This is a genomic window from Flavobacterium longum (assembly GCF_965137575.1).
Classification (GTDB): Bacteria; Bacteroidota; Bacteroidia; order Flavobacteriales; family Flavobacteriaceae; genus Flavobacterium; species Flavobacterium longum.
The window spans coordinates 172,374-229,173 of record NZ_CBCRZJ010000003.1 but is presented as its reverse complement, the minus strand read 5'-3'; the positions used below and the strand labels follow the sequence as shown (position 1 = coordinate 229,173).

The 56,800-nt window shown below is 49.2% G+C and carries 58 protein-coding genes and 1 tRNA gene (2 of these 59 only partly in view); 24 read left to right on the top strand and 35 right to left on the bottom strand.

What is annotated here, in order from left to right:
* From ACM9J1_RS06670 to recF, 5 genes are all read right to left on the bottom strand, one after another.
* A protein-coding gene (locus ACM9J1_RS06670) for an FMN-binding negative transcriptional regulator (RefSeq protein WP_415581254.1) crosses the window boundary here: on the bottom strand, positions 1 to 206 show its beginning. The gene continues 415 nt to the left of window position 1, outside the view; 206 of the gene's 621 nt are visible here — the first part of the coding sequence; the start codon lies at positions 204 to 206; the stop codon falls past the left edge of the window.
* Between the two features lie 133 nt (positions 207 to 339).
* Positions 340 to 1,353 (bottom strand): UDP-N-acetylmuramate dehydrogenase, encoded by a 1,014-nt coding sequence (gene murB / locus ACM9J1_RS06665; protein ID WP_415581253.1) that lies wholly within the window; start codon positions 1,351 to 1,353, stop codon positions 340 to 342.
* Between the two features lies 1 nt (position 1,354).
* Positions 1,355 to 2,026 (bottom strand): DUF2461 domain-containing protein, encoded by a 672-nt coding sequence (locus ACM9J1_RS06660; protein WP_415581252.1) that lies wholly within the window; start codon positions 2,024 to 2,026, stop codon positions 1,355 to 1,357.
* Complete coding sequence (locus ACM9J1_RS06655) at positions 2,023 to 2,718, bottom strand: thioredoxin domain-containing protein (protein WP_415581251.1); 696 nt, start codon at positions 2,716 to 2,718, stop codon at positions 2,023 to 2,025. The genes ACM9J1_RS06660 and ACM9J1_RS06655 overlap by 4 nt, the downstream gene beginning before the upstream one ends.
* Before the next feature lie 353 nt (positions 2,719 to 3,071).
* Positions 3,072 to 4,151 carry a DNA replication/repair protein RecF gene (gene recF, locus ACM9J1_RS06650; RefSeq protein WP_415581250.1) on the bottom strand — a complete coding sequence of 360 codons (1,080 nt, stop codon included), beginning with the start codon at positions 4,149 to 4,151 and terminating at the stop codon, positions 3,072 to 3,074.
* Between the two features lie 566 nt (positions 4,152 to 4,717).
* Here recF and ACM9J1_RS06645 point away from each other — a divergent pair.
* From ACM9J1_RS06645 to ACM9J1_RS06620, 6 genes are all read left to right on the top strand, one after another.
* Positions 4,718 to 5,503 carry a tetratricopeptide repeat protein gene (locus tag ACM9J1_RS06645; protein ID WP_415581249.1) on the top strand — a complete coding sequence of 262 codons (786 nt, stop codon included), beginning with the start codon at positions 4,718 to 4,720 and terminating at the stop codon, positions 5,501 to 5,503.
* Positions 5,504 to 5,631: 128 nt separating this feature from the next.
* Positions 5,632 to 6,120 (top strand): 6,7-dimethyl-8-ribityllumazine synthase, encoded by a 489-nt coding sequence (ribH, locus tag ACM9J1_RS06640; RefSeq protein WP_415581248.1) that lies wholly within the window; start codon positions 5,632 to 5,634, stop codon positions 6,118 to 6,120.
* Between the two features lie 356 nt (positions 6,121 to 6,476).
* Positions 6,477 to 8,363: a DNA mismatch repair endonuclease MutL gene (mutL, locus tag ACM9J1_RS06635; protein WP_415581247.1), complete on the top strand. Its 1,887-nt coding sequence runs from the start codon at positions 6,477 to 6,479 to the stop codon at positions 8,361 to 8,363.
* Positions 8,360 to 9,175, top strand: coding sequence for a rhomboid family intramembrane serine protease (locus ACM9J1_RS06630; protein WP_415581246.1), 816 nt, complete (start codon positions 8,360 to 8,362; stop codon positions 9,173 to 9,175). Before mutL ends, ACM9J1_RS06630 begins: the two co-directional genes overlap by 4 nt.
* The gene (locus ACM9J1_RS06625) at positions 9,175 to 10,026 is read left to right on the top strand and encodes a rhomboid family intramembrane serine protease (protein WP_415581245.1); all 852 of its coding nucleotides are present in this window, start codon (positions 9,175 to 9,177) and stop codon (positions 10,024 to 10,026) included. The genes ACM9J1_RS06630 and ACM9J1_RS06625 overlap by 1 nt, the downstream gene beginning before the upstream one ends.
* Position 10,027: 1 nt before the next feature.
* On the top strand, positions 10,028 to 11,071 hold the full coding sequence (locus ACM9J1_RS06620) for an endonuclease/exonuclease/phosphatase family protein (RefSeq protein ID WP_415581244.1): 1,044 nt from the start codon (positions 10,028 to 10,030) through the stop codon (positions 11,069 to 11,071).
* Here ACM9J1_RS06620 and ACM9J1_RS06615 read toward each other — a convergent pair.
* From ACM9J1_RS06615 to ACM9J1_RS06590, 6 genes are all read right to left on the bottom strand, one after another.
* Complete coding sequence (locus tag ACM9J1_RS06615; RefSeq protein ID WP_415581243.1) at positions 11,068 to 11,679, bottom strand: WbqC family protein; 612 nt, start codon at positions 11,677 to 11,679, stop codon at positions 11,068 to 11,070. The two genes, ACM9J1_RS06620 and ACM9J1_RS06615, sit on opposite strands and share 4 nt — an antisense overlap.
* Before the next feature lie 77 nt (positions 11,680 to 11,756).
* Positions 11,757 to 13,307: a signal peptidase I gene (gene lepB, locus ACM9J1_RS06610; protein WP_415581242.1), complete on the bottom strand. Its 1,551-nt coding sequence runs from the start codon at positions 13,305 to 13,307 to the stop codon at positions 11,757 to 11,759.
* A gap of 62 nt (positions 13,308 to 13,369) precedes the next feature.
* Positions 13,370 to 14,077, bottom strand: coding sequence for a 4-hydroxy-tetrahydrodipicolinate reductase (gene dapB, locus ACM9J1_RS06605; RefSeq protein ID WP_415581241.1), 708 nt, complete (start codon positions 14,075 to 14,077; stop codon positions 13,370 to 13,372).
* On the bottom strand, positions 14,077 to 14,610 hold the full coding sequence (locus ACM9J1_RS06600) for a DUF5683 domain-containing protein (RefSeq protein WP_415581240.1): 534 nt from the start codon (positions 14,608 to 14,610) through the stop codon (positions 14,077 to 14,079). The genes dapB and ACM9J1_RS06600 overlap by 1 nt, the downstream gene beginning before the upstream one ends.
* A 28-nt stretch (positions 14,611 to 14,638) precedes the next feature.
* Entirely contained in the window at positions 14,639 to 15,544 is a 906-nt protein-coding gene (locus ACM9J1_RS06595; RefSeq protein ID WP_415581239.1) for a ParB/RepB/Spo0J family partition protein, read from the bottom strand.
* Between the two features lie 3 nt (positions 15,545 to 15,547).
* Complete coding sequence (locus ACM9J1_RS06590) at positions 15,548 to 16,315, bottom strand: ParA family protein (RefSeq protein ID WP_415581238.1); 768 nt, start codon at positions 16,313 to 16,315, stop codon at positions 15,548 to 15,550.
* A gap of 16 nt (positions 16,316 to 16,331) precedes the next feature.
* On the opposite strand from ACM9J1_RS06590, the gene ACM9J1_RS06585 reads away from it, so the two are divergent.
* Positions 16,332 to 16,505 (top strand): hypothetical protein, encoded by a 174-nt coding sequence (locus ACM9J1_RS06585; protein ID WP_415581237.1) that lies wholly within the window; start codon positions 16,332 to 16,334, stop codon positions 16,503 to 16,505.
* Between the two features lie 102 nt (positions 16,506 to 16,607).
* Here the strand turns inward: ACM9J1_RS06585 and ACM9J1_RS06580 are convergent, their stop codons facing one another.
* From ACM9J1_RS06580 to ACM9J1_RS06545, 8 genes are all read right to left on the bottom strand, one after another.
* On the bottom strand, positions 16,608 to 17,429 hold the full coding sequence (locus tag ACM9J1_RS06580; protein ID WP_415581236.1) for a hypothetical protein: 822 nt from the start codon (positions 17,427 to 17,429) through the stop codon (positions 16,608 to 16,610).
* 34 nt (positions 17,430 to 17,463) lie between these two features.
* Positions 17,464 to 18,345, bottom strand: coding sequence for an SDR family oxidoreductase (locus tag ACM9J1_RS06575; RefSeq protein ID WP_415581235.1), 882 nt, complete (start codon positions 18,343 to 18,345; stop codon positions 17,464 to 17,466).
* A 228-nt stretch (positions 18,346 to 18,573) separates the two neighbouring features.
* A complete protein-coding gene (locus tag ACM9J1_RS06570) occupies positions 18,574 to 19,497 on the bottom strand; it encodes a T9SS type A sorting domain-containing protein (protein ID WP_415581234.1) in 924 nt (307 codons plus the stop codon).
* A 149-nt stretch (positions 19,498 to 19,646) separates the two neighbouring features.
* Complete coding sequence (locus ACM9J1_RS06565; RefSeq protein WP_415581233.1) at positions 19,647 to 21,233, bottom strand: tetratricopeptide repeat protein; 1,587 nt, start codon at positions 21,231 to 21,233, stop codon at positions 19,647 to 19,649.
* Positions 21,234 to 21,322: 89 nt separating this feature from the next.
* Positions 21,323 to 21,751: an SRPBCC family protein gene (locus ACM9J1_RS06560; RefSeq protein WP_415581232.1), complete on the bottom strand. Its 429-nt coding sequence runs from the start codon at positions 21,749 to 21,751 to the stop codon at positions 21,323 to 21,325.
* Positions 21,752 to 21,764: 13 nt separating this feature from the next.
* Positions 21,765 to 22,082, bottom strand: coding sequence for an ArsR/SmtB family transcription factor (locus ACM9J1_RS06555; RefSeq protein WP_415581231.1), 318 nt, complete (start codon positions 22,080 to 22,082; stop codon positions 21,765 to 21,767).
* Positions 22,079 to 22,909, bottom strand: a complete 831-nt coding sequence (locus ACM9J1_RS06550; RefSeq protein WP_415581230.1) for an SRPBCC family protein — start codon at positions 22,907 to 22,909, stop codon at positions 22,079 to 22,081. The genes ACM9J1_RS06555 and ACM9J1_RS06550 overlap by 4 nt, the downstream gene beginning before the upstream one ends.
* Before the next feature lie 94 nt (positions 22,910 to 23,003).
* Entirely contained in the window at positions 23,004 to 24,146 is a 1,143-nt protein-coding gene (locus tag ACM9J1_RS06545; RefSeq protein WP_415581229.1) for a methionine aminotransferase, read from the bottom strand.
* 65 nt (positions 24,147 to 24,211) lie between these two features.
* Between ACM9J1_RS06545 and ACM9J1_RS06540 the strand changes: the two genes are divergently transcribed.
* Positions 24,212 to 25,459 carry an LVIVD repeat-containing protein gene (locus tag ACM9J1_RS06540; RefSeq protein WP_415581228.1) on the top strand — a complete coding sequence of 416 codons (1,248 nt, stop codon included), beginning with the start codon at positions 24,212 to 24,214 and terminating at the stop codon, positions 25,457 to 25,459.
* A 29-nt stretch (positions 25,460 to 25,488) separates the two neighbouring features.
* Here the strand turns inward: ACM9J1_RS06540 and ACM9J1_RS06535 are convergent, their stop codons facing one another.
* The 6 genes from ACM9J1_RS06535 to udk form a co-directional block, all read right to left on the bottom strand.
* Entirely contained in the window at positions 25,489 to 26,877 is a 1,389-nt protein-coding gene (locus tag ACM9J1_RS06535) for a peptidoglycan DD-metalloendopeptidase family protein (RefSeq protein WP_415581227.1), read from the bottom strand.
* 87 nt (positions 26,878 to 26,964) lie between these two features.
* Positions 26,965 to 29,088, bottom strand: coding sequence for a methylmalonyl-CoA mutase (scpA, locus tag ACM9J1_RS06530; protein ID WP_415581226.1), 2,124 nt, complete (start codon positions 29,086 to 29,088; stop codon positions 26,965 to 26,967).
* 1 nt (position 29,089) lies between these two features.
* Complete coding sequence (locus ACM9J1_RS06525) at positions 29,090 to 29,554, bottom strand: energy transducer TonB (protein WP_415581225.1); 465 nt, start codon at positions 29,552 to 29,554, stop codon at positions 29,090 to 29,092.
* Positions 29,551 to 30,924 (bottom strand): methylmalonyl-CoA mutase subunit beta, encoded by a 1,374-nt coding sequence (locus tag ACM9J1_RS06520; protein WP_415581224.1) that lies wholly within the window; start codon positions 30,922 to 30,924, stop codon positions 29,551 to 29,553. Before ACM9J1_RS06520 ends, ACM9J1_RS06525 begins: the two co-directional genes overlap by 4 nt.
* A gap of 56 nt (positions 30,925 to 30,980) precedes the next feature.
* Entirely contained in the window at positions 30,981 to 31,319 is a 339-nt protein-coding gene (locus tag ACM9J1_RS06515; RefSeq protein ID WP_415581223.1) for an FtsB family cell division protein, read from the bottom strand.
* On the bottom strand, positions 31,320 to 31,928 hold the full coding sequence (gene udk, locus ACM9J1_RS06510; RefSeq protein ID WP_415581222.1) for a uridine kinase: 609 nt from the start codon (positions 31,926 to 31,928) through the stop codon (positions 31,320 to 31,322). It abuts the gene before it with no gap.
* A gap of 108 nt (positions 31,929 to 32,036) precedes the next feature.
* Between udk and ACM9J1_RS06505 the strand changes: the two genes are divergently transcribed.
* A complete protein-coding gene (locus ACM9J1_RS06505) occupies positions 32,037 to 32,771 on the top strand; it encodes a DUF3667 domain-containing protein (RefSeq protein ID WP_415581221.1) in 735 nt (244 codons plus the stop codon).
* A gap of 605 nt (positions 32,772 to 33,376) precedes the next feature.
* Here ACM9J1_RS06505 and ACM9J1_RS06500 read toward each other — a convergent pair.
* Positions 33,377 to 33,451, bottom strand: a tRNA-Pro gene (locus tag ACM9J1_RS06500).
* A 129-nt stretch (positions 33,452 to 33,580) separates the two neighbouring features.
* On the opposite strand from ACM9J1_RS06500, the gene trxB reads away from it, so the two are divergent.
* The gene (gene trxB, locus ACM9J1_RS06495; RefSeq protein WP_415581220.1) at positions 33,581 to 34,531 is read left to right on the top strand and encodes a thioredoxin-disulfide reductase; all 951 of its coding nucleotides are present in this window, start codon (positions 33,581 to 33,583) and stop codon (positions 34,529 to 34,531) included.
* Between the two features lie 268 nt (positions 34,532 to 34,799).
* On the opposite strand, the gene ACM9J1_RS06490 is transcribed toward trxB, so the two are convergent.
* The 5 genes from ACM9J1_RS06490 to ACM9J1_RS06470 form a co-directional block, all read right to left on the bottom strand.
* The gene (locus ACM9J1_RS06490; protein ID WP_415581219.1) at positions 34,800 to 36,086 is read right to left on the bottom strand and encodes an ABC transporter permease; all 1,287 of its coding nucleotides are present in this window, start codon (positions 36,084 to 36,086) and stop codon (positions 34,800 to 34,802) included.
* 191 nt (positions 36,087 to 36,277) lie between these two features.
* A complete protein-coding gene (locus ACM9J1_RS06485; RefSeq protein WP_415581218.1) occupies positions 36,278 to 37,153 on the bottom strand; it encodes a DUF808 domain-containing protein in 876 nt (291 codons plus the stop codon).
* A 143-nt stretch (positions 37,154 to 37,296) separates the two neighbouring features.
* Entirely contained in the window at positions 37,297 to 38,223 is a 927-nt protein-coding gene (locus tag ACM9J1_RS06480; RefSeq protein ID WP_415581217.1) for an ABC transporter ATP-binding protein, read from the bottom strand.
* A 182-nt stretch (positions 38,224 to 38,405) separates the two neighbouring features.
* Positions 38,406 to 39,527, bottom strand: coding sequence for a molecular chaperone DnaJ (gene dnaJ, locus ACM9J1_RS06475; protein WP_415581216.1), 1,122 nt, complete (start codon positions 39,525 to 39,527; stop codon positions 38,406 to 38,408).
* Between the two features lie 9 nt (positions 39,528 to 39,536).
* A complete protein-coding gene (locus ACM9J1_RS06470; RefSeq protein ID WP_415581215.1) occupies positions 39,537 to 40,109 on the bottom strand; it encodes a nucleotide exchange factor GrpE in 573 nt (190 codons plus the stop codon).
* 244 nt (positions 40,110 to 40,353) lie between these two features.
* Here ACM9J1_RS06470 and ACM9J1_RS06465 point away from each other — a divergent pair, with 244 nt between their 5' ends.
* Positions 40,354 to 41,022, top strand: a complete 669-nt coding sequence (locus tag ACM9J1_RS06465; protein WP_415581214.1) for a YceI family protein — start codon at positions 40,354 to 40,356, stop codon at positions 41,020 to 41,022.
* 59 nt (positions 41,023 to 41,081) lie between these two features.
* On the opposite strand, the gene ACM9J1_RS06460 is transcribed toward ACM9J1_RS06465, so the two are convergent.
* Together ACM9J1_RS06460 and ACM9J1_RS06455 are read right to left on the bottom strand one after the other, a co-directional pair.
* A complete protein-coding gene (locus ACM9J1_RS06460) occupies positions 41,082 to 41,990 on the bottom strand; it encodes a TIGR01777 family oxidoreductase (RefSeq protein WP_415581213.1) in 909 nt (302 codons plus the stop codon).
* Between the two features lie 65 nt (positions 41,991 to 42,055).
* A complete protein-coding gene (locus ACM9J1_RS06455) occupies positions 42,056 to 42,508 on the bottom strand; it encodes a DUF4442 domain-containing protein (protein WP_415581212.1) in 453 nt (150 codons plus the stop codon).
* Between the two features lie 142 nt (positions 42,509 to 42,650).
* On the opposite strand from ACM9J1_RS06455, the gene ACM9J1_RS06450 reads away from it, so the two are divergent.
* The 13 genes from ACM9J1_RS06450 (at position 42,651) to ACM9J1_RS06390 (ending at position 54,762) form a co-directional block, all read left to right on the top strand.
* Positions 42,651 to 43,154, top strand: a complete 504-nt coding sequence (locus ACM9J1_RS06450) for a DUF4870 domain-containing protein (protein ID WP_415581211.1) — start codon at positions 42,651 to 42,653, stop codon at positions 43,152 to 43,154.
* Positions 43,155 to 43,259: 105 nt separating this feature from the next.
* A complete protein-coding gene (locus ACM9J1_RS06445) occupies positions 43,260 to 44,012 on the top strand; it encodes a GIN domain-containing protein (RefSeq protein WP_415581210.1) in 753 nt (250 codons plus the stop codon).
* A gap of 67 nt (positions 44,013 to 44,079) precedes the next feature.
* On the top strand, positions 44,080 to 44,439 hold the full coding sequence (locus ACM9J1_RS06440) for a PadR family transcriptional regulator (protein ID WP_415581209.1): 360 nt from the start codon (positions 44,080 to 44,082) through the stop codon (positions 44,437 to 44,439).
* A 5-nt stretch (positions 44,440 to 44,444) separates the two neighbouring features.
* The gene (locus tag ACM9J1_RS06435; protein ID WP_415581208.1) at positions 44,445 to 46,184 is read left to right on the top strand and encodes a PspC domain-containing protein; all 1,740 of its coding nucleotides are present in this window, start codon (positions 44,445 to 44,447) and stop codon (positions 46,182 to 46,184) included.
* Between the two features lie 2 nt (positions 46,185 to 46,186).
* Positions 46,187 to 46,891 carry a head GIN domain-containing protein gene (locus ACM9J1_RS06430; RefSeq protein ID WP_415581207.1) on the top strand — a complete coding sequence of 235 codons (705 nt, stop codon included), beginning with the start codon at positions 46,187 to 46,189 and terminating at the stop codon, positions 46,889 to 46,891.
* A gap of 52 nt (positions 46,892 to 46,943) precedes the next feature.
* A complete protein-coding gene (locus ACM9J1_RS06425) occupies positions 46,944 to 47,429 on the top strand; it encodes a nuclear transport factor 2 family protein (protein ID WP_415581206.1) in 486 nt (161 codons plus the stop codon).
* 32 nt (positions 47,430 to 47,461) lie between these two features.
* Positions 47,462 to 48,283: a transglutaminase domain-containing protein gene (locus tag ACM9J1_RS06420; protein WP_415581205.1), complete on the top strand. Its 822-nt coding sequence runs from the start codon at positions 47,462 to 47,464 to the stop codon at positions 48,281 to 48,283.
* Between the two features lie 72 nt (positions 48,284 to 48,355).
* Positions 48,356 to 49,192, top strand: coding sequence for a GIN domain-containing protein (locus tag ACM9J1_RS06415; RefSeq protein ID WP_415581204.1), 837 nt, complete (start codon positions 48,356 to 48,358; stop codon positions 49,190 to 49,192).
* Between the two features lie 314 nt (positions 49,193 to 49,506).
* Positions 49,507 to 50,670 (top strand): sigma-54-dependent transcriptional regulator, encoded by a 1,164-nt coding sequence (locus ACM9J1_RS06410; protein ID WP_415581203.1) that lies wholly within the window; start codon positions 49,507 to 49,509, stop codon positions 50,668 to 50,670.
* 62 nt (positions 50,671 to 50,732) lie between these two features.
* Entirely contained in the window at positions 50,733 to 51,353 is a 621-nt protein-coding gene (locus tag ACM9J1_RS06405) for a DEAD/DEAH box helicase (RefSeq protein WP_415581202.1), read from the top strand.
* Positions 51,350 to 52,168, top strand: coding sequence for an alpha/beta hydrolase (locus ACM9J1_RS06400; protein ID WP_415581201.1), 819 nt, complete (start codon positions 51,350 to 51,352; stop codon positions 52,166 to 52,168). The genes ACM9J1_RS06405 and ACM9J1_RS06400 overlap by 4 nt, the downstream gene beginning before the upstream one ends.
* A gap of 10 nt (positions 52,169 to 52,178) precedes the next feature.
* Positions 52,179 to 52,715 (top strand): GNAT family N-acetyltransferase, encoded by a 537-nt coding sequence (locus tag ACM9J1_RS06395; RefSeq protein WP_415581200.1) that lies wholly within the window; start codon positions 52,179 to 52,181, stop codon positions 52,713 to 52,715.
* Between the two features lie 412 nt (positions 52,716 to 53,127).
* On the top strand, positions 53,128 to 54,762 hold the full coding sequence (locus tag ACM9J1_RS06390) for an ABC-F family ATP-binding cassette domain-containing protein (RefSeq protein WP_415581199.1): 1,635 nt from the start codon (positions 53,128 to 53,130) through the stop codon (positions 54,760 to 54,762).
* A 57-nt stretch (positions 54,763 to 54,819) separates the two neighbouring features.
* Here ACM9J1_RS06390 and ACM9J1_RS06385 read toward each other — a convergent pair whose 3' ends face one another.
* Positions 54,820 to 56,703 (bottom strand): YfbK domain-containing protein, encoded by a 1,884-nt coding sequence (locus ACM9J1_RS06385; RefSeq protein WP_415581198.1) that lies wholly within the window; start codon positions 56,701 to 56,703, stop codon positions 54,820 to 54,822.
* Positions 56,704 to 56,705: 2 nt separating this feature from the next.
* A protein-coding gene (locus tag ACM9J1_RS06380; protein ID WP_415581567.1) for an RNA polymerase sigma factor crosses the window boundary here: on the bottom strand, positions 56,706 to 56,800 show its end. It continues 409 nt past the right edge of the window; 95 of the gene's 504 nt are visible here — the last part of the coding sequence; its start codon lies beyond the right edge, outside the window; it ends in the stop codon at positions 56,706 to 56,708.

Below are 56,800 nucleotides of genomic sequence, written 5' to 3'. Positions count from 1 at the left end.
AAAGCCGTCCATTGTGGATTTTCCTTGGAAACGTGCGCCACGAGAAACTGTTTTCCATCGGTGCTGCTCTCGACAAGCTCGAGCGGCACATGCGTGGCCCACGGTTTTCCATCCAAGACATTCACGAGAATCCCGAACGCGTTGGCCTTGAGAAACGCTTCAATCTCCGCACGGTCTTCGTTTTTGTAATAGTCTGGGATATACATAGATAATTGATAATTGACAATTGATAATGGATAATTGGGATTGGTGCTGAACAGATTTCTTTTCGATTGAAGTCGTGCCTGCCTGCAAATACATGATTTGCTTCATTGTCAATTGTCAATTTTCCTTTGTCAATTAAATTATGTTTACCTCGGCTTCAATCGCAATCCCGAATTTCTCGAATACTTCTTTTTGCACCATGCGCGACACTTCGAGCAATTCATGGCCGGTGGCGCCGCCGTAATTCACGAGCACCAACGCCTGGTTTTTATGCATGCCGGCATTGCCGAAACGCTTTCCTTTGAAACCGGCCTGTTCAATGAGCCAGCCCGCCGGGACTTTCACTTCGTCATCAGATACCGGGAAGAATTTCATGTCCGGAAATTTCGCGTGCACGGCATCGAATTGCGCTTTCGGGATAACCGGATTCTTGAAAAAGCTGCCGCTGTTGCCCAATTCTTTCGGGTCGGGCAATTTGCTCTGCCGGATGGCGATCACGGCGTTGCTGACGTCTTTGATGGTTGGGGTTTCCACGCCATTCTGGGCAAGTTCGGCTTTGATGTCGCCGTATTCGATGTTGATGTTGTGGTTGCGTTTGGTCAACTTAAAAACCACTGAGGTGATGATGTATTGGCCTTTGAATTTGTTCTTGAAAACACTTTCGCGGTAACCGAATTCGCAGTCCTCCAACGTGAATTGATGGATTTCCAGCGTCTCGATATGTAGGGCTTCGCAAGACACGAACGTATCCTTGATTTCGCGGCCATACGCACCGATATTCTGGATCGGCGACGTGCCAACATTACCCGGAATAAGCGACATATTTTCTATACCGCCGTAATCGTGCGCGATGCAGTACATCACGAAGTCGTGCCATTTCTCGCCGCCTTGCACTTTCAGCCAAACCTGATCGTCGTCTTCATGGATTTTTTCGATGCCTTTCAAATCGATGTGGATCACCAGCGCATCAACATCTTTGGTGAGCAACATATTGCTGCCGCCGCCGATGACGAGCATCGGTTTTCCGACGTTTCGGGCCAGTATGCTTTTTAATTCTTCAACAGCATGCACGGCGACAAACTCCTTGGCTTTGACATCGATGCCGAACGTATTGTGGTTTTTCAGGGAGAAATTTTGTTGTATCTGCATATCAATCTTCAACGTTTAGGGCGCGTTTGAGGAATTCATTGAGCGGTTTCGCTACCGCAAGTTTTTCCGCTGTTTTTTTCGCGAAATCTTTGTCGGAAATATCGGTTTTAGACAAGTTTCCGGTGACTGTAAAACTTTTGAGCTTTAGGTTTTCGATGGCCGGATGGTCTTTTTCAAAATCCTTCGGCGCGGTCTTTAGCGCATTGTTGCGGTCCAGGTCGGCGAACACGGCTTTGAACTTTTTGTCTTTCAGGACGGCGTCGAGTTCATCGTTGAAAAAGGCAATTTCCTTGCGGATTTTCTTGAGTTCGGCCGATTCCGGATTGTGGAAACCCGCAGCGATGAAACTTTGTTTTGGATCGATCTGGATGTAATAGCCTGGCGCATTGCCACCACTGGCGCGCGCATCGCTGAACCACATGCCCATGTGCGTCTTGTACGGCGATTTGTCCAGCGAAAACCGGATGTCTCTGTTGATCCGGAACATACATTTCTTAGGTTCGAGCAACTTAAGCGTCTCGTCCTTGGTCTTGAGCACGTCCAAAACCGCGGTCACAACGTCCAGGTATTCTTTTTTGTAGGCTTCATAACGTTTCTTGTTCGCCATGAACCAATCCCGGTTGTTGTTTTCGGCGAGGTCGGCCAGGAATTGCAGCGTTTCTCTCGATATCATTGTAGTTGTTGCTTTAGTTCGGCTTCGCTGATGAATCCTTTGTGTTGCCAAATGATTTTCTTGTCTTTGTACAGGAACAGCGCCGGCAACTCCGCGATTTTCATTTCCTCCACCAGCGTTTTGTGTTCATCCGCATCAAGGCGTACAATCGTGACTTTGTCTTTCATTTCATCGGTCATTTTCTCAAGATACGGTGCCATTTTCTTGCACGGTGCGCACCATTTGGCGTAGAAATCAACCAATACAAGTTTGTCTGTATTGAGTAGTTCGTTGTATTCCTGGGAACACATCCCGATGATGCGGTCGGTTTTTGGCGCATAACCTTCGGCCGTCCATTTCAGGATACCGCCCTCGAGATCATAGACTTTGCTGAAGCCCATTTGGCTAAGCTTAGCTGCGGCTTGGCTGCTTCGCCCGCCGATTTTGCAATACACGAAAACCGGTTTTGATTTATCGAGTTTGGCCACTTCGGTTTCAAAGTTCGGCCCGTTCCAATTGACATTAATCGCATTGTCGATGTGCTCGCCGGCATATTCCCCGGGTGTGCGTACGTCCAAAAGCTGCGGCGCGTTTTCCGATTTCAGTTTTTGGGAGAATTGGGCCGGTGCGATTTTCTCGACACCTCCGGCGGTTTGTCCTTTGCAGCTCAGCAACAAAAAGGCACAACAAATCGTTGCGAAAAAGTTCTTCATCAGTTTTCAAATTTTACAATTATTACGGGAAAACCGCGTGTCCGGGTGGCCGGATTTGGTTTAGGATTGTTATTCCCGTTCCCGTGTCAAAGATAATCAATCGTCCAAAGTGGCATTACGGGAAAACCATTGATTTTGGTAATTTTTGAATAATCGGTTGGTGGCTAGTGGCTGGTTGTTAGTGGCTAGTTGTTAGTGGCTAGAAGAACCTCGCCTCGAATTCGCGAATTGGATTTGGGCAATGGTTTTTTAGTTGCTAGTGGCTAGTTGCTAGTGGCTAGAAGTACCGGACCGCGAATTCGGTTTAATAAATCTGTGTCATCTTGTTTTTTCGTTCGACGTTCGACATCTTCCTACAACGAAAACATCTTGTAGCTCTGGTGCGTTTGTTTTACGATGGCTTCGGTGCGCTCCGGATGCGTGTCTGAAATGAACAACTGCCCGAAATCGTCGTGCTTGACCATTTCCACGATTTTGCCCACACGGAATTCATCGAGCTTGTCAAAAATGTCATCGAAAAGCAAAATGGGTTTTTCCCCGGATTTTTTTCCGACGAATTCAAATTGCGCCAGTTTAAGCGCAATCAAAAACGATTTTTGCTGCCCTTGAGACCCGAATTTCTTGATCGGGTGGCCATCGATCTCAAACGACAGATCGTCTTTGTGGATGCCCACGCTGGTGTATTGCAACAACCGGTCGCGGTCAAAATGATTTTCAAGCAGCGCCGTAAACGCGCCCGAAGTCAGGTCGCTTTGGTAGCTGAGGTTGACGTTTTCGGCAGATTCCGTGATGCCGTGATGGTGTTTGGCGAAGATCGGGATGAAATCGGCCAGGAATTTTTTACGCTTTTCAAACAACGGCGTACCGAGCGACGACAGTTGTTCGTTGTAAATCCCGAGCGTTTCCTTGTCAACGGTCCGGTTGGCGGCGAAATACTTCAACAAAGCGTTGCGCTGCGCCAGGACTTTTTGATACTGGATCAAATCGTGCAGGTAATGCGCGTCGTTTTGGGAGATGACCGAATCGATGAATTTCCGGCGTGTTTCGCTGCCTTCTATGATTAAATCACGGTCTGACGGCGAAATGATCACCAGCGGAATCAGCCCGATATGGTCTGACAATTTCTCGTATTCCTTGCCGTTGCGTTTGAGGATTTTCTTTTGCCCTTTCTTGAGGCTGCACACGACTTGTTCGGCGCGGCCGTCTTTCTCGAATTCGCCGTCGATCACAAAAAAGTCTTCGCCGTGCTTAATGTTTTGTACAGCCATCGGGTTGAAATAACTCTTTCCGAAGGCCAGGTAATAAATCGCGTCGAGCACATTGGTCTTGCCCACGCCGTTGCGCCCGGTGAAACAGTTGATTTTGCTGTCGAATTCAAACGCAGCGTCCGCAAAATTCTTGTAGTTGAAAAGGGAAATCTTCGTGAGATGCATGGTGGCGCAAGTTAGCGAAAAGAGACTAAAGTCGAAAGTCGAAAGTGGAACGATGGGGAAGCGTCGGTGGAAGAAGTTGATCGTTGCTAGTTGCTAGTGGCTAGTTGTTAGTTGCTAGTTGTTAGTTGTTAGTGGCTAGAAGAACCTCGCCGCGAATTCACGGATTGGATTTGTGGAAATTTGTGCAATTGGTGTTTTTGAGTTGCTAGTTGTTAGTGGCTAGTTGCTAGAAGAACCTCGCCGCGAATTCGCGGATTGGATTTGTGGAAATTTGTGCAATTCGTGTTTTTTAGTTGCTAGTTGTTAGTTGTCAGTTGCTGGAAGAAATCTGTGGAGTGTGTGTTTTTATCGTTCGACGTTTGACGTTCGATATTCGACGTTTGCGTTAGGGATGGAAGCGGCATCCTTTTGCGAGGCCACGAGCAAAAGATACAGCGCACAGCCCGGCGCGAGGTCACGACGCGCAACGCCCAAAAAACCAATATTGGGTTAGCACACAACTCATTGAAAAAAAGTTGCGCGCGTATGAATAAAAATTTTATTTTTGCGGCTCAATAAATCAAAGAATGGCGACATACAATAAAAGAGGTTACAAGGAACCGAAAGAGAAAGTCAAGGAAGATGCAGGTGCATTTGTAGAAGAGCAGGTGAATGTAGACGAAAAAGACAGCACCACGGCTGCGGTTTTCTCAAAACTCGACGAAAGCGCGAACAAGACTGAAGACTGGGTTCAGAAAAACCAGAAAATGATCATCAGTGTTTTGGGCGGTATTGCCATAGTCGTTGTAGGTTATTTGCTGTACCAGAAGTTTGTCGTGGCACCGAAAGAAGATACGGCGGCTGAGGAAATGTTCATCGCGCAACAAAACTTCAAGAAAGCGCTCGATGCACCAAAACCGGATTCATTGTACAACTTGGCGTTGAACGGTTCTGAAGGTAAGTTTGGTTTCGCGAAGATTGCCGAGGAATATTCTGGTACCGATGCCGGAAACATGGCAAACTACTATGCCGGTGTTTCTTACCTGAACTTGAAAAAATACCCTGAGGCGATTGCTTCACTCGAAAAATACAAAGGGAAAGACGTCATGACCGGTACGTTGGCTGTTGGCCTCATTGGCGACGCTTACGCACAACAAGGCAAAAACGCCGAAGCTTTGGAGCAATACCTGAAAGCGGTAGGCATGAACGCCAACGAATTCACGACGCCGCGTTTCCTGATGAAGGCTGGGCAAGTGGAATTGGCGATGGGCAAAAAAGCCGACGCCTTGAAGCATTTTACCGAACTCAAGGAGAAATATGAATTGTCTCCGGAAGCATCTAACGTGGATGCGTTGATCGGGCTGGCGCAGTAATTATTCTAAAATTAAATTATAAATTATAAATTGGAGCGACAAAACTGTTGCTCCTTTTTTATTGTTGAAATCTAGTCGGCCGTTTCCCAATCATTTATAATTTAAAATTCATAATTTAAAATAACAACATGGCTACCGCAAACAAGAACTTATCAAACTACGATAAAACGAAAATCCCCAGTGCGAAAGGTTTTCACTTTGGCATTGTGGTGTCGGCCTGGAACGACAAAATTACCAACGGCTTGTACGCCGGCGCAGAAGCGGCATTGCTGGATTGCGGCGCGCGTCCTGAAAACATCGTCCGTTGGGACGTACCCGGGAGTTTTGAACTCGTCTATGGCGCCAAACGCATGATGGACATGCGCCACTTTGACGCGATCATCACGATTGGTTGCGTGATCAAGGGCGAAACCATGCATTTTGAATTTGTCTGCGAAGGCGTCACACAAGGCGTGAAAGACCTGAATTTATTGGGTGACGTACCCGTGATTTTCTGTGTCCTGACCGACAACAACGAACAACAATCCATTGACCGCAGCGGCGGCGCACACGGCAATAAAGGCACCGAAGCCGCGATTGCTGCGATACAAATGGCGGCGTTGCGGCGGCGGTTTTAGTGGCTAGTAGCTAGTTGTTAGTGGCTAGAAGAACGTCACCGCGAACCCGAGAAGTGAATTCGTGTAATTCGTGTTTTTTTAGTTGTCAGTGGCTAGTTGCTAGTAGTTAGAAGAACCTCACCGCGAATTTGCGGGTTGGATTTGTGTAAATTCGTGCAATTCGTGTTTTTTTGGTTGGTCTTTGGTCGTTGGAGAAATGGCCATTGTCGTTCGACGTTTCTCTTTCGACGTTCGACGTTCGACGTTGTCATAGTTTTACATCTTCTTTCCGGTGCTTTTTATCACTTTTTTGTGAATAAAATTCTCCCGACTGCACACCATAATTCCCTAAATTTGAAATCACGCAAAACAGCCCGATGTCCGGTATTATCCAGTTACTTCCTGATCACGTAGCCAACCAGATTGCCGCCGGCGAAGTGGTGCAACGGCCCGCGTCCGTCGTCAAGGAATTGATGGAAAACGCCGTAGACGCCAAAGCCACCGAAATCACTTTGAACATCAAGGATGCGGGTAAAACGCTCATCCAGGTCATTGACAATGGCGTAGGCATGAATGCGTTTGATGCGCGGCTGTGTTTCGCCCGTCATGCGACGTCTAAAATCCGCCAGGCCGAGGACTTGTTTGACCTGCACACCAAGGGTTTCCGTGGCGAAGCGCTGGCGTCTATTGCGGCGATTGCGCATGTTGAACTCAAGACGCGGCAAGCGCAGGATGAACTCGGGCAATGTATCGTTATCGAAGGCAGCAAGTTCATCTCCGAGGAAATGGCCGTTGTCCCGAAAGGCACGTCGTTCGCGATCAAGAACCTGTTTTTCAATATCCCGGCGCGGCGCAACTTCTTGAAGTCCGACGTGGTGGAATTGCGCCACATCATTGACGAATTCCAGCGTGTGGCCATGGCGCATCCCGCCATCCATTTCCAGCTATACCACAACAACAGCGAGGTTTTCAATTTACCATCGCAAAATTTGCGGCAACGTATTTCAGGTATTTTCGGCGGAAAGACCAACGAAAAACTGGTCCCGATTTCAGAAGAAACAGATATCGTCACCATTCAGGGCTTTGTCACCAAGCCTGAATTCGCCAAGAAAACGCGTGGCGAGCAATTTTTCTTCGTCAACAACCGTTTCATCAAGAGTGGTTATCTACACCACGCGATCATGTCGGCATACGAAGGCTTGCTCAAAGACGGTTGCCAGCCGGGTTATTTTATTTATCTGAGCGTGCCGCCGCAGTCCATTGATATCAACATCCATCCGACGAAAACCGAAATCAAGTTTGACGACGAGCATGCGTTGTATGCCTATTTGCGTTCGTCGGTGAAACATTCGCTCGGACAGTTCAACGTGGCACCGGTGCTCGATTTTGAGCGCGATGCCAACCTCGATACGCCGTACGACTACCAATACAAGCAAGCCGTGCTTCCCACTGTTGAAGTGGATGGCGCTTTCAATCCGTTCGGCGATACAAAGCCATCTAAAACCTATACCGGCCAGAAGAAAGCCGATGCCGCTTGGGAAAGCCTTTATGTAGGCTTGAAACAAGATACCGATGCCGTTTTTGCCGACACGCTCGTGGCCGACCCGAGCGCAAACGAATGGCAGCAAATGTCCGGTATGAAATTCGAGAGCGAAGCCGTGACCTCGTCGCTTTTTGAGTCGCAGGACGAAAGTGCATCGGTGTCCAAAACCTACCAGTTGCACAAGAAATACATCGTGAGTTTCATCAAATCCGGTATGGTCATCATAGACCAGCAGCGCGCGCACCAACGCGTGTTGTACGAAGGATTCCTGACCAGCATGACGGTGCATCAGGCCGCGAGCCAGCAATTGCTGTTTCCGTTGGAATTGTATTTTTCCTCGGTGGAACTGGCGTTGCTCGAGGAGTTGAGGCCGTCGTTGGTGAGTGCCGGTTTTGTCTTTGGAGAAGCGTTTGAAGACCGCATTGTCGTGTCGGGCGTGCCGGTGAACGTCACGGGCAGCGAAGTCTCGATTGTCATCGAAGAGTTGCTCGCCGATTTGCAGCAAGGCATTCCCGGAAACAGTTTCAGCCAGAGCGACAGCATCGCCAAGTCGATGGCGCGTAGCTTGGCGGTAAAAACCGGAACCTATCTCACCGAAACAGAACAAGAAAATCTCTTGGATGGCTTGTTTGCTTGTAAAGAACCGGATGTGTCGCCATTCGGCAAACCCACATTCCTCACCATGCGTGTGGAAGATTTAGATAAAAAGTTTTCTGTATGATGAATTTGACGCCGTTGGTCAAGCAACTCTTGATCATCAACATATTGTTTTTTATTTGCAGCTTTTTCGTGCCGGCGGCCGATCAAATCTTGGCGTTGCACAACATCCACAGCGATCATTTTGGTTGGTGGCAACTCTTGACCTATATGTTCATGCATGGCAACGTGATGCATATTTTCTTCAATATGTTTGCATTGTTCTCTTTCGGTTCAATGTTGGAGCAATTTTGGGGTACAAAGAAATTTCTCTTCTTCTACATTTCCTGCGGTCTGGGCGCTGCGGCTTTGCAACTCGGGATCAATTATATGGAAAGTCAAGAATTGCTGAACCAATTGTACGCGGTAGGCTTGCCTGAATCGGTCGTCCACAAACTGGTCAACATCCCGGTTTGGGATACGAACGGAAACCCAATGGTCAACAGCTTTCTTTCGGATGCGACCACCATCGTAAGACAGTCAGGCCATGAACAACTGATTTCAAAAATGAGCGGCAACCAATTGCTGGAAGCGGCGATGAGCGTGCAGGGCGAGATGGTTGGTGCTTCAGGCGCGATCTACGGTTTGTTGGTTGCATTCGCTTTTATGTTCCCCAACGCGGAGTTGGCCCTTCTTTTTATCCCGATTCCCATCAAAGCGAAATATTTTGTGCCGGGATTGTTGTGTCTGGATTTGTTTCTCGGGTTCAAAGGTGGTTCATTGTTCGGGACAACTACGGGTATTGCACACTTCGCCCATGTTGGCGGTGCACTCATCGGGTTTCTGATGATGTGGTATTGGAAAAAAAACCAGTTTAACAAAAACCGCTGGAACTGATGAATAGCTTCTGGACAGACCTGAAACTCCAGTTCAAGATGGGCGACGTCACCACGAAGCTGATCTTCTGGAATGTCGGCGCGTTCCTGTTGTCGATCGTTTTCTTTTACCGCTTCCGCGAAGGGTATTTTGACTACCCGGCCTGGATCGGGCTGTCGGCCGATTGGCGCACCGTCTTAATTCATCCGTGGACAATCATTTCCTATGGTTTCCTGCACGCCGGATTCTGGCACCTGTTCATGAACATGGTTGTCCTGAATTTGTCGGGGCGGTTCTTCCTGACCTATTTTACCCAAAAGCAACTGTTCGGGTTGTACATACTGGGAATGATATTTTCGGGCTTGTCGTTACCCTTACTCGCACCGCTGCTGGGCGACGGCGGCATCATCGTGGGCGCATCGGGCGCGGTCATGGCCGTATTGTTGGCCACCACGATTTACGGCCCGAACCTCGAGCTTAGGCTTTGGGGCATCATCAAGCTCAAGCTTTGGCATTTCACGGCATTCTTCCTCTTAACGGATGTTTTGTACCTTCTCGTAGAAAACACCGGCGGCCACGTGGCGCATTTATCGGGTGCGTTTTTCGGTTTTCTGTACATCAAATTGTTGCAGAACGGGACAGATTTGAGTAAAATCGTTTCCTTTGTGACTGAATTGCCGAATCGGAAAAACAAATCGCCGCTAAAAACCGTACATAAAAACACCAGCAGGCCAGCACCCAAATCTAAAATTGTAATAAAAGACAAGAAACAGCAACAAATAGACGAAATCCTGGACAAGATCAGCCGGTCTGGGTATGACAGCCTGAGTCAGGAAGAAAAAGATTTCCTGTGGCGCGCCGGCAAAGAGTAGCATGAAAAAACTTTCGTGGTTCAACAAAGTGATGTGGTTCTTCAATATAGTGCTTACTGTATTGACAGCCATCGCCTATGTATTGCCATTCCTGGCGCCGAAAGCCTTTCCTTTTTTTTCGGTGCTAACGCTCATACTGCCGCTGTTTCTAATCCTTAACGGGCTTTATTTCGTGTATTGGGCGATACAACTCAAAAGGCAGGTCATCCTTTCCGGATTGGTGTTGCTCTTGGGCATTACCTTCATCAGCAAATTCTACAAGTTTTCGGGCGTCAACCAGCCGGAGAGCGAAAAGGACTTCACGGTCATGAGCTACAATGTGCGGTTGTTCAATCTCTTCCAATGGATCCAGAACGACCATTTGGTGGACGACATCCGGACGTTCATCAACGAGCAGAACCCGGATATCTTGTGTATTCAGGAATATTCCGAAGGTGCGCACATAGACCTGAAAGTCTATCCGCACCGCTACATCATGATGGATGGCGACCAAATCAAGACCGGCCACGCCATTCTGTCCAAATTCCCGATCATCGACAAAGGGAAAATCGCGTTCCCGAACTCCAACAACAACGCCGTATTCGCCGATATCAAGAAAGGCCGCGACACGATTCGCGTGTACAGCATCCATTTGCAATCCATCCGCATCACACCCGATGTCGATGAAATCAACAACCAAGGCGCGATAAACCAGAAAAAATCAGGTGTCATTTTCAGGCGCATGAGCACGGCGTTCAGTATGCAACAGCAACAGGCCGAACTCATCAAGTCGCACAAGCAGGACAGCCCGTACCCAATCATTATCTGCGGCGATATGAACAACAGCGCGTTTTCATACGTTTACGGCAACATCAAGGGGAAATTGAACGATACTTTCGAGGAAGGCGGCACCGGTTTCGGGCAAACGTACCACTTCAAATATTATCCGGCCCGGATTGATTACATCTTCGCCGACAAAAAAATGCAGGTCAAGGAATTCAAGAGTTTTCCGGATTTTTACCGCTCAGACCATTACCCAATCATGACGCGGTTGTACATCGACTAAATCTCCTGTCGTTTGAGATAATCCAACGCGCGTCGGCCTTCGTTGCACAACAAATCAAGAATGCTCAAGTTGTTGATCCAGCCGTGGCGGTCGGCGAATACCTGATGGTACGGTTCCAGTACGGTCGTGTCTTTCTTGCCGTTGGCCAGCTTCCGAAAGTCGTGATAATCCGGCGCATCGTGGAAGTATTCCTGCGTTTCTTGGTACGTAAAATCCATCCCCAAACATTTGGCGGCAATGGCCATGGTTTCCAGATTCAAATCCATCAGGAAGGTGTGGCGCTTCTCGAAAACAGGCGCAAATGCATCTTCGAAATACTCGAAAAAAGGCGAGGAGCGATACGCGGCTTCCAACGATTTGAAATGCTGTTTCTGCCAGTCAAAAGCGGTTTCCAGCTTGATGTCGCGCGTTTTCTGGTGCGCGAATTTGCTGTGTTTCACCGGAAGATTCAACAGTTGCACGCCGTTCGGGCTGTAAATGTACATCCTGTTGCGGTTGGTCTGCTTCTGGAAATTGTCGTCCATTTCGAGCGTGATACCATCGGCCCGCGCCATAGCGGCAAACTGGCTGATAGACGGGAAATACGTTGGATGGATGAGAATGTCCATTTTCAATGGTGAATTGTGAATGGTGAATTGTGAATGGTGAATTGCGCCGGAATTAATTTACCATTCACAATTTATAATTAAGCTGCTTTTTTCTTTTTCCGGAAATAATCCCAGGCGACGTATGCACCCAGCAACAACAGGAAATATTTGAAATAAGAAGTGCGCTCGCCATCGCCGCTGACGGTCGTGAAAACCCTGTCCCAGCGGATGCGCCAGTTCTTGATGCCGTCGTTGATACCACTGATGCTCATCCAGATAAATACCGGTTTGCCCACAATATGGTTTTCGGGCACGTAACCCCAATAGCGGCTGTCTTCGGAGTTGTGCCGGTTGTCGCCCATCATCCAATAATAATTTTGCTGGAAGGTATAAGATGTCGCCGGTTTGCCGTTGATCCTGATTTCATCGCCGTTGACTTTCAGGTCGTTGTGTTCATATTCTGTGATGATTTTCTTATAGTACGGCAGCACTTTGGTATCCAATGCCACGGTTTTTCCGGCCTGTGGAATGTACAGCGACGGAAAGTTGTCGCCGTTGCCTTTTCCGATTTTCGGGAACGCGCCGTCATAGTAAGAAGCCGGCATTACTTTTTTGGTCACTGAGGTGATGCCCGGGATATTTCGAAGCCTGGCCGCCGTGTCGTCGGTCATCGACGAAAAGAACAGCGTGTCGCGGCGTTCACTCTTGTAACCTGCGCGGTCTGTGATGTCCAGTTCTTTCATCACGTGCTCGAAATCGATGGGTGTCTTGCCGTCGATCGTCACGAAAAACGAATGTTGTGGCCTGGCACGTTCTGGAAGGATGAGCTTTTTGTTGTTGATGTAAACCTCACCGTCCACGATCTTGAGGCTATCACCGGGAATGCCCACGCAGCGCTTGACGTAATTGGATTTTTTGTCGATGGGCTTGTCCACGCGCGCTTCGGCCTTGAAGAATTGCCGTACCGTGTCAACCGGCCAGTTGAACACCACGATGTCATTGTTCTCGATGGTTTCCATGCCTGGGAAACGGAAATACGGTGCCTGTGGCCATTTCGAATACGATTTTACGCGAAGTACCGGAATCGTGTCGTGCACCATCGGCGCCGCCACGGTAGTCATCGGGACGCGCGCCCCGTAATGGAATTTACTCACGAACAGGAAATCGCCTACGAGCAAAGACTTTTCCAGCGACGACGTTGGGATTGTGAACGGCTGCATGAAGTACGTGTGTACCATCGTGGCCACGACAATCGCGAAGAGTATGGAACTGACAGTTTCGCCGCGTTTGGTCCTCGGATACAAATCGCGGTCGGTGACGTAATTGAGTTTTTGCGTGTAATTGACGTAGTAGATGTACAGTCCGAATGTCAGTACGGCCAGCCACGTATCGGTCGAGGAATTCCGTCCGAAACTCCGCAGCGTTTCGACCCAAACCACCGGAAACATGATCAGGTTGACAATCGGGATGAAAAGCAAAATCGTCCACCAAGTAGGCCGGTTGATGATTTTCATCAGCACGATGGCATTGTACACCGGGATTGCCGCTTCCCAACGCTTGCGTCCGGCGGCTTCATACAGTTTCCATGTTCCCGCGAAATGCACGGCTTGTACAATCAGGAAGAAAATAAACCACTGGTCTAGTGTCATAAGTTTCGGTTTTAGTTGCTAGTTTCTAGTTGGTAGAAAAGCAAATACGTAAATTATTATGATTAATTATCAATTAACCCCAGCACATCTTTCATCGAAAACACGCCTGTTTTCCCGACGATCCATTCCGCCGCCATGACCGCGCCGAGTGCAAAACCTTCGCGACTGTGGGCAATGTGCTTGATTTGGATGGTGTCGATGGGAGAATTATAGAACACACTATGCGTGCCCGGAACGTGTTCGATCCGCTGCGCGTCGATCCAGATTTCATCGGCTTTCGCATTTTCCAGCGCCCAACTCGAATAATCGGAGTTCGCGATGATGTCGTGCGCCAGGCTGATGGCCGTTCCGCTGGGTGCATCCAGTTTCTGCTTGTGGTGGATTTCCTGCATCGCGACTTTGTATTCGGGGAATTTCGCCATCATTTTCGCCAGGTATTCGTTGAGCTGGAAAAATAGGTTTACGCCCAAACTGAAATTCGACCCGTAGATGAATGCACCGTTTTTCTGCTCACACAACGCCGTCATCAGGTGGTAATCGGCGAGCCAGCCTGTCGTTCCCGACACGATGGGAATGCCGTTGTTGAGCGCGGTGGTAATGTTGGTTACGGCAGCCGTCGGAACACTGAAATCTATGGCGACATCGGCCATTTCCAGCCCGTCGAAACTGGCATTGCTGGTCTTTTTCAGGACGATTTCATGGCCGCGTCCGAGTGCAATCCGCTCAATCGCTTGGCCCATTTTTCCGTATCCGAGGAGCGCTATTTTCATCAAAACCTATAATTTAAAGTCAGCCCGACATTGGGCATTTGGTTGATGTCCGTCTGGTACACATCGGGCACGACCGACAAGTCGTCGCTTACGTTGAATTGTTTCAAATGCGCATCCACGTTCGCGTCCACGATGTTCAGGATGTAAAAAGCCGCCGTAATCAATAGCGACAAATCCCGGTTCCGCTGGTAGAAACGCTGGGCCGAAATCAGACGGTCGTTGTCCAGGTATTGGAACTCATCGTCGTTGTATCCTGCCAGCCTGCGCTTGTACGCATCGCGGTATTGGTTGTATTTCTTGTTGTTGTCGAAGTAAAAATAAAGGCTCGTGCCCATGGCGCCGTACACAATCGGGACTTTCCAGTATTTTTTGTTGTAGGCTTGCCCCAATCCCGGTAAAATGGCCGAATAAAATGCGGCACGCGACGGCGCTAGAGGATCGATTTTCACTGTCTTCTTTGCGGGTACCACTGTACTGTCTTTGCTCACGCGCAACTCGCCGGTAGGTTTCTGGGCCGCGGCGGACGTTGCCATAAGGGCAACAAAGACGATACAGATAATCCTATTCACTGCCTTTGATCAGGTTAATGATGCGCGTAAAATCGGCTTCAGATTTAAACGGAATCGTAATCTTTCCTTTCCCGTTGGCCGCTACTTTCACATCGGCTTTCACCCCAAGATAAGTAGCCAGCGCCGACTGTTGTTTTCCGGTGTCGAACGTCGATCCAGCTTTTGCTTTCACAGCAGCTTTCGGTTTTTGGCCGTCGTGGTATTGTTTCACCAGCGCTTCGGTGTCGCGTACCGAAAGATTCTTGCTGACGATTTTGTGGTAAATGTCGGCCTGCACGTCGTGGTCTTCGATGTTGATGATGGCGCGTCCGTGGCCCATCGAAATGAAACCGTCGCGGATGCCTGTCTGGATGACCGGATCGAGTTTCAGCAACCGCAGATAATTCGCGATTGTAGAACGCTTCTTGCCCACACGGTCACTCATTTGTTCCTGCGTCAATTGGATTTCGTCCATCAAACGCTGGTAAGAAAGTGCAATCTCGATTGGGTCGAGGTCATGCCTTTGGATGTTTTCCACCAGTGCCATCGTGAGCGAATCCTGGTCGTTGGCGATGCGGATGTACGACGGAATGGTTTTGAGTCCGGCCATTTTTGAGGCGCGCAAACGGCGTTCACCCGAAATAAGCTGGTATTTGTTGAAGTCGTCTTTGCGGACGGTAATCGGCTGGATGACGCCCAATTCCTTGATGGACGTAGCCAATTCCTGCAGCGCATCCTCGTTGAAGTTGGTACGCGGCTGGAACGGGTTGATTTCAATAGAAGCGATATCCAATTCAACAATGCTGCCCACGACTTTGTCGGCATTCTTGTCTGTGATGGATTTGATGTCGTTTTCAGGGTCTTTCAACAATGCCGACAAACCCCGGCCGAGCGCCTGCTTCTTTACTGCTTTAGCCATTAATTATGGAGTGTTTTTCTTGATGATTTCGTGTGCGAGGTTCAGGTAATTTGCCGCGCCCTTACTGGTCGCGTCGAAGTTGATGATGCTTTCCCCAAAGCTTGGCGCCTCGCTGAGTTTTACGTTTCGCTGGATGATGGTTTCAAACACCATGTCGTGGAAATGCTTCTGGACTTCCTCGACCACTTGGTTGGAAAGCCTCAGGCGCGAATCATACATCGTCAGCAATAAACCTTCAATGTCCAGTGCCGGATTGTGGATTTTCTGCACACTTTTGATCGTGTTGAGCAACTTGCCCAAGCCTTCGAGCGCAAAATATTCGCATTGGATCGGGATGACCACAGAATCCGCCGCCGTGAGCGCGTTCAAGGTGAGCAAACCCAGCGATGGCGCGCAGTCGATCAAGATGTAGTCGTATTTTTCGCGGATGTTTTCGAGTGCTTTCTTGAGCATGTACTCGCGTTGTTCCTGGTCTACGAGTTCAATCTCAATGGCCACCAGATCAATGTGCGCGGGAATAATGTCCACGTTCGGCGCGGTTGTCGGCAAAACGGCTTCCTCTGGCTTACTGCTGTGTTCCAGGATCTGGTATGTCCCGATTTCGACGCTTTCCACGTCAATGCCCAGTCCCGATGACGCGTTGGCCTGCGGGTCGGCATCTATCAGCAATACTTTTTTCTCCAGAACGCCCAGCGAGGCCGCGAGGTTTACCGATGTTGTGGTTTTTCCTACGCCGCCTTTCTGGTTGGCTACCGCAATGATTTTGCCCATTGAATCTCTAAAAAATTTGAGCGGTAAAAATACAATTAATTATGGGTTTTTCAAGGCAATTTTGTTAACAAACACGCAAAGTTTTGAGGTTGAGCCACAAGCAGAAACGGCGTTGTTTTCTGGGTTGATTGCCCGCACGGAAGCGATAGTCCGTTACGCAGAAGCTGTTCGTTTCATTCTCGGCGAATAGACACGATGGGAATAAAACGGAAACATGAACTACAAGTTTTATTCTTCTAGCCACTAACTACTAGCCACGAGCCACTAGCCACTAGCCACTAACCCCTAGCCACTAAAACCCAGTCACCAGTAACTTGCTGGCCGCTGCAATGGAGCACTTTTGGTATTTTGCGTATGCTTTTGCAGCCCGTGTGTGGATTTGTTTGGGTGTTTCGCCCAAGAGCCAGCCCGAAATGGCGTCGTGGATGGTATAGGCTTCGGGTGCCATGAGTTGGGTGGTCCAGACCAGCGGACGCGAATTGGCGTTTTTGATATACGTCTTGAAAAAATTTCTGCTCATGCATGCGAGTATGATGCAATCGCGCTGTTTCCCGTCTACATTTTTATAGTCAGAATCCACGGTGAAATCCATCAGGCCATCGTGCCCGATGTACGAAACCAGTTGTGCGTGGCCATAAATGCCCAGCGATTTACCGTCAATATCTACCGTTTCTTTTTTACTTCCGGCATTGGCGGCCAGGAAATCTTCCGTGGCTTTTTTGATGAACTGGCCATCGTAAGCGTCGGCAATCAAATAGACGTCTTTTGTTTTGTGTTGGAAGTAAATCCGTTCGAGGATATTGCCCTTTTTCTTTTCAACTTTAAGGAATTTCCATTCCGCGCTCTTCTTGAAGTAGCTCCGGATGCCGTATGCGCAACCCCAATACAGGTTGTTGTCCGGGTCTTGTCCGTTCCCGATTTTTGCACCCACGGGAACAATGCCTTGGTATTTGTTGTCGCAGAGCGCCACGATGATGTGGATGACTTTTGACGTGTTTTCAAACTTCTTTTCATTTTCGAAGCCGATACTCTCGTCAAAAACACCAACTTCATCCAGCTCTGCGAGGCCGAACGAAGCAAACACGAGTAAAAGACCCATCCAAACCTTAATCATCTATTGTCAATTATGTATTATCAATTGGCCATCGTCAATTGCCTTTCTTCGCTTTGATCATCATTTCGAGCATGTCCCACATTTCCTCGGGAACGGCTTCCAAAAGGTTGAATTGCCCGGCGCCTTTGAGCCATTCGCCACCGTCAATCGTGATCACTTCGCCGTTAACATACGCCGAAAAGTCAGACACCAGATACGCCGCGAGGTTGGCCAACTCCTGATGGTCGCCCACGCGCTGCAGCGGCACTTTTTTGGCCAAGTCGAATTTTTCCTTCAAGTCACCCGGAAGCAATCTGTCCCAAGCGCCTTTTGTCGGGAATGGTCCGGGCGCAATGGCGTTGGAACGGATGCCGTATTTGGCCCATTCCACGGCGAGGCTTCGAGTCATGGCCAATACGCCTGCTTTGGCGGTAGCGCTCGGTACGACGTAGGCTGACCCTGTCCAGGCATATGTCGTCACGATATTTAAGATGACGTTGTTTGTTTTTTTGGTGTCGATCCAATGTTTCCCGAAAGCCAATGTACAGTTTTTCGTCCCTTTCAAAACAATGTCGATAATCGTATCAAATGCATTGGCCGATAGCCTTTCGGTAGGTGAGATGAAGTTTCCTGCCGCATTGTTGAGCAAGACATCCACGCTTCCAAAGGCATCCAAAACGCTTTTCAGCATGGCTTCCACTTGGTCGTAATGGCGCACGTCGCATGGCACCGGAAGGCATTTTCCTTGGGTCTGTGCTTCCAATTCTTGCGCCGTCGTTTTTAGTTTGTCGAGGTCGCGCGACGTGATGGCGACGTTTGCGCCCAATTCCAGAAAATACTTGGTCATCGCCTTGCCCAGACCGCTGCCGCCGCCCGTAACCACGATATTTTTTCCTTTTAGTGCGTCGTCGCGTAGCATCTTTTGTGAAAAGTCCATGTTTGTTGTTTTGCAGATGTAGCGAAGATAGTCAATAAGCGTTCGTAAGGAAAGGGTTGCGCGATTTTTTTGAGTTGGAAAACCTCAGAGGTTTTCAAAACCTCTGAGGTTTAAACCTACGCCCAAAATGATTTTTCCAACTACGGGAAAACCATATAAAATCATAAAGCGACCAAACAAAAAACCGGGACATGCCCGGTCTTCCTTACCTAAAAATAATCAAGCAATTTATTTTTTAATGAACCGCGTCACTTGGTTATCACTTCCGTTTCGAATATCCAGCAAGTACGTCCCGGAGGAAAGCGCGCTAACATCGATGCTGCCCGCGGAGCCATTGAATGCCACCTTTTGCTGTGCAACGGTCTTGCCTTCAAGATTTAAAATCGTGGCCGAAACCTCGCCTAAATCGGCGGCATTCGCCATGATGTTGAGTTGGTTTTCCGCGATGGTCGGATACACCGTAAATGCGCGGTTTTCCGGCTGCCGCACGCCCAACATCGCCGTGTTCACCACGACATTGTCCACGAAAAGCACCGACCCGAAATTTACTTCAGAATCATCTTTCTGCATGGAAAAAGTGATGGTCATGAACTTCGGGGTGTCGTCCATGGTAAAAGCCACCGGCACGTAGACGTATTGAAAATTATCGGGCTGTGGCAATAAAGTGATTTCGGCGACTCCGATGCTTTCACTGTTTTCGTTAAACAATTCCATTTTGGCGGCGGCCACGTCGTTACCCATCGGCATGAATTTGTAATCAAACCCAAGGAATTGTACCACAGCGCCATCCGGGAGCGGAATGCCCGAGTTCCACCCGTTGGCCGTCTCGGAAAGTTCGTCGTTGAACAACACCGCGTGACCCGGAATCGTGGTTTCTTGCGTGGCATTGTAGGCGTTTGACACCATCAAAGACCAACTTCCGGTAAGGCAATCTCCGGCGGCCATCGTGAAACTGTTGACGCCTTGAAACCAAATCTCATCACTCATGGATTCGCCGGTCGTTAAGTCAATGTGTACCGGCTGGATAAAAACGCTGCCCCAGTTTTTTGGGCTGAATCCATCCGAGAGGATTTCCTCGAAACCGTTGTTGGGCACTTGCGCCTGTCCGAAGGTCAAGCTACACATGGCGAATAAAAGGTAAATTCTTTTCATAGTTTTTCGTTTTAAGATTGAACAATCCGGAAAATTCCATAGCGACTTTTCCCAGTCCAAAGATAGCGTGGATGTGTTCACCAATCCTACAAAATCAGGTAGACAAAAGGTTGACAATCCTATATTTTAAAGGGTTTTTGAGGTAAACACTAGATGGACAAGATAAAATCCGTCAGGTTGTCTTCGGTGTGCAATTGCAGCTTTTTCCGAAGCCTGTATCGTGCGGTTTTGACGCTGTCGGGCGAAATATTCAAGATGGAAGCCATTTCCTTGATCGACAGATTCAGCTTGATCAGGGCGCAGATCTTCAAGTCGTTGTTGCTGATGTCGGGGTAATTGCTCTTTAGCCGCGTGTAGAAATTCTTGTTGATGCCTTCGAAATAAAGGTCGAAGTCATTCCAACTGTTGTCCTGCACCAAATGTTTGTTGACCATTTTGAGCAGTTCGCGTCCCGAAATCACTTGGTCTTTCTGGACGTATTGTTTGATTTCGTCTATCAATTCGTTTTTCTGCAGCATCTGAAGTGTGATGGCGCTGAGCTGGCTTTCCTTGTGTTCAAGGTCGTTGCGGAACTGCTGCTCTTCCATGGTTTTCTGTTGTTCGAGTGCCGCCACGAGTGCTTCCTTGGTTTTCAATAGTTGTTTGTCTCGCCGGTTGATGCTTTTAAGGAAAAAATAACCTGAGATGAATACAATCAGCAACACGATAATGGAAATCACCAAGATAATATTCGTCAGTTTCGATACTTCGCCTTCCTTTTCCATCAGCGCCAGTTTTCGGTTTTTCTCTGAAACCTCGAATTGCACTTCCAGGTTTTTGACGATTTGCTCCCGTTCCAGCGAATAAAATTCGTCCTTGATTCCGATGAGCCGCGCCTGCAACCGGCTGGCTTCCTCAAAATTCCGTTGCTTGGTCTTGAGGTCGATCAGTGCTTCCAGCGAACGTACTTCGAATACTTTGTCGGTCAATCTTTTGGCGATGTCGTTGGCTTTGTCAAAATAGGCTTCGGCGGCCGGTTGCTGGCCTTTCTCCAATTGCCATTTCCCAAGGGTAAGCAAGGCTGAAACCTGCGCTTGTTTGTTTTCGGTGGAATCTGCAATAGCGAGACTTTTCAGGAACAATTCGGGTTTGTTTTCGAGTTCGCCGGTCTTGAGGTAAGCGCCAGGCAAATAAGCGTAGTTGTTGGACTTTTGGAAATTCGTCAAAGACAACCTGAAGTAAACCGCGGCGGAATCGCGCTTTTTGTCGGACAGATATAGCGAGCCGAGTGTGGCATAGGCCAAGCCCAGCGTACCCGAACGATCATTTTCGTCCTTGAGCGTTTCAATGACTTCGCGGCTCATGCGTTTGGCATCGTCGGTTTTGCCCTGTCGCAGGTAAATCGTACTGACGAGTTGCAAACATTTGCTTCGCCCGATTTTGGCTTTTTCCGGATCCGACGCTTCCAGCGCATGATAGGCATCGATGGATTGCGTGGCATATTGAAGACCTTTTTCAAGGCTCGACCCGAAAGAACAAATCCCAAGATACAGATACGCTTCGGCCTTATCGGCTTCATTGTTGTCCTGTTTGGCTTTTTCGAGCGCTTGCCAAAACAACCGGAAGGCTTCGGTATCATTGTCCTTGACCAGTTCGCTCCAGCCTTTCTGCAACAAAGGATCTTGGCTCGTCGGTTGGCCCGACGCCACGATGGCACACAGTACGACAAGGCTGGAAATCAGTATTTTCAAGCGCATTTTCACGGCAAATTTCGGTAAAGATAGAAATTCCGAACAATAAAAAAACCCATCGACAGCACGATGGGTTTGGTAGCGAAGGCGCTTTACTATTTGAGGAATTCGCCGAGCGCGTCTGCAAAATGCGTCCAGCCGCCGTTGAAGCTTTCGCGCTTGAAATCCGTTGTTTGCGGGAATGTTTCCAGCCCGTAATGCGTCAGTTTCAAATGCGTCCGGCCGTGGTCTTCGGTCAGTTCGAACGATACTTCAGACATGCCTTCGTAACCCGGATAATGCCACGTGTAGGCGATGACTTTGTTCGGGACGAGTGCGGTAATCTTGCAGGCATGCAGGAAGCTGTGATCGCCGTCGCAGCCCGCTTCGAACGTGAATTCCGCACCGAGTTCCGGCTTAAAAGTCGGAATGTTGAAGTACCATTGTTTCATTTGTTCCCTGTCGGTCAACGCCTGCCAGACTTTGTGTACCGGCGCATTGTATGTACGCTCGATGACGAGCGGCGCTTGTGTGGTGGTTTCCATAATTAATCGTGGTTTATGATTGGTTTAATTCATCCGATAGAAATTTGTCGAGTGCATCGAGTTTCGCTGTCCAGAATTGGCGGTATTGCTCCACGAACGCTGAGACTTCCGCCAGTTTCTCCAGTTTTGGTTCGCAATACCGTTCGCGGCCTTGCTGTTTGATCTGGATCAGGCCGCATTCGGTCAATATCTTGATGTGCTTTGAAATGGCGGGACGGCTGATGTCGAATTGGTCGGCCACGGCATTTAGATTCATGGTTTGTCCTGCAAGCAACGCAATGATGGCGCGTCTGGTTGGGTCGGCGATGGCCTGGAAAACATCTCTTCTCATTTTGACTCAGCAGTTTTTTTGATGGCTTCGAGCGCATCGTCCCACATCTTATCTTGCTTCTTTAAATAGTATTTCTGTAATTTTCCCGTCTCGGCTTCGAGCAACACACCGCCATCGCGCGGTGTCAGTCTTAAAATCTCAAGGTAGTCGCCCAGGGCAGCCGTTGTATATCGGTCGAAGTCATCGTAATAATGGAGTTGGAGGGTTTTGCCGTCGGCAATCTCGACGATGCCGCGAACCGCGCCGTTGCCTTCCATGTCTGTCCAAATGATTTCAGAACCTTCGCTCCAATCGGTTTGCGCCAGTGCGCCGCCGCCGAATGTCATGGCCCAGTCGTGGTTCGGGTGCAACAGTGTGTCCCAGACCGCTTGCATGCTGGCATTGATGGAAATAGATTTAAACAGCGAACTTTTTTCGACAAAGTCCCGCAACGACATTTCCAGGATGTGCGTCCAGCCAGCGTTGAAGCTTGATGGTTGGAAGTTTTTGTCGTCGGTCTTGAAATCCAGCCCGGAATGTGTAAGTTTCACCCGCGTGCGGCTTTCTGTTTCAGGAAACAGATCGATACTGACCAGCGAAATACCTTCGATATTTTCATACTGCCACGTATAGGCAAGCTTTGTGGGTTTTTGCACTTCGACCACTTCGCAAAAATGGCGGTATCGGACGTTTTCGTCGCCGCCTGTAAATTCGAATTTGAATCCTGTTTCTGGCCTGAAATCGGACACATCGAAATACCATTGTCTCAGTTGGCTTTTGTTTGTAAATGCTTCCCAGACGCGATCGATAGGCGCATCGTATGTTCTTTCAACGACTACTGTATTCATAATTGACGAAGATAAATGTGTAACAAATCGGTTACAAATATATATGTAACTAATCGGTTACGCAAATAATTGGAAGGAAAATTTTAGAAAAGTTCTAAAACTGTAGTCTTTCTGCGGCTTTCACAAGCGTGTCATCGTCTTTCGCGAAGCAGAACCGGATGAGTTTATCGTCTTTTTTCGATTGGTGGAAAACCGACAGCGGAATGGCCGCCACGCCGTACTGGGTGACAAGTTTCCGGGTGAAGTCGAGGTCGCTTTCATCCGAAATTTCCGCATACGATGCCACTTGGAAATACGAACCTTCGCACGGCAGTAATGTAAATCTTGTGTCTTTGACCAGGTTTCTGAACCGGTCGCGCTTGGTCCGGTAAAACGTACCCAAGTCGGCCAAGTCCACGATGTCAAGGTATTCCGAAATCGCCGCTTGCGCCACGCTGTTTACGCAGAAGACCAAATATTGGTGTACTTTCTTGATGTCCAGCATCAGATCGGCGGGTGCCACGACATAACCGATTTTCCATCCGGTGATGTGGAACGATTTCCCGAAAGAAGACATGATCACGCTCCGGCTGCGCAATCTTTCGCGCTGGTTCACTGAGATATGTGCCCTTTCGAATGCAATGAATTCATAGACTTCGTCAGACAAGACCAGCAATTGCGGATGTTTGTCAAGCAAATCCTCCAACGCGGCAAAATCGGCTTCTCGCCATGTTTTCCCCGACGGGTTGTGCGGATTGTTGGTGATGATCATCCGCGTCTTACTATTGACGGCGCGTCCAATCGCATCCCAGTCTGGCGAAAAGTCGTCGTTGAGCGAAAGATGGATGGGGCGCGCCCCGCACAAAACAACCGGCGCATCATAACAATCGTACGCCGGATCTAAAATAAGGACTTCGTCGCCTGCTTCCACAAGTGCCTGAATCGCGGTGAAAATCGCTTGCGTTGCCCCGGCGGTAACCAAGATTTCTTCTTCCGGACTTGTGATTCGCCCGTAATTTTCGGCCACGAGCCCCGCAATTTTTTCCAGCAATGGTACATGCCCGGCGCTGGGCATGTATTGGTGGACATTGGTCTTGACGATGCGGGAAACGATGTCGGTCAATCGGTCGTCCACGGGGAAATTCGGGAAACCTTGCGAGAGGTTAATCGCATTGTGTGTCGCGGCCATTTTCGACATGACCGTAAAAATACTGGTGCCCGAGTCTAGTTTCGGCATTTTTGTTTTAAAAATACGCAACCCGTTTTGATTAATTGCATCAACCTTTTGTATAAATTTGTTATCAACCTTCCAATCAATTGTTTATGAAAACGATTTACTCCATTTTGACAGTTGTTGCCGTGTTGTTCTTTGCTTCCTGCGACAACGACGATGCGCCGAAAGACACCGCGCTTTTCGGTGTTCCGCAAGTAGCATCCAAAGCCACATTACGCAACAGCGTAGGCGTTCAGGCGCCGCACGAAACCGATTCCGAAGGCAAGATTTATGTGGCTTCCGGCAAGTTGTTCTATATCGCACAAGAATCGGGCGTACACATCTTCAACAACCAAAACCCGGCAGCGCCACAAAACATCGCGTTCCTGAATATTCCCGGCGTGCATGACATCGCGATAAAGGACAATTATTTGTACGCAGACAATTACATGGATTTGCTGGTCTTCGATATTTCAGACTTCAACAACATCACACTGGTGCAAACCGTTACGGACGTGATCCAGTTCTATGCTGAATTTCCTACTGAGGCGGAATTCTATGCGCCCGATGTGTATCCGAACGAAGGCGAAATCATCACAGGTTACACGTTGGAGCGGCGTGAAAGACCCGAAGGCATGATGCTCGAGATGACCCAGGACGCGATGGCCAATTTCCAGTCTACGGCTGCCGGTTCGGTAGGCATCGGCGGTTCATACGCCAAGTTCCAGATCAATGACAATGCGCTTTATACGACCGATGCGTACCAACTCAACGTGTTCAACATTAGCGAGCCGACCAATACGTATTATGACAAGTCTGTCGCGATGTATTTCTGGCTGGGCGGCGGCGAATTCGAGACGCTATACAAACAAAAGGACTATTTGTTCGTTGGCGCTACCAATGGCATGTACATCGTGGATGCCACCGACGAATTCAATCCGTATTTCGTGTCTGGGTTTTCCCATGCCACGGCGTGCGATCCGGTAGTCGTGTCGGGCAATACGGCATACATTACGGTCCGCGGCGGCAATTCCTGTGGCGCGATAGAAGACCAAGTGAATGTCATCGACATTACCGATGTGACGAATCCTGTCCTGGTTTCGACGACTTTGTTGGATAACCCATACGGATTGGGCGTTCGCGATGGTTCGCTGTACATCTGTTGTGGTGCAGAAGGACTGAAGGTGTTCAATGCTACAAACCCCGAAGCATTGACGCTGGCCCATACCTATCCGATCAATGTCACCGACGTCATTCCACTTTCGACACACTTGATTGCCGTGGGCGACAACAAGGTCATCCAATACCAATATGGCGCGAACCACACGTTGGCGCCAATCAGTACGATAAACTTTTAAAGAAAGAAGCCTGCAAATGCAGGCTTCTTTTATTTTGTGAGTTTGCTGGTGAAAGGTCGCCCGGAAGCCGTCGTTCCGCGCAAAAGGAACACGCCGTTGGGCAACCCGCTGACATCGGCCGAAATCCCATCGTGCGGAATTTGTAGTTTTTTACCGTCGATTTGGAACACATCCAATGTGGCCACATCCTCTGAAAAAGCGATGCGGTCTCTAGCAGGATTGGGGTAGAAGCGGACCTTGGTTTCGGTTTGCAAATCGCCAACAGCCAGATTGCTGCCATAGACGAACTGATGTTCCACCGTATTTCCGTTATAACTGAATGATAGTGTCCAAAGGCCATACGTATCGAAAGACGCCGAACCAAAACTCCACCACCAATAGGAAGCGTTGTAGGCCGTTGTGGAATTGAACGGTTGGGTGAACGCTATGGTGCCGTTAGGCCTTTTCATCGACAACAACCCGCTAGAACCTACAGTCTGGTCGGTCAAAAACACCATAGCGTATACAACTTCATTGCTTAGGAACGAATCCTTGTACTTGGTAACTTCCATTTGCGGGCAAGTCGGGAATGTAGGCACGCCGCTATGGGTTGAAACCGCATTGATTTTGGGTTCGATGTATGGCTTTTGCGCGGCCCACCAAGAATCATTTGCAGATGTCCAAAGGTTGCAGGTGCCAACATACGGATCCACCAATTGCCCCGCATTGTTGTACACTTCGAAATGCAGGTGCGGCCCGGTAGAACTGCCCGAACTTCCTACATTACCCAGAAATTCGCCCGCGGCAACCGTGTCGCCCGGGCCTTTGGCGGTGAGCGTACCGCTTTTCATGTGGCCGTACCACGCAATACTTCCATCGGCGTGCATGACGTAAATCGCATTCCAATCGCCGCCGCCCAGGGCGCAGTTCATGTCGAAATTTCCGTCGTCTTTATAGATAATCGTTCCCGGTGCCGCGGCAATGACACGCGCGTAGTTGTTCTGGAATTGGTACCACGAGAATGGCCACAGGAAAATATCCATACCCTGGTGGTTGTAACCGTTAGAAGTGTCGTATGATTTGGTGCCGCAGTTCCAATCCTGGATCTGGTTCGGAAAAGAAGCATTGTGGTCTACGTAATTACTCAAGCCCCACACGGCCGTGTAGGGCGCCGCCGGGTCTTTTTCGATTGGCCATTCAAACAACGGATGCGGCCCGCCGCCGCCCAATAGGCTGGTTTGCGGATTCGGCAATATGCCTTTCTCTATCAAGTCCTGTTTGGCGCGTGCCAGTTTCTCGAAGATCGCCTCCCGTTGCGCCGCCGTGACACAAGGCGTATCTGGGTTCCCGATCGTGTAGGCTTCATTGTGCGGGCCGCTGATTTGGGCGTGGAGCGAACCGCCAAGGACGAGGCAAAGAGGCAAGAGGAATTTTTTCATGGCGCAAGTATTAGGTGTTGTTCAAATATAGATAAATTTATAGGCGCACCAATGATTTGCATTTCTAGTAAAATGATTTTCAGTTGATTAATCGCGAAGTAAAATTTCCAGAATGCTGATGGCGGCTTCGCTGATTTTGGTGCCCGGTCCGAAAACCGCTACCGCGCCTGCATCAAATAAGAACTGGTAATCCTGCGCCGGAATCACGCCGCCCACAATGACCATAATGTCTTCGCGGCCGTACTTCTTCAGTTCCTCGATGACTTGTGGCACCAGCGTTTTGTGGCCTGCCGCCAACGATGAAACACCTAAAATGTGTACGTCGTTTTCCACGGCTTGCTTGGCCGCTTCAGCAGGGGTTTGGAACAACGGCCCGATGTCGACGTCGAAACCCACGTCGGCATAACCGGTAGCCACGACTTTTGCGCCGCGGTCATGGCCGTCTTGCCCCATTTTCGCAATCATGATGCGTGGCCGCCTGCCATCTTTCTTGGCAAAGGCATCGGCCAGTTGACGTGCTTTCTCAAAGCTTTCGTCGTTCTTGATTTCTTTGCTGTACACGCCGCTGAATGATTTGATTTGTGCTTTATATCGTCCGAACACGGCTTCGAGCGCGTCGCTGATTTCGCCCAGCGTAGCCCGAAGTCTGGCCGCTTCAACCGCCAGTTCCAGTAAATTTCCTTGCCCGGTCTTTGCGCTCTCGGTTAATTTTTCCAGTGCGGCTTTTACGGCATTCCCATCTCGGCTGGCTTTGATTTTTTCCAGTCTGTCGATTTGCTGTTTGCGCACCAATTGGTTGTCCACATCCAGGATGTGCAACGGATCTTCCTTGCGCAATCGGTATTTGTTCACGCCTACGATGATGTCTTGGCCGCTGTCAATGCGCGCTTGCTTACGGGCTGCCGCTTCTTCGATCCGCAGTTTCGGGATGCCGGCCTCAATGGCTTTGGTCATGCCGCCCAGCTGTTCTACTTCTTCAAGGAGTGCCCAGGCTTTGTGGGCTATTTGCGCGGTTAGTGATTCTACGTAATAACTGCCAGCCCAAGGATCGACGGTTTTGGTGATTTTGGTTTCTTCCTGCAAGAACAGTTGGGTGTTTCGGGCAATCCGGGCAGAAAAATCCGTTGGCAATGCGATGGCTTCATCGAGTGCGTTGGTGTGCAAGGATTGTGTACCGCCGAATGCGGCTGCCGCTGCTTCAATCGTGGTGCGTGCCACGTTGTTGAACGGATCTTGCTCGGTCAGGCTCCAGCCTGAGGTTTGACAGTGTGTACGCAATGCCAGTGATTTTTCGTCTTTCGGGTCGAACTGTTTGAGGAGTTTCGCCCAAATCATTCGGCCGGCGCGCATCTTTGCAATTTCCATGAAATGGTTCATCCCGATGGCCCAAAAGAACGATAGGCGTGGTGCGAATTCGTCAATCTTCATTCCGGCGGCCAATCCCGTGCGGATGTATTCCAATCCGTCGGCCAAGGTATAAGCCAGTTCAATATCTGCGGTAGCGCCGGCTTCCTGCATGTGGTAACCCGAAATGGAAATCGAGTTGAACTTCGGCATGTTTTTGCTCGTGTACGCGAAAATATCGGCGATGATCTTCATCGATGGCGCAGGCGGATAAATGTACGTATTGCGCACCATGAATTCCTTCAGGATATCGTTTTGGATGGTTCCGGAAAGTTGCGCCGGTTTTACGCCTTGCTCTTCGGCGGCCACGATGTAAAAGGCCATAATGGGCAGTACGGCGCCGTTCATGGTCATGGAGACCGACATCTCATCCAGCGGAATCTGGTCGAACAACACTTTCATGTCTTCCACGGAATCTATCGCTACACCCGCTTTCCCGACGTCGCCTACCACGCGCTCATGGTCTGAATCATAGCCGCGATGCGTGGCCAAATCGAACGCAACCGACAGTCCTTTTTGTCCGGCGGCGAGGTTGCGGCGGTAAAACGCGTTGCTTTCCTCGGCGGTCGAAAACCCCGCGTATTGGCGGATCGTCCATGGCCTTCGGACGTACATCGTCGCATACGGTCCGCGGAGGTTAGGGGTAAAGCCGGCCCCGAAATCGAGATGGCTTAAACCGGAGACGTCATCGTCCTGATAGGTTTGCTTGACTGCAATGCCTTCGGCTGTCGTGAATGCATTTTCACTACTTTTCCCCGCTGGCTCGGTGTGGTTGAGCGATACGTGTGAAAGGTCTTTCCGGTTCATCTTAGTTTTTGTCTTTTATGGGTGTGGCCGACGCGGGTTTCAGTTCGGTCATCCCGATGCGCAGCGGCAATGAATATTGTACCCTAACTTTTTTCCCGTTTTGTTGTCCCGGAATCCATTTCGGACAACTTTTTAGTACGCGAACGGCTTCTTCTCCGGTACCGTTGCCCAGGTCACGGAGTATTTTGATATCGCTAAGCGAACCGTCTGTATCAACCACGAACGTCACGAAGACTTTTCCTGTCAGGTTTTCAGTGCCTTTCGGCTTGACGTAGTTCTTTGCGAAGAACTCGTAAAATTTAGCAAGTCCGCCCGGGAAATCAGGCTTTCCTTCGATGTTGGCCATTGAATAAACCGTCGCATTGTCCTGCGGCGAGTCCATAGGCGGCGCCACCGGTTCATCGACAATCTGCGCACTTACAGATTGTAAAAAGGCCACCAATAGCAGGGTAAATAGATTTTTCATGAGGATTGTTTTTCGGTTTCCAAGCGTTCTTGTTCCATTTTTTCGGCCAGCCTTCTCGGGATGATTGGCGTGATCAACGTTTTACGCGGTTTCTTCTTCACGAAAGGGAACAGTTCCAAGTCATCGGCCATGCGGTCATTCTTGTTGGGGTATTTGTTGGTGCCCAAAAGGACTTCTTTGCCCGCGTCAAAAAGTGCTTGTTCCTTTTCGGCACTTTCGGAAATTTTCCTTTGGACGTTGCCCTCGGTGAGTTGTTTTAGGAAACCGCCGGCTGCCTCGATGTCCTTGAAGAGTGCGAGCGCTTTTTCGGCCAATTGTTCGGTCAAGGATTCAATGTAGTAACTGCCATCGGCCGCGTTGGACACCTTGTCGAAATAACTTTCGTGCTTCAAGATCAGCAATTGGTTTCGGGAAATGCGTTCGCCAAATTCATTGCTCTTATGATAAACCGCGTCATACGGCAGGTTGATGACCGTATCGGCACCGCCCAAGGCCGCGCTCATGCATTCGGTCGTGGTGCGCAACATGTTCACGTTGTAATCGTAAATGGTTTTGTTGCGGCGCGTTGGAGTGGCCAAAATGTGGCAATCTTGCGTGTGGCCATATTCTTGGCCGATGCGTTTAAACAATAGGCGTGTGGCGCGGAGTTTCGCAATCTCGAAGAAATAATTCGATCCGATGGCCATCTGCAAAACCATAGGTTGCGCGATGTTGCCCATTCGGTTGAAATACTCATTGGCGTGGCCGAGCGTGTAAGCGATTTGCTGGACGATGTTCGCCCCCGCATTCTGATACAAGCCGGCTTTCACCGCAATGGTACCGACGTGTTTGGCCGCGGCGATTTGTTGTAGATCGATGAAATTGTCTTTCGTAGGGAACCAATTGCCGTCGGCGGCGAGTTGCCCGATGGGGTCGATCAAGCAAAATATCTTGGCGTTACGTGCAGCAGCGATCGCGTCTATTTTTCCGACGAAATTGGGCGAAAGGAATTGCAGGTCGAAGAAAACCGTGATGTTTTCCAAAGGCAAATCGGCGAGTAATTTCGAGACATCAACTTCAGGATTGTCTACGGTAAACCGGATGCTTTCGGCGCCGCGGTTTACGGAATCCAGCGCACGATAGGCCGATTTTTCTATATCGAACACGAAAATATCCTGCCCAATGGCAAAAGAATCCGGATGTGATATATGGGTTTTATGCTCGAATTCATCGCGGTGGTAAAACGGTTTTACCTTGATGCCTTCCGGGCTTTCCCAGACGAGTGTTTCATTGTAGTCTGCGCCCTTCAGGTCGTATTGGATTTGCTGTTTCCACTGTTTCGAGGAAACGGGCTCGAATTCGTTGAATAGTGATTGGTGTTGTGCTGCCACGGGTTTGGTCTTATCGCACAAATATATTTAAAAAGTAGGAATGGTTCGGGCAAAAACTAATTCGGGACGATGGAATGTACGGTGTCTTTAGGCTCGCCTTGGTATTCAATGATGTATATGTCCTCAGAATCGCGCTTCATGAAGTATTTTTCGCGCGCATACTTTTCTACCTGATCCGGATTTTTCAGCAATTTGATGCTTTGGTTGTCTTTCCTGATTTCGTCTTTGTAATATTGTTTGTTGTCTTCCAGTTCATCGATCTGGCGGTTGAGCTCGCGGCTGTTGAACCACGAATAATTGTCCAGGAACAGCATCCAAACGATAAAGAAAAGCAGCACCAGCACGTATTTGTTACTGACGAACTTGAACCAGCCGCTATCCCTGAATCTGGCCATTTACGAAAGTCTTTGGTTGATGACCGCGCGCACCACGTCTATCGCTACGGTGTTGTATTTGTCGTTCGGGATGATGATGTCCGCGAATGCCTTTGTCGGTTCAATGAACTGTTGATGCATGGGCTTGAGCGTGTTCTGGTAGCGCGCCAAAACCTCTTCCATGTCGCGGCCGCGCTCGGCGATGTCACGCTTCATGCGTCGTATCAAACGTTCATCAGAGTCGGCGTGCACAAAAACCTTCACGTCACACAAATCACGCAATTCCGGATTGGCCAAAATCAGGATGCCTTCCACGATCATGACTTTCCGCGGATGCGTCACTACCGTGTCATCGGTGCGGTTGTGCGTCACGAACGAATACACCGGCTGCTCAATCGTATTTCCGGCTTTGAGTTCCTTCAAATGCGCCACCAACAAATCAAAATCAATGGCGCGCGGATGGTCGAAATTAATCAGCGCCCGCTCGTCGAAAGACAGTCCGTCGTTCGCTTTGTAATACGAATCCTGATGGATGATGCCCACTTCCGTCTGCGGAAGCTCGTTCATGATTTGATGGACAACGGTGGTTTTTCCGCTTCCGGTTCCGCCGGCAATACCGATAATCAGCATAGGGATTGGTTTTTCTGTCGACAAAAATAGGAAATTTTATTTGGCGCAGGCGGCGTTAACAGATAAACCAAAAATGTTAAATTTGGACTGTCCCTAAGCCGGCACATCATGGAAACCCACACCTGCAAAAACTGCGGAAACATCTTTCAAGGAAACTACTGCAACAATTGCGGGCAGCCGGCGCATGCGCATCCTATCAACACGCAGTTCGTGATGCACGACCTTAGGCACGGGCTTTTTCACGTAGACGGCGGATTGCTCTACTCGGCCAAGCAACTTTTCCTGCGGCCCGGCCACACCGTCCGCGAATACATCGAAGGAAAACGCGCCAAGCATTACAAACCGTTTTCGATGGTGATTGTCACCGCGTCGTTTTACGGCGTGTTGTATCATCTGCTGGAAATCGATTTGTTCAGGACGGTCGACGATACGTTCAACCACGAGCAACTCAACGGCTGGATCGCGCACTATTACGCATTCATCACCTTGGCATTGATACCAGTTGTTTCTTTGGCTTCGTACCTCATGTTCCGGCGAAGCGGCTACAATTTCGTCGAACATATGGTGCTGAATTCCTTCTATAGCTGCCAGAAACTTGCCGTCAGGATTGTGCTGTTGCCACTATTTCTTTTAATTCCCGACCAATATTTCCGCGCGCTTCTCAATAGTTTCTTCTTGCTCGATTTACTGCTGATGTGCTGGACGTATTCGCAATTTTTCCGCCCTGGAAACCACGTCAACATATTCCTGCGTACGCTGCTCTCCTACGTTCTGGCATTGCTGCTTTCCGGGACGTTAATCGCTATTGTCTTGGCGGTGTTGGCGGTTGCAAAAGTGCTGTAATTTTTTTGGGCGTGCCACCGGCTCCGCTGCGCTCCGCCGCTGTCGCGCTGTCCGCACTCGCGTTTGCAAGGCCTTTGGGGTTTTAGGTGTAGCCGAACAGTATGGAGCGCGGCGGAGTAAAACCCCAAAGGTCTTGCAAAGCGCTCAAACAATGCTTCCATCGCTCACGCGGGTTCGTTTTTTTTGCTGGGTGTTGTTAGTTGTGTGCTACGCACGGAAGCGCTCGCTGCGCTCGGCGGTTTGCTCGCTGCGCTCGGGCTCAGGATTACTCGCTGGCGCTCGTGATCCTGAGTGGGTGGGTTGTTCAGATAAAACCAACTATGCTTTGCAATTTCGTGCTTGGCAGGATTACTCGCTGGCGCTCGTGATCCTGAGTGAGGTGTCGATGCAGTCAAATCCAACAATGCTTCGCTTGAAGGCCATCCACGCCTAGGCAGGATTACTCCGCTGCGCTCCGTGATCCTGAGTGAGGTGTTCATCCAGACAAATCCCAAACTGCTGCGCAGTTTTTACGGATTTTTTGTTTGAGCCAAAACGCTCAAGCGAGCTTGGCGTTTTGGCTCAAACAAAAAATCCTGACTGCTATGGCAGTCAGGATTTGTCTGTCGGGGTGGCAGGATTCGAACCTGCGACCTCCTGGTCCCAAACCAGGCGCGATAACCGGGCTACGCTACACCCCGAATTCGGGTGCAAATATAAAACTAAATTTCAGTTGCGCAAAAGTTATTCACAAATAATCAAAAGCAATCAACCAACATATTTTATTGCGGGGTAAACCTGTAAATTTGCGGCACAAAAATCCAAACCCTATGCAAGACAATACCGAAAAAATAAAATGCCTCATCATAGGCTCCGGGCCGGCAGGTTATACGGCTGCCATTTATGCCGCGCGTGCCGATATGAAGCCAGTGCTTTACACCGGAATGGAACCTGGTGGGCAACTTACCACCACGACCGAAGTAGACAATTTTCCCGGTTATCCCGAGGGCATCGACGGACCAACCATGATGGTTCAACTGCAACAGCAAGCCGAGCGTTTCGGTACCGAAGTTCGCATCGGTATGGTGACTGCCGTACAGTTGCACCACGAGTTGGGCGGCTGGCATAAAGTCGTTGTGGACGGTACCAAAGAAATCCTTGCGCGAACCATCATCATTTCTACCGGCGCCACCGCTAAATATTTGGGCTTGCCTAGCGAGCAACGTTTGCGCGGCGGCGGTGTTTCGGCTTGCGCGGTGTGCGACGGCTTTTTCTACAAAGGGCAAGACGTAGCCATCGTGGGCGCCGGCGACACGGCAGCCGAAGAAGCCACATACCTTTCTAATATTTGCCGCAATGTCACGATGCTCGTCCGCAAAGACCACATGCGTGCGTCAAAGGCCATGCAACACCGCGTCAACAATACGCCGAACCTGAAGGTTTTATACAATACTGAGGTTGACGAAGTATTAGGCGAAAATGTCGTTGAAGGTATCCGGATGCGCAACAACGTCACCGGAGAAACCACAGACATCGCCGTTACGGGTTTGTTCATCGCCATCGGCCACAAACCCAACACGGATATTTTCGCTGGCCAGCTTGATATGGACGAAACCGGCTATCTCATCACCAAAGGAAAGTCAACCCATACCAACCTGCCGGGCGTTTTTGCCTGCGGCGACGTACAGGATAAAGATTATCGCCAAGCCATTACCGCAGCCGGAACGGGCTGTATGGCCGCACTCGACGCCGAACGTTACCTCGCGACTTTAGAGCACTGATTTAATAAGACACATTGATTCAAATCCCGGCAATGCCGGGATTTTTTTTTGGCTTGTCAATACCACCTGGAAGTGCGAGAGCACATGATTATCTGGTTGTCCATCGACCAATGTCGAATGTCAAACGTCGAACGACAAAAAAACAGACTCCAGGGATTTTGCTATGCAGTTCGCTACTGCTCGGGTCACGGGTTCTTACCGTTTCCAAATCCCCGAATTTTCAAATTTTCAAATTCTTCTAACAACTAGCCACTAGCCACTTCAACCACTAATACCGCAACCACCTAAACAATTCTTTGTAAGTAGGTTTCTTCCCGTACATCAAAATGCCCACGCGGTAGATTTTGGCCGCGAACCAAACCACACCAATGAATGTGGCAAACAAAATCACGAGTGATAATACAAGTTGCCACCACGGCACGCCGAACGGGATGCGCATGAGCATGACGATGGGCGAGGTGAGCGGAATCATCGAAAATGTCGTGGCGATGGTACCGTGTGGGTCGTTCATGACCGTCACGAAACCGATATAAACCCCGAGAATGAGTGGCATGATGATGGGCAAAAGAAACTGCTGCGAATCGGTTTCATTGTCAACCGCTGCCCCGATGGCGGCGTAAAACGAGCTGTACAGGAAATAGCCGCCCACGAAATACAGAATAAAGGAAATGATGAGCGTCGCGATGGGCAAGTCGCTGATTTCCTTGAGTATGAGCTGCATCGTACCGGCCGATTCTGCCTGTGCCGCCGCAACACCTGCGCCGCCAACCGGCGCGCCAAAAAACGCAGAAGCCACGAACATGGCCACAACCCCAATAACGGCCCAGATGGCGAATTGCAACACGCCGGCAAGCGATGTCCCGACGATTTTGCCCATCATGAGCTGGAATGGCTTCACGGATGAAATGATGATTTCGATGATGCGGTTGGTTTTTTCCTCAATGACGCTGCGCATGACCAAGTTGCCGTAAATCACGATGAACATCATAATAAGGTAACCGAAGGCAAACCCGATGAGCAGTTTGATCCAGTTCAGGCCTTTGATGGTTTTCTCGCCTGTGGCTTTCTTGAGCGTGATGTCCACCGATGCGGCTGCGTCTTTGATGGCCAACGAATCAATGCCCGCCTTGACGTAATTGTCCCGAGTGAGGTGTTTCGCGATGGTGTTTTCGGCTTTTTCGATGAGCATGACATCTGGGCTTTCGGTTGAAATGAACTCGATGCTTTTCTGGAGCGTTTTGTTGTCGGATGCGGCCGGAATGAGCAGCAATCCGTCGTAATGTTCGGCGGCCACGCTGTCCTTGACCACGTTGAGGTCGGCCGACGACAAATCAAGATAACGGTATTCTTCGTCGGTCTTGAAATCCTTCGCAAACTTGCCGGTGGCATCGTGTATGGCGATGCGTTTCTGGTCGCCCTTAATCGTGCTGAGATAACCCACGACCACGCCGATGAACACGAAAATCAACGGGCTGAGAAACGTCATGACAATGAACGACTTGTTGCGGACCTTGGAGATGAATTCGCGACGGATGATCAGTTTGAGTGTGCTCATTTAGTTGTTTGTTTCTAATTGATAGTGGCTAGAAGGGCAAATCTGTAGGAATCTGTGCATGCTGTGTTTTCTCGTTCGATGTTCGACATTTTACTTCGCTACCGCTTCATACCGTTCGCCCTGCGGGCTCGGGTGACGTTCGGCCTTGGTCTTTGGTTGTTGGAGCGAAAGTGGCTAATGGCTGGCGTGGATTACTTTTTTTTAAACATTGCGATGATTTTCTTTAACGCCATTACCACGGCAACGACGACCAACCCGACGGCAATTCCTAGTATGAATTCCTTCAAGATGGCGGGAAGATTTGGCCAAAGATGATGGAAATAATCGATGTTATGCGAAAAGATGCCACCCGAGACCAGAATGAGTGCGAGCGTCCCGACAACGGCCAATATCTTAATGATAACGGGCAATGCCTTGACGAGCACTTGCCCTACGATGGCCAGGAAACTGCCGTCGCCGCCGCGTTTGATGAGTTTGAATCCGGCGTCGTCCATCCTGACGATGAGTGCCACGATGCCGTAAACGCCTACGGTGGCTACGATGGCAACTACTGAAACAGTGAGGATTTGTGTCATGAGCGGTTTGTCGAGCACCGATCCCAGCGCAATGATCACGATTTCGACCGATAAGATAAAATCGGTCATGATCGCCGACTTTACTTTTGATTTTTCCTGTTGATGGTCTGCGGTATCGGCTGCCGCTTCTTCGATGACTTCTTTTCCTTTCTTGGCGCGGTGTGCTAAATATTCGATGATTTTCTCGACGCCTTCAAAAGCCAGAAAGGCGCCGCCCAATACCAAAATGACCTTAATCGCCACCGGAAAGAACACGTTGAGCAGCAGCGCCAAGGGAACGATGATGACCTTGTTCAGGAACGAACCTTTCGTGATGGCCCAAAGCACGGGCAATTCACGTGAAGCCAGAAATCCTGTGGCTTTTTCTGCGTTCACGGCCAAATCATCGCCGAGAATACCTGCTGTTTTTTTGGTGGCGAGTTTACTGGCAACCGCTACGTCGTCCATGAGTGCGGCGATGTCGTCTAATACTGCGAAAATTCCTGAGGCCATTTAGTTAGTTGATAGTTTTTAGTTGCTGGTGGCTAGATAGATTGTCGTAACCGGAAGCGGATTATTGTAAAATATAATGTTAGAACTTTTATGATATCAGAAAAATGTTTGTCATCTTCTAGCAACTAGGAACTAATTTCTTCCTAGCCGCTATTCTTCACCGTCTGGATGAATATATCATTGACACTCGGAATTTTTTCCACGAAATGCGTCACTTGTCCGCGTCCGATCAATACTTGCAGCAATTCATTTGGCGTATTGTTCCCGATTTGGATGTCGAGTTTCAATTCATCATTGAGCGATTTGAAATCGGTGGGCGACAACTGAAATTTCTGCGTCAAATCATACATCAAACCTTCTACGTTTTGCGTCAAGACACCTACTTCAAACGTGTTGCTGCGGTATTGGCGCTTTACGTCGTCCAATTTGCCTTCGATGAATTTGTTGGATTTGTGGATCAGCGCAATATAGTCGCACAATTCCTCGACGCTTTCCATGCGGTGTGTCGAGAAAATGATGGTCGCGCCGCTTTCCTTGAGCGCCAGGATTTCGTCCTTGATTAAGTTGGCGTTTACCGGGTCGAAACCCGAGAACGGCTCGTCGAAAATGAGCAGTTTGGGTTTGTGCAACACCGTGACCACGAACTGTATTTTCTGGGCCATGCCTTTAGACAATTCCTGGATTTTCTTGTTCCACCAGCCTTTAATTTCCAACCGGTCAAACCAATAGTCGAGTTGGGCTTTGGCTTCAGACTTAGACAAACCTTTGAGCTGCGCCAGATACAGGCATTGTTCGCCCACTTTCATGGTTTTGTACAAGCCGCGTTCTTCGGGCAGATAGCCGATGGATTGCACATGCTTGGGCTGGAGTTTTTCGCCATCAAGCCAGACTGTCCCAGAATCGGGCATCGTAATCTGATTGATGATCCTGATGAGTGATGTCTTGCCTGCACCGTTCGGCCCCAGTAATCCATAAATGCTGCCTTTGGGTACCGACAACGACACTTCGTTGAGCGCGGTATAGTCGCCGTATTGTTTGACGACTTTCTCGACTTCGAGGATGTTACTCATTAAAAAGTTTGAAGTTTAAAGTTCAAGGTTCAAAGTTAACCAAACTTTAAACATCAAACCCGACACTTTACACAAATAAAAAAACCCACCCCTATTTGCCATAAGGATGGGAAAAATTGCTATGAAAAAGAAATTACTAGTTACCTACTAGTAACGATTCAAATGTAAAAGATTTTTTTTAATTATGAAAACATATCTTTAACTTTTTCAAAAAAAGATTTTTCACTCTTTTCCGGCTTCGGGGCAAAGTTTACATCTGACAGATTTTTCTCAAAAAAGTCCTTTTGGTCTTTAGACAAGTTTTTTGGCGTCCAGACATTTACGTGAACCAGCAAGTCGCCGACACCGTAGCTGTTAAGGCTCGGAACGCCTTTTCCTTTCAGGCGCAAAATTTTGCCGGACTGGATGCCTTCTTCCAATTTGATCCGGACTTTTCCGTTGACCGACTCGATGTCTTTCGAACAACCCAATACGGCTTCCGGCAGACTGATGTACAAATCATAGTGTAGGTTTTCGCCTTCTCTTTTCAGTTCAGGATGTTCCACTTCTTCGATGGCCACAATCAAATCTCCAGGAATGCCGTTGCCCGGCGCGTCGTTGCCCTTGCCCGATACTTTGAGTTGCATCCCATCGACTACGCCCGCCGGAATTTTGATCGACACGGTTTCGTCGGCCATGATCATACCATATGCATCAGCTTCCTTTGGCTTGCTTTCTATGATTTGCCCGGCGCCGCCACAAGCGTTGCAAGTGGTCGCGGTCTGCATACGTCCTAATATAGTGTTGGTTACGCGCATGACTTGCCCTTGGCCGTTACAGGTAGGGCAGGTTTTGTAGCGCACGCCCGGTGCCACGACTTTGCGTTTTACCTTGATTTTCTTTTCGACACCGTTGACGATTTCCTCAAGTGGCATTTTCACTTTGATGCGCAGGTTGCTGCCTTTCACGCGACGTTGTCCGCCACCGCCGCCGCCGAATCCGCCGAACCCGCCACCGAACGCGCTTCCGAAGATGTCGCCGAATTGGCTGAAGATATCGTCCATATTCATGCCGCCCGGATGATGGCCGAAACCGCCCGCCTCAAATGCTTGGTGCCCGTACTGGTCATACTTGGCGCGTTGGTTCGGGTCGCTCAGGACTTCGTAAGCTTCTGCGGCAAGTTTGAAGTTTTCTTCGGCTTCCTTGTTTCCGGGGTTTTTGTCCGGATGGTATTCAATGGCTTTCTTTCGGTACGCTTTCTTGATTTCTTCGGGCGTCGCGCTTTTGCTGATACCGAGTACTTCGTAAAAATCTCTTTTGTTCATGGTCTTGGGTTATTGTCCGGTGACGACTTTAGGGAAACGGATGATTTTGTCGCCCAATTTATAGCCTTTTTCAAGGACATCGACGATTTTTCCTTTTAAGTCTTCGGATGGTGCAGGGATTTGTGTGATGGCCTCGGCGAAATCTGCATTGAATGCATCGCCGACGTTGACTTCGACCAACTCCAAGCCTTTGCTGGTCAAGGTATGCTTGAATTTTTCGTGGATGAGTTCGACGCCTTTCAGCAAGGTTTCATCTTCAGACTTGCGGATTTCTACCAGTGCACGGTCAAAATCGTCAAGCACCGGCAACATGGCCTGCAAGACTTCTTGGTTCGCGGTCTTGAAAAGTTCCAATCTTTCTTTGGCCGTGCGGCGTTTGAAGTTCTCGAATTCGGCAAAAAGGCGCAGGAATTTGTCTTTTTCGGCGGCGAGTTCACCTGACAATTTTTCTTCTGGTGTCAGTTCTTCGGTCTTGGCTTGCGCTTCGGCCGCCGAATTTTCAATTATAGTCTCGTCTAATTCTGTTTGTTTATCTTGGTTTTCGGCACTCATAGTGGCTTTCTTTTTATAAAAAAATTTCATCGGCGCGGGTTTGCAAAGTTACTGCCATTTGGGGAATTGTGCCAAATTGTCATCGAATTTGCTTTGCGACGTATTGGCAACAGGCTTTGTTGGTTGCCAATAATTCGACAAAATCACTTGGAATATTCTAACTCTGCAACAAATCATCTCATTCATTGTTGGATATAAAATCATTTTAATATAATTTTAAGAAGTTTTTAATTTCAAAATTGATATGTTTATAAACTCTAAAAACCACATTTGTATGAAAAAACTACTACCAAGCTTGCTCATTGTGGCCTTCTTGTCAATGAATGTAGCCTGCAAAGGCGACAAGGAAAATCAAGCCGGTGACGCTGCTGCTGCTGCAGATGCTTCAGCCGAAGCCGTCGCTTACAACGTTGACACCACAGCCACGGTTATTGAATGGACCGGATCCAAACAAGTGGCGTCGCACCACGGCACCATCAAGTTGCTTACGGGCGTCGTGTACGCAAAAGGCAAGACCATCGAAAGCGGCAATTTCACGATCAACATGCATTCAATCGAAACCACAGATGTGAAACCCGAGGACGGAAAAGCCGATTTGGAAGCGCATTTGAAAGGAACGAACATGGATGAGAAATCAGACCATTTCTTCAACGTTAAAAAGTATCCGGAAGGTAAATTTGAAATCACCAAAATCAGTGAGGAAAACGGAAAAACAATGGTGGAAGGCAACTTGACCCTGAAAGGTACCACTAAAAATGTAAAATTCCCTGCCACGGTAACTGTTACCGATACCGATGTGTCTATCGACAGCGAGAAATTCGTGATAGACCGCACCCAATGGAAAATCAATTACGCGTCAAAATCGGTCTTTACAGACTTGGGCGACAAATTCATCAACGACGAAATCGAATTGGTGGTGAAACTCAAAGCCAAGAAAGCGTAAACACGTTTATTATTAATTCAACTTACTTACGAAAAAAGCCCTTTTCAGAAAGGGCTTTTTTATTGCGGATATAAGTCGTCGAGCGCTTCGCCGAGAGGATTGTATTTAAAGTCAAAACCCGCATTTCGGATCTTTTCGGAGTTCACGTTTTGGCTCGATACCAATAATAGATGCATTTCCCCAAGCAACAACTTCAAGGCAAACGCGGGTACATTGGGCAAAATCAGCGGGCGATGAAGTCTTTTGGCGAGCATTTTCGTAAAGTCTTTATTGGTGACCGGATTGGGTGCCGTGGCATTGAACACGCCGTCGAGCCCTTGCGTGAGTGCGAAAAGATACATCCGTGTCAAATCTTCGAGATGGATCCACGACATAAATTGTCGGCCGGAACCCAGCGGCGCACCTACATACCATTCAATGGGTTTGGCCATCTGCGGCAACGCACCACCATTGCGGGAGAGTACAATTCCCGTCCTGAGCTTACAGGTTTTTAGCCCAAGGATTTTAAATTTGTCGATGCTTTCTTCCCATTTTTGGACGACATGACCCAGAAAGCCATCGTCTTTTTGCGTGGCATCTTCACGATACACGGTATCCAAACTGTCCTTATATATGCCAATGGCCGATGCGGAAACGATTTGCTTCACCTCATGTGGGTTTTTCCGGAGCAAGTTAAAAAGCAAATTTGCCGACAGGATGCGGCTTTCGATGATTTCCTGTTTGTAGCTGTCGGTCCAGCGTTTGGAAATCGTGGCGCCGGCCAAATGGACGATGGCATCAACGCCGATGAGCGCGCTTTCGTCGATTTCGCCCGCTTCCGGATTCCAGTAGAAGCCCGTTTTACCCGGTGTGCTTTTTAATTTATTCTTTGCGGTGGTCAGGTAATGGATGGATATGCCTTCAGATAATAGCAAATCCGTCAGTGCATTGCCCACCAAACCCGTCGCGCCTGTGATCAATACTCTCATTTGATTTTGGGGTTTCTTCAAATGTACGGCTTACCTAAAGTAACGCAATCAAATTTAAGGCAGGTTTAACGGACTTTCAACGTCCATTCAAAGGTCATTTCCGAAACGACTTCGTTTGATTCGTTCCTCCCGATGGCGTGTAGCCTAACGGTTTGCGGCGCACCGGAAGCGATGGCGGCGGCCAAGGTTTCGCGTACCAATTGCCCTTGGCGGCAACTGAAAGTAACGCGGCCGGTGATTTTTTTGTGGTAAACAGATTGGCTTGAAGCCACGAGCATCGACACGCTTTTCCCACTTTCGCGGATAGCGGACAAGGCCAGCGCACCTGTGGTAAGTTCGGCGGCCATCATCTGCACGGCGAAATACATCGACCGGAACGGATTCTGGTTGAACCACCGGTACTTGACCGAGGCTTTACTTTCGTGGTGATCGAGCTGCACCAGCCGTACGCCGCACCAATAAGCCGCGGGCAACTTAAAGAATAGAAACCAATTCACTTTAGACGGCGACAGTTGCATTTGCTGGAGTTTTCGCTAAATGTACGGATTTTACGTCGCGTGACAAAAGTTAACATTTTGTTAAATTTCAGTACTATGTAAAACATGATACCTGATTTTAGATATATATTTGCATAGGATATTATTATATACCTTTTTAGTTATGGAAACAACCGCAAATAAAAATGCCGCTACATTGGTTCACCTGAGCGCTTTTGCACAGTATATATTTCCGTTGGGGAATTTCATATTGCCGATCGTGATTTGGTCTTCACTCAAGAACAAATCGGCTTTCGTGGAGCGCCATGGCCGAAGCATCATCAACTTCGAACTGAGTTTGTTGTTGTATTGCATCATCGCGGCGTTCATCGGGATTCCAATCTTGTTGTATTCCTTGTTCAGCGAAGTGTCGGCCAACGATTTCTTCAACGGCAACATCCACTTCTCGACAGATATGACGCTGACCGACTTTTCGGGATTGCCACTTATCGCCGTCGTCATGGTGGTATTGTGTGGCCTGATGAAGACTGCGGAATTTTTCCTTGTGGTTTTCGCGGCGGTAAAAGCCTCGAACGGAGAAGATTACCAATATCCGTTGACCATCAATTTCATCAAGGAACAACAAGCCGAACCAACCATCCAGGAACCGGTTTCGTCTGGAGAATAACTGTCAATCATCATCTGAAATATTGTATAACCAACACGCAACTTATGTAAATCATCAGCAAATCCAAAGAGTTTCAATCATCAATCATCAAAATCATCAATCACCATGTTTAAAATCATCTCAACGGTCGCTGCAGCATTAATCGGGCTGCTGGCCAACGCACAAGTAAACGAAACCAGGACGGTTTCGCCATTCAACAAACTAGAAATCACCGACGGCGTGGAAGTCATTTACACACAGGAAGATATCTTTTCGGTAAAGGCCGAAGCCTCGGATACGCTAGGAATTTCAACCCTTTTGACCGAATCTAAAAACCAGACCTTGACCATTTCCTGCAACGGCAACGGGCGTGAAACCGTAAAAGTCTATGTATCGGCGCCGCAATTGGCTTCGGTAAAGGCGTCGCGCAATGCCGCATTCACTACAACGGGAATCAAATCTGGTCAGTTCGCGCTTTCGCTGGCTTCCGGTGCATCATTCAAGGGAAATGTACATGCCAACCAGACCGAAATCAAAACCAAGTCTGGCGCCGTCTTGAATCTCAGGCTTGAGGCCGGATCGTTGGAGGCAAGATTCCTCAATGGATCCAAAATCAATCTTTCCGGTACGGCTGAAAAGGCTGAAGTCAGGTCGTCGGGCAACACGCTTTGCCTGGCGCGGAATTTCAAATCCGGAAAGCAAATCGTCAAGGCGAGTGGGAGCGCATCGGTAGAGATTTGTGCCGTAAATGAGTTGGATGTAGAAGTGACCGACCAAGCATCGGTACGTTATTTCGGGTTGCCGCAAAAAACGGTCATCAACCCTGAAGCGGTGGCGCAAGTCATCCATGATACAGGCAGCGCGGTAGCTACCGAGTAATGTCGGCCGACTAAAAAACCACGGCCGCTGCCCGTCGGCGGCTTGTTTAACCTAAACAACTTGGAAAATGAATATAGAAAACACGAAAGCCCAGATGCGAAAAGGCGTGCTTGAGTTCTGCATTTTGTCAGTCCTCAAGGATAAGGAAGCCTACACTTCCGAAATCCTCGACACGCTCAAAAACGCAAAACTGCTGGTCGTTGAAGGCACGGTTTACCCACTGTTGACCCGCCTGAAAAACGACGGACTGCTCAACTACCGTTGGGAAGAATCCACCTCGGGACCGCCGCGCAAATACTACGGCCTGACCGAAAACGGCAAAATCTTTTTGAACGAACTCAACGGCACCTGGACAGAATTGTCCGACGCGGTAAACATCATCACAAGCGGCGCCGAAAGCAAAACTGACAAAGTAAACCAAAAGTAAAAGTCATGAACAAAACTGTGAATATAAACTTGGGCGGTATGTTCTTCCACATCGACGAAGACGCATACCAGAAACTGACCCGTTATTTCGATGCCATCAAGCGCTCACTCTCCAATTCGAGCGGGCAGGATGAAATCATCCGCGACATCGAAATGCGCATCGGCGAACTCATCACCGAAAGGCATACCTCCGACAAACAAGTCATCAACATCAAGGAAGTCGATGAAATCATCGGTATCATGGGCCAGCCTGAAGACTACCGCATTGAAGACGATGCGTCGGCCGGAAGCGACACGTTTGACACCGCTTACATGCCCAAACGCAAGAAACTTTACCGCGATGCAGACCGCGCGCTGATAGGCGGCGTCTGTACCGGATTGGGCCATTATTTTGGAGTGGACACCGTTTGGATCAGGATCATTTTCGCCATCTTGTTCTTCGGTTTCGGCATCGGGTTGATTCCGTACATCATTTTGTGGATTGCCATGCCGGCTGCGGTTACGACTTCGGAAAAACTTGAAATGACCGGCGAACCCGTAACCATTTCGAACATCCAGAAGAAAGTTCGCGAGGAAATGGACTACTTGTCTGAGAAGTACCGCAACACAGACATCGACCGTCTGGGCAAACAAGCCAAGACTGGCGCAGAGCGTATCGCGTCGAATCTCGGTGACGTGTTCTCTTCCATATTTAAGGTTTTCGCAAAAATTCTAGGCGCCATCATCGCCGTTTTCGCGGGCCTTACATTACTGGCGGTTGTCATTGGGCTGTTCCTGCTCTTGGCCAGTATTTTCGTAGATGTGCCTGGATTGATTTATGCCGAATCCGCAAACTATACCGCGTTCCCGATGGGCTTGATCGTGTTGCTCGGGCTGTTGGCCGCAGGGATTCCGTTCTTCTTTTTGTTCCTGCTGGGTCTCAATATGTTGTCCAACAATTCGGGCCGCGTAAGCAATCCGGTGAAATATACCTTGCTGGCTTTGTGGCTGATTTCGGTAGCCGTGCTCACGATTTTCGGCATCAAGCAAGCATCTGAAACCACCGAAAGGAGCAAAGTCGTGCAGAAACAGGAAATCATGCTTCAGCCAAACGACACGCTTTCCATCGGATTCCGATACAACGACTATTTTGCCAAGGACATTTACGACCGTTCCGATTTGCAGATTACTCAGGACGAACAAGGAAAAGACATCATCTATTCCAACAATGTCCATGTCAGCGTACGCAAATCGCCAGACAAAACCGCGTACATTTTGGTGGAAAAACGCGCCCGTGGCAAATCGCGGAAAGAAGCCCGCGACCGTGCCGAGAAAATCACCTACAAATTCAGCGTGGAAGGCAGCAAGGTCATGCTCGACAATTATCTGGTCACGGGCACCGAAAACAAACTTCGCAATCAGGAAGTGGAGATTTTTGTGTATCTTCCGGCTGGCGTTCTTTTGAAACCGGACGAATCGTTTAAGGAATTTGATTATTCAGATGACGATTTCTTCAACTTGCACTTTTCCGGTAACTACCTCTATCGCGTTACTGAAGACAAAGTGATGTGTTTGAATTGCCCGCCGGAAGAAAATGAATTTCTCGACATCGAAGGTGCCGAAGTAGAGATCGACACCGTCGAATCAACAACCGTTCGGATCAACAAAGATGGCGTCACGATTGACAACCACGGTTCGAAGGAAGACGTACAGACCGTGAAAACATTACGTATCAACAAAGACGGCGTTGTCGTCAAAACCAAATAATCATGAAAAAAATCGTTTGTTTATTCCTATTGGCCGTGGTTGCCGTCTCGTGCGGTGCCATCGAAACACATTCCGGCAGCGGTAATGTCGTCAAGCAAAACCGCAACGTATCCAACTTCAATGGAATCAGCGTCGGCAGCGGGATCAGCGCTACCGTTGGCCTGGGCGATGCGTTCGAGGTCATCGTGGAAGCCGACGACAACATCCAACCTGAAATCATCACCAAAGTCGAAAACAACGTCTTGGTCATTACATCTTCCCACGGCAACTACCGTAATGCGACACGCAAAGTCACGATAAAAATGCCATCGATAAAAAGCATCGATGTGAGCAGCGGGGCGTCGGTAAGAAGTTCGGGCGTACTCACGTCGTCCAACATGGCTGTAGAAACCAGTAGTGGCAGTTCTCTGGACGCAACAATCGAAGCCGAGCACGTCATTGCGGAAGCTTCGAGCGGCAGCACCATGAACCTTTCAGGAAAAGCGCTTTCGCTTGATACGGATTCCTCCAGCGGGAGTTCCATCAACGCCGACAAACTGATTGCAAACGATGTCACCAGCGATGTTTCGAGCGGCAGTTCCACAAGCGTGCACGCGGCGGTGAGCATCAAGGCCGATGCTTCGAGCGGCGCCAGCGTCACTTACGGAGGCAACCCTAAAAACGTAGTCGTGGACGAAAGTTCCGGCGGTAGCGTTTCCAAACGATAGATCCATTTTTCTGTGAAATGTCCCGGTTTCGGCCGGGATGTTTTTTTAAGCCATGAAAACAATCAAACTGATTATCTTCCTGCTCATCGGAACCTCCTCACTGGCGCAGGAAAGCAAAACTTCGTATTTGTATTTGGCCGTAAAATCGGCAGACAGCCTACTTTTTGAGCGTGGTTTCAACCATTGCGATTTCGCGGCGCTCGAAAAATTGGCGCACCAGGATTTGCAATTCCTACACGACCAAGCCGGTATGCAGGACCGGAAAGCCTTTTTCGAAGCCGTCCGCAACAACATCTGCGGCAGCGGCAACAAGCCCACCCGACAACAGATCGGCGAATTCTCGGTGTATCCGCTTTACGACAATGGCAAACTGTATGGTGCAATCCAAATCGGCGACCACGAATTCTTCAACTCCGAAAACGGGCAGAAGCCGCGCCAGACAACCGTTGCAAAATTCGTCCATACCTGGCTGCTCGTGGGCGGACAATGGCAATTGTATCGTGTCTTGAGTTATGACCACCAATCGGTTGAGCATTAAATGGAGTTGCTATATTTGTACAAAGAAAAATCTTGGGCATCCGCAAAAAAATAAAATGGTTACTGACACGGCATCCGCTGTTGTACTATATCCGGTTTGTCCTGATTTGCCGCAATTACCGGGGGAAAATCGAGGACTTGCCCACGTTCAACGACATCAATAAGAAAGAGGAAGTTGCCCCGATTTACAGGGAAACCAATGCGCAAATCCCGTTTGAACCCAACATGGACGGCTTTGAAAAAACCTTGCTAATCTGCGACTGGTTGCGGCACAGAATCAAGGGCGGACGCGGCCTCGGGCTGGCTTCGGACGAATCACTACGACTGATGCTCGACGGAAAAGGCGGCATCTGCAGCGACTATTCCCAGATGCTCAATGTCTTTTGTTTGCTTAACGACATCCGGGTGCGCGAATGGGGAACGGTCGAAAAATTCTACAACGCGATGCACGGCCACAATTACAATGAAGTTTGGTCTGAAAAGCGCCAACAATGGATCGCCATCGACTTCCAGAAAAATCTTTGGTTCCACAAGGCCAATGAGAAAAAACCGTTGTCGGTCATTGAACTGTTCACCTATTTGCGGGAAGGCAACGCCGTTTGTTACGAGTATTTCTCGGATTGGCGCTGCATCGACATGTACAAAATCGGGAAAACCTATTCCGGGAACAGTATCCCGTTTCTGATCACGCGCTACAATAACAAGGTGTACGACCAATATTTGAACAAATACAAGAAACTTCCACCTTTTGTGGTCAATGCGATGATGATTTTGCTCGGTAAGAATTACCAGTTCCTATTCGTGATGGACAACTACAAAAGAAAACTCTTTGCGCCCTCGAAAAAAAGCAACTGATACGCCGGATATTTTTATATTTGTCCGGAGCCGATGCACCGCCGAGACGGATTGGCCAAAACCCCTGGAATCATGAAAAAAACCACCATGCTTTTGTTCCTGCTGCTGTTGGCACCGCTGGCGTTCGCACAAAAGGAGAAACTAAAAGGTTCGCGCAACGTGACCACGGCCGTGAAGGAAATTGCCGATTTCACCAACATTGAAGTGGACGACAATCTGGATCTTTTCCTGCAGTCTGGCGACAAGGCCGAACTTGAAATCGAGGCGGACGACAACACGCACGACGCCATCATCATTTCGTCAAGCGGCGGCACGCTCAGGATTGCGACTTCCAAACAAGTCGTAAGCACCAAAAAGTTCAGCGTAAAAGTGACCTACACCAGCAGTTTCAAGATGTTGGTCGCCAAGGACGAAACCAACATCACGGCCTTGACCGATTTGAAACTAGAAGATTTCACCATCAAAACCGCCGGAAGCGCCAAGGTTTTCGCCAACGTGCGCGGCAAGCTTTTCACCCTGATGGCCAACGACAAATCCAAGTCAGAATTGAACATCGTTTCAGAGAATTCCATCATCGAACTCAGCAAAAACTGCCAGCTTAAGGCGTTGATTTCGTCTCCAAAAGCGCAAATCGATTTGTATCAGAAAGCATCGGCAACCATCGAAGGCGATGTTTCAGATTTGAAACTCCGCGTGGACAACAATTCCAATTTCACGGGCAAAAACCTCACGGCCAAAAATGCCGACGTAACCGCCGAAGGAAGTGCAAACGTGAGCATCGCCGTCACCGGAATTGCGGGTATTTCAGCCGCCGGAAAAGCCGAAATCGACCTTCACGGCGACCAGCAGAAAATCGAAATCCGGAAGTTCGCCGATCAATCTTCGATCAGGAAGCGGCCGATGAAGTGATTTTGGTCGTTGAGAGAAGTTGCTGGTTTTTAGTTGCTGGTGGCTAGAAAAAATCTACGCAAATTGTGTTTTTTTGTTCGACGTTTTACATTCGACGTTTTACATTCGACGTTTGGGCGTTGCGCAAGCGCCGGGCTGTTCGTTGCAATGCCTCGCTCGTAGCCTCGCTGCGGGATTTCCACTGCCATCCCTAACGCGGGCAGCATCGTGGCATCAGGCTTTTCGGGTCAGTTGCATCCGCAATTCTTAATCATAATATAATTTCACCGATTATTCACGGCGACTGCTTAAATTAGCGGCTCAGTCCATCAGCCATGCCAAAAATCCTCATCATCGAAGACGAAGCGTCCATCAGGCGCGTGCTCGGGAAAATCCTTTCCGAGGAAAACGAATCCTACGAAGTCGAAGAATCCGAAGACGGCGTTTCCGGCCTCGAAAAAATAAAGAATACAGACTACGACCTCGTGCTCTGCGACATAAAGATGCCCAAAATGGACGGCGTTGAGCTTCTGGAAGCCGTCAAGAAAATCAAGCCAGAAATCCCGATGGTCATGATTTCAGGCCACGGCGATATGGAAACCGCCATCAATACGATGCGGCTCGGCGCGTTCGATTACATCTCGAAACCGCCAGATTTAAACCGTTTGCTCAACACCGTCCGCAACGCGCTCGACAAAAAGCAACTCGTGGTCGAGAACAAAATCCTCAAGAAGAAAGTTTCCCGGAATTATGAGATGATCGGCCACAGCGGCGCCATCGACCAAATCCGCGACATGATCGAAAAGGTTGCGCCAACCGATGCGCGCGTGCTCATCACCGGCCCGAACGGCACCGGAAAAGAACTTGTGGCGCACCAACTCCACGAAAAAAGTGAACGTGCGGATGCACCGTTCATCGAAGTCAACTGCGCCGCGATTCCGTCTGAACTCATCGAAAGCGAGTTGTTTGGCCACGTCAAAGGCGCGTTCACCTCGGCCGTCAAAGACCGCGCGGGTAAATTTGAGGCAGCAGACAAAGGCACGATTTTCCTCGATGAGGTTGGCGACATGAGTCTGTCGGCCCAGGCCAAAGTGCTGCGTGTGCTCCAGGAAAACATGATCCAACGCGTAGGCGCAGACAAAGACATCAAAGTCGATGTCCGCGTTGTGGCGGCCACCAATAAAGATTTGAAACAGGAAATCGCCGAAGGCCGTTTCCGGGAAGATTTGTACCATAGGCTGGCGGTCATTTTAATCAGAGTGCCGGCGCTCAATGACCGTCGAGATGACATCCCGTTGCTGATCGGCCATTTCACCGAGAAGATCGCCTCAGAACACGGCAACGCACCAAAACAATTTTCACCGGAAGCCATTGCGCTGCTCAAGGAATACGACTGGACGGGAAACATCCGCGAATTGCGCAATGTCGTGGAACGGTTGATCATCCTGGGCGGCAGCGAAATTTCGGAAACCGACGTGAAATTGTTCGCAAGTAAATAACAGACGAAGTTCATCGTTATGTTTCCTAACTTTGAACCTTGAACTTTAAACCTTGAATTTCGTTGAATCTCAAAAAGATAAACCCCAATCTCCAGCAAGCACTCATCGAGAGCGGCCTGATCGAACCCGTTGACGTGCAACGCGACACATTTTCATCCCTGAAAAGCGGTGCGGACTGCGTCATTGTGTCGCCGCCCGGTTCGGGGAAAACCACCACAATCGTCATCAACATCATCCAGAAACTGCAAAAGCCGGAGGGCGAAAGTACGCGTGCCTTAGTGATTGTTGACAGCAAGGAAAAAATGCTGGAAATGGAAGCCTTGTTTGCTGCGTATGGGAAACACAATGGCTTGCGCGTGCATGGCACCAACGACAAGAGCGACATCGACAACGACAAAAACCTCATTTCTCTGGGCATCGATGTCCTGATCGGAACACCGAATAAAATCAATGCGCTGTTTTCGGGCGCGGGTTTCAACATGAATACGATCAAGATGCTGGTCGTAGACGATGCCGATGTCGTCTTTCGCAACCGCCATGACGCCATCGTACAGCGTCTGTCCGATTCGGTTGCCAAGACGCAGCGGGTTTTCACGGCTACGGAAATTACCGAAAAACTAGATCTCATGGCCGACAAAATCATGGTTGAACCGGTCTGGTTTGAGGAAGCCGACGATGAATGATGCGCGCACTCCGGTTTACCATATTGGCTGTGGGCGGCGTACTCGGCATTTTGTATGTGCTGGCGATGACGGCTTTGTATTTCGGGCAGGAACAAATGATTTTCCACGCCGCGCGCCTTCCGGAAGATTTCAAATACGAATCGTCGCAACCCTATGAAGATTGCTCCATCCGCTGTCGTGACGGCAATACGCTGAACGGACTGCTATTCAAGACGGCGGAACCCAAAGGCGTGGTGTTGTATCTCCACGGAAACGCCGGAACGATTGCGCAATGGGGCGCCATTGGCCCAGATTACACCGCGCTGGGGTACGATATCTTGGTGCTCGATTACCGCGGCTACGGCAAAAGCGAGGGCGAAATTGACAGCGAGGCACAATTTCTCGACGATGTCTCGGCCGCGTACCAAATGCTCGAAGAGCGTTATCAAAATATCGTTATCGTGGGCTATTCCATCGGCACCGGGCCATCGGCTTATTTAGCGTCCAAGTTCAGTCCATCTGCGTTGGTGTTGCAGGCGCCATACTACAGCCTATTGGAATTGGCCGATTCGCGCGTACCATTCGTGCCGGATTTCCTCAAGAAATACCGCTTTGAAACCAACTTGTATCTGCCTAAAGTAAAGTGCCCGGTGTACATTTTCCACGGTACCGAAGACCGTTTGATCGTATTCAGCCACGGGAAACGTTTGTCTGAATTGCTGCCAAAAGGCCAGTCGCAGTTGTTTCCATTGTCGGGCGTCGGCCACGGCGGCATCAATCAGGACGACAGATTTCTCGCCGAGCTGAAAAACATCTTAGATCGGGCGGCAATTTAATTTTATCACCATGAAAACTTCTTTTGAGTCTGCCAGACTTTTATTCCGCGAACTCCAACCCACTGATGCCGAGGCCATGTTTGCGCTTGATTCAGACCCGGATGTCATGAAATATGTAGGCATGCAACCCTTGACCGATATCGCCCAAACCCGTGAGATAATCGCCAACATCCGCCAGCAATACATAGATTACGGCATTGGCCGATGGGCCGTCGTGTTGAAAGATACCGGCGAAGTCATTGGCTGGGCTGGGCTGAAATTCATCAAACACCTGAACGGCTTTGACGACAATTACGATTTGGGTTACCGGTTCCTGAAAAAACACTGGAACAACGGGTACGGTTTTGAATCGGCGCAAGCTTGGATCGATTTCGGTTTCGACGAGATGGAACTCGACAGGATTACCGCCTACGTTGACGTCAACAATGCGGCATCGGTCAACATCTTGGAACACAAATGCGGCATGCGTAAAATCAACACCTTTCTGGACGAAGGCGATGTGTGCGCGTGGTACGAGATTTTGCGGGAAGAAAGACCGCTTCGTTGAAAGAAGCAAGACCGCTTCGCTGAAAGAAGCAAGACCGCTCCGCTGAAAGAAGCAAGACTGCTTCGCTGAAAGAAGCAAGACCGGTCCGCTGAAAGAAGTAAGACCGATTCGCTGAAAGAAGCAAGACCGCTTCGCTGAAAGAAGCAAGACCGGTCCGCTGAAAGAAGTAAGACCGATTCGCTGAAAGAAGCAAGACCGCTTCGCTGAAAGAAGCAAGACCGCTTCGCTGAAAGAAACAAGACCGCTCGCTGCAAGAAGCAAGACCGCTTCGTTGAAAGAAGCAAGACCGCTCCGCTGAAAGAAGCAAGACCGCTTCGCTGAAAGATAGGCTTGTATAATTCTCAATTCTCCATTTCAATTCTCCATTGTCAATTGTCAATTACCTCTTATCTTCGCGCCTTAATTTCCGAAAATGATTACCATTAACGACATCGCCGTAGAATTTGGCGGCACGACTTTGTTCAGCGACGTTTCGTTCGCCATCAACGAGAACGACAAAATTGCCCTGATGGGCAAGAACGGCGCGGGGAAATCTACACTTTTAAAGATTATTGCCGGAGTGAATAAACCCACGCGCGGTGCTGTTTCGGCACCAAAAGAAGCCGTGATTGCCTACTTGCCACAGCATTTGCTCACCAAAGACGATGCGACGGTTTTCGAGGAAACGTCCAAGGCATTTGCCGACATTTTCAAGATGAAGGCGGAGATCGACGACCTGAACGAACAACTTACCGTGCGCACAGACTACGAAAGCGACGACTACATGAAACTCATTGAGCGCGTGTCTGATTTAAGCGAACGTTTTTACGCCATCGAGGAAGTGAATTATGAGGAAGAAGTGGAACTCGTCCTGAAAGGATTGGGTTTCGAGCGGGAAGATTTTACGCGCCCGACCTCGGAATTTTCAGGCGGTTGGCGCATGCGCATCGAACTCGCAAAAATCCTCTTGAAGAAACCGGATTTGATCCTGCTCGACGAGCCCACGAACCACATGGACATTGAATCCATTCAATGGTTGGAAGATTTCCTGGTGAATTCCGCCAAAGCCGTTGTGGTGATTTCGCACGACCGCGCGTTTGTGGACAACATCACCAACCGCACGATTGAAGTAACCATGGGCCGCATTTACGACTATCGCGCCAAGTATTCGCACTATCTCGAACTCCGCAAAGACCGTCGTGCGCACCAATTGAAGGCGTACGAAGAGCAGCAGAAAATGATTGCGGAAACAACCGAGTTCATCGAGCGTTTCAAGGGCACCTATTCCAAGACGTTGCAGGTGCAATCGCGCGTGAAGATGTTGGAAAAACTGGAACTGGTGGAAGTGGATGAGGTCGACAATTCTGCCTTGCGGCTGAAATTCCCACCGGCACCACGCTCTGGCCAATACCCGGTCATCGTCAAGGATTTGTCGAAATCATATGGCGACCACGTCGTGTTCAAGGATGCGAATATTGTTATCGAGCGCGGGCAGAAAGTCGCTTTCGTCGGCAAGAATGGAGAAGGAAAGTCCACGATGATCAAGGCCATCATGAAGGAAATCGGGATAGACGGCGGCAGTCTCGAGATTGGGCACAATGCGCAAATCGGGTATTTCGCCCAAAATCAAGCGTCGCTCTTGGACGAAAACATGACCGTTTTTGAAACCGTCGACACCATTGCCGTGGGCGACATCCGGACGCAGATCAAGAACATCTTGGGCGCGTTCATGTTCGGCGGCGACGACATCCAGAAGAAAGTAAAAGTGTTGTCGGGCGGCGAGAAAACACGGCTTGCGATGGTGAAGTTGTTGCTCGAACCGGTTAATTTGTTGATTCTTGACGAACCGTCGAACCATTTGGACATGAAAACCAAGGACATCATCAAGGACGCGCTCCGCGATTTTGACGGTACGCTCATCTTGGTGTCGCACGACCGCGATTTCCTCGACGGATTGGCAACCAAAGTCTTTGAATTCGGGCACAAACGCGTCAAGGAACATTTCGAGGACATCACCGGATTTTTGGCGTATAAGAAAATGGAACACTTGCGCGAGATTGAAAAATAAAAACAAAAGGCATCACATGACGCGACGCCTTTTGTCCATTTAACTCCAACCTCAATTTTATTTCGCGGCTTCTACAAGCCTGATGAATTCTGATTTTGAACCTTCTGAGTCCGCCGAAAGGCTGCCTTTGGCCAATCGGAGCAAGTCTGCTTTGGAACGGTTGCCAATAAATGAAGATTCCCGCAATTGCAACCCAAACCAGGCGACGGCCGCACAGAACCTGAAATCGCTGGACGTGTTTTGCAACAGCGACGCTTTGTTCGGGATGGTTTTGACCAATTCGCTGGTTTTGTCTGCGTCGGGTTTTTTATACCGGAATTTTACGGTGGCCAATTCGCTGCCGAAGGTCGTTCCGGTGTTGATTTTCGGGTATTGCAAGCCGTCGGTTTCCTCAAAATATGGGCTGTCCACGTCCATCGGGATTACTTCGTACAGTGCCGTTATGGTGTGGCCGCCCTGCAATTCACTTTTGCCGAGGTTCTTGAAATCGTCCGGGCGCAGGTTGCGACGCTCATACCCGATAAGCCGATACGCCTTTACGATCATTGGGTTGAATTCCACCAAGACATTTACGTCCTTTGCGATGGCACCGCCCGATGCATTGTATCGCCCTTGAAAGCCGATTTTGACAAGTTTGTTCTTGCTGTTCCACGGGCAACTGCCGTACTCCGTGGCCACCGAAACCGGATGTTGGTCTTGCGGTTGCGGATAGTCGTACTGGAAGTAATTGATCATTTCCTCGATCCGGACGACGTCTTGTGGCACTTTTTCCCCTTTGTTGATGGCGTTTCGGATGTCGGTGTAAGCGTTGTTCTCGACGGTCATGCTAAACGTGGAAAGTGGCGCGGCCAAAGGGCTTTCGAACGTGTTTTCGACCGAAGTTTCCCGCGACGTAGCCAAGCGGCCATCGGTGGTTTTTGTGGCTTTTTTACTGACGACCATGGCACCATTTACGGCTTTGTTTCCGTACAACGACTGCGCTTCGGATTGCGTCAATAGTTTCATCGATTCGATTTCAGTTGTACGGAGTTGGTTGAATTGCGACTCGGTAGCCGGAACGCCGTCGATGATGTAAAGCGTTGGTATGTTGACCATTAAACTTACCTTGACATCGTTTTCGGGTTCGGCCGGAACATTCGTCGCAAGCGGATTAGGGTTTCTGGATTTTGCGTTTTCGCGGAGAATCGTCTTGGTTTTGGTGCGCTCTTTACTGGCATTCATGTAACCATTCGCGGCCGCAGATTTATAAGATGTTTCGTCTGGCAACTGGGCATTGATGGTTGTTTTTTCGCCTACGGTGGCAACAAGGTCGGCGCCTTCGAAACTAAAAACCAATTGGTCGCCCTTCTGGGCTTCGATGTTGTATTTTCCTTCGGCATCGGTCCGCGTACCACGGTTTGTACCCATGACAACCACATTGACACCCGGCAACGACCCGGACCGGTCAGACACGACGCCAGAAACGGTTGCGATTTCGGATTGTTCCAAAAGTGCGGCGGCCGACGGTTTGTTGCTTTCGGTTACCATGACATCGGCTGTTTGTACAGCAACCACTTGAGCAGGCGTATAAACTGTTGCGGCTACCGATTGTTTCCTGTCGATGAAAGTTTCAGCGACCGGTTTTGGCGCTTCTGGCCTATCGGTGTTGGTGTTCAAGACGGGTTTTTCTACCGGTCGACCCGAATCGGTGGTCGTAACACGGTGTTCGGTTTCCGCATTTTCAGTGCCCGAACCCCAGAAGTGATACACGATTGTGACAAACAACAAAAGCGATGCTGCAACCGCAATTACTTTCCAGAACACCAAGGATTGTTTGGCTTCTTTGTAGTCCAGTTTTTCCTCGACCCTGGACCAGACTTTGTCCATCGAGGGGAATTCCTCCGAACCGGCCTGGTGCGCGATGTCTTTGAAATGTTCGAAGATTTTATCTTGGTTTTCCATGGTTATTCAGCTTTTTTTTGGCAATACAGGTGATTGACCAATTCCTTGAGTTTGGTTTTTGCAACGTTGAGTTGAGACTTGGATGTGCCTTCCGAAA

Bases quoted from the DNA above. Each gene is read 5' to 3' on its own strand.
- ribH (WP_415581248.1), top strand. From the start codon at position 5,632: ATGGCTACCGCAAACAAGAACTTATCAAACTACGATAAAACGAAAATC.
- ACM9J1_RS06595 (WP_415581239.1), bottom strand. From the start codon at position 15,544: ATGGCTAAAGCAGTAAAGAAGCAGGCGCTCGGCCGGGGTTTGTCGGCA.
- ACM9J1_RS06655 (WP_415581251.1), bottom strand. From the start codon at position 2,718: ATGAAGAACTTTTTCGCAACGATTTGTTGTGCCTTTTTGTTGCTGAGC.
- ACM9J1_RS06410 (WP_415581203.1), top strand. From the start codon at position 49,507: ATGCCAAAAATCCTCATCATCGAAGACGAAGCGTCCATCAGGCGCGTG.
- ACM9J1_RS06445 (WP_415581210.1), top strand. From the start codon at position 43,260: ATGTTTAAAATCATCTCAACGGTCGCTGCAGCATTAATCGGGCTGCTG.
- recF (WP_415581250.1), bottom strand. From the start codon at position 4,151: ATGCATCTCACGAAGATTTCCCTTTTCAACTACAAGAATTTTGCGGAC.
- ACM9J1_RS06400 (WP_415581201.1), top strand. From the start codon at position 51,350: ATGATGCGCGCACTCCGGTTTACCATATTGGCTGTGGGCGGCGTACTC.
- ACM9J1_RS06615 (WP_415581243.1), bottom strand. From the start codon at position 11,679: ATGGACATTCTCATCCATCCAACGTATTTCCCGTCTATCAGCCAGTTT.
- mutL (WP_415581247.1), top strand. From the start codon at position 6,477: ATGTCCGGTATTATCCAGTTACTTCCTGATCACGTAGCCAACCAGATT.
- ACM9J1_RS06630 (WP_415581246.1), top strand. From the start codon at position 8,360: ATGATGAATTTGACGCCGTTGGTCAAGCAACTCTTGATCATCAACATA.
- ACM9J1_RS06540 (WP_415581228.1), top strand. From the start codon at position 24,212: ATGAAAACGATTTACTCCATTTTGACAGTTGTTGCCGTGTTGTTCTTT.
- ACM9J1_RS06560 (WP_415581232.1), bottom strand. From the start codon at position 21,751: ATGGAAACCACCACACAAGCGCCGCTCGTCATCGAGCGTACATACAAT.
- ACM9J1_RS06450 (WP_415581211.1), top strand. From the start codon at position 42,651: ATGGAAACAACCGCAAATAAAAATGCCGCTACATTGGTTCACCTGAGC.
- ACM9J1_RS06465 (WP_415581214.1), top strand. From the start codon at position 40,354: ATGAAAAAACTACTACCAAGCTTGCTCATTGTGGCCTTCTTGTCAATG.
- ACM9J1_RS06600 (WP_415581240.1), bottom strand. From the start codon at position 14,610: ATGGCAACGTCCGCCGCGGCCCAGAAACCTACCGGCGAGTTGCGCGTG.
- ACM9J1_RS06455 (WP_415581212.1), bottom strand. From the start codon at position 42,508: ATGCAACTGTCGCCGTCTAAAGTGAATTGGTTTCTATTCTTTAAGTTG.
- murB (WP_415581253.1), bottom strand. From the start codon at position 1,353: ATGCAGATACAACAAAATTTCTCCCTGAAAAACCACAATACGTTCGGC.
- ACM9J1_RS06570 (WP_415581234.1), bottom strand. From the start codon at position 19,497: ATGAAAAGAATTTACCTTTTATTCGCCATGTGTAGCTTGACCTTCGGA.
- ACM9J1_RS06565 (WP_415581233.1), bottom strand. From the start codon at position 21,233: ATGCGCTTGAAAATACTGATTTCCAGCCTTGTCGTACTGTGTGCCATC.
- ACM9J1_RS06660 (WP_415581252.1), bottom strand. From the start codon at position 2,026: ATGATATCGAGAGAAACGCTGCAATTCCTGGCCGACCTCGCCGAAAAC.
- ACM9J1_RS06505 (WP_415581221.1), top strand. From the start codon at position 32,037: ATGGAAACCCACACCTGCAAAAACTGCGGAAACATCTTTCAAGGAAAC.
- ACM9J1_RS06415 (WP_415581204.1), top strand. From the start codon at position 48,356: ATGAAAAAAACCACCATGCTTTTGTTCCTGCTGCTGTTGGCACCGCTG.
- ACM9J1_RS06555 (WP_415581231.1), bottom strand. From the start codon at position 22,082: ATGAGAAGAGATGTTTTCCAGGCCATCGCCGACCCAACCAGACGCGCC.
- ACM9J1_RS06435 (WP_415581208.1), top strand. From the start codon at position 44,445: ATGAACAAAACTGTGAATATAAACTTGGGCGGTATGTTCTTCCACATC.
- dapB (WP_415581241.1), bottom strand. From the start codon at position 14,077: ATGAAAATAGCGCTCCTCGGATACGGAAAAATGGGCCAAGCGATTGAG.
- ACM9J1_RS06575 (WP_415581235.1), bottom strand. From the start codon at position 18,345: ATGGACTTTTCACAAAAGATGCTACGCGACGACGCACTAAAAGGAAAA.
- ACM9J1_RS06395 (WP_415581200.1), top strand. From the start codon at position 52,179: ATGAAAACTTCTTTTGAGTCTGCCAGACTTTTATTCCGCGAACTCCAA.
- lepB (WP_415581242.1), bottom strand. From the start codon at position 13,307: ATGACACTAGACCAGTGGTTTATTTTCTTCCTGATTGTACAAGCCGTG.
- ACM9J1_RS06490 (WP_415581219.1), bottom strand. From the start codon at position 36,086: ATGAGCACACTCAAACTGATCATCCGTCGCGAATTCATCTCCAAGGTC.
- ACM9J1_RS06590 (WP_415581238.1), bottom strand. From the start codon at position 16,315: ATGGGCAAAATCATTGCGGTAGCCAACCAGAAAGGCGGCGTAGGAAAA.
- ACM9J1_RS06470 (WP_415581215.1), bottom strand. From the start codon at position 40,109: ATGAAATTTTTTTATAAAAAGAAAGCCACTATGAGTGCCGAAAACCAA.
- ACM9J1_RS06535 (WP_415581227.1), bottom strand. From the start codon at position 26,877: ATGAAAAAATTCCTCTTGCCTCTTTGCCTCGTCCTTGGCGGTTCGCTC.
- ACM9J1_RS06485 (WP_415581218.1), bottom strand. From the start codon at position 37,153: ATGGCCTCAGGAATTTTCGCAGTATTAGACGACATCGCCGCACTCATG.
- ACM9J1_RS06580 (WP_415581236.1), bottom strand. From the start codon at position 17,429: ATGATTAAGGTTTGGATGGGTCTTTTACTCGTGTTTGCTTCGTTCGGC.
- udk (WP_415581222.1), bottom strand. From the start codon at position 31,928: ATGCTGATTATCGGTATTGCCGGCGGAACCGGAAGCGGAAAAACCACC.
- ACM9J1_RS06525 (WP_415581225.1), bottom strand. From the start codon at position 29,554: ATGAAAAATCTATTTACCCTGCTATTGGTGGCCTTTTTACAATCTGTA.
- ACM9J1_RS06480 (WP_415581217.1), bottom strand. From the start codon at position 38,223: ATGAGTAACATCCTCGAAGTCGAGAAAGTCGTCAAACAATACGGCGAC.
- ACM9J1_RS06440 (WP_415581209.1), top strand. From the start codon at position 44,080: ATGAATATAGAAAACACGAAAGCCCAGATGCGAAAAGGCGTGCTTGAG.
- trxB (WP_415581220.1), top strand. From the start codon at position 33,581: ATGCAAGACAATACCGAAAAAATAAAATGCCTCATCATAGGCTCCGGG.
- ACM9J1_RS06430 (WP_415581207.1), top strand. From the start codon at position 46,187: ATGAAAAAAATCGTTTGTTTATTCCTATTGGCCGTGGTTGCCGTCTCG.
- ACM9J1_RS06550 (WP_415581230.1), bottom strand. From the start codon at position 22,909: ATGAATACAGTAGTCGTTGAAAGAACATACGATGCGCCTATCGATCGC.
- ACM9J1_RS06385 (WP_415581198.1), bottom strand. From the start codon at position 56,703: ATGGAAAACCAAGATAAAATCTTCGAACATTTCAAAGACATCGCGCAC.
- ACM9J1_RS06460 (WP_415581213.1), bottom strand. From the start codon at position 41,990: ATGAGAGTATTGATCACAGGCGCGACGGGTTTGGTGGGCAATGCACTG.
- scpA (WP_415581226.1), bottom strand. From the start codon at position 29,088: ATGAACCGGAAAGACCTTTCACACGTATCGCTCAACCACACCGAGCCA.
- ACM9J1_RS06425 (WP_415581206.1), top strand. From the start codon at position 46,944: ATGAAAACAATCAAACTGATTATCTTCCTGCTCATCGGAACCTCCTCA.
- dnaJ (WP_415581216.1), bottom strand. From the start codon at position 39,527: ATGAACAAAAGAGATTTTTACGAAGTACTCGGTATCAGCAAAAGCGCG.
- ACM9J1_RS06390 (WP_415581199.1), top strand. From the start codon at position 53,128: ATGATTACCATTAACGACATCGCCGTAGAATTTGGCGGCACGACTTTG.
- ACM9J1_RS06620 (WP_415581244.1), top strand. From the start codon at position 10,028: ATGAAAAAACTTTCGTGGTTCAACAAAGTGATGTGGTTCTTCAATATA.
- ACM9J1_RS06625 (WP_415581245.1), top strand. From the start codon at position 9,175: ATGAATAGCTTCTGGACAGACCTGAAACTCCAGTTCAAGATGGGCGAC.
- ACM9J1_RS06515 (WP_415581223.1), bottom strand. From the start codon at position 31,319: ATGGCCAGATTCAGGGATAGCGGCTGGTTCAAGTTCGTCAGTAACAAA.
- ACM9J1_RS06645 (WP_415581249.1), top strand. From the start codon at position 4,718: ATGGCGACATACAATAAAAGAGGTTACAAGGAACCGAAAGAGAAAGTC.